The sequence below is a fragment of the Planctomycetota bacterium genome, assembly GCA_016235865.1.
Classification (GTDB): domain Bacteria; phylum Planctomycetota; class MHYJ01; order JACQXL01; family JACQXL01; genus JACRIK01.
Genome location: JACRIK010000030.1, coordinates 115,344 through 173,014 on the forward strand (window position 1 = coordinate 115,344; position 57,671 = coordinate 173,014).

The following is a 57,671-nucleotide window of genomic DNA, read 5'->3' on the forward strand; positions in this document are numbered from 1 at the left end:
CCGCAAAAGGGTGTCAAGCTGGTAGATATTTTCTTCCATGACGCCGTTGCCTTCCCACAACCCATTTTTGCGGGAGATAGCGCAGGTAAAACCGCCGCCTTTGATGCGCAAAGTTTTATTCGTCAAATCGATAGATGGTCTGGTATCTGGAATCGGGAGGTGATTACTTATAGTTTTTATGTAAAGATTAATGTCAGGTCTCCGGTTATTTGTCGGGTGCAAGAAGTTTCGATATCGTTTTTTGACGGCAATATGGAACCCGTTTCCGCTGACGAGATTAACCTTAGTGGTGATACCGCAGATAGCCAGGCAGATAGAAGCCATAATATGGTTACAGTGTTTCGCTATGAGGTTTTAAGTCTTCTGAGGCATCCGGGGGTTTGAGGTTTTGCCTTGCCGCAGGCCAGGGCATTTGCCTCAAATATCTTTTCGGTTCTGATGGCGGGCTTCGTATATTTCTTTTTCTGGTCCGGTTTCTTATTCATTATAAACCCCCTTATTATCAGGCGAGGTGGTGGGCGGTATGGCGCCTTAGGCGCCATGACCTTTTGCACCATTTTTATGGTGGGCGGTACAGGATTCGAACCTGTGACCTTCTGCGTGTCGAGCAGACGCTCTAGCCAACTGAGCTAACCGCCCATTAGAGTCCGTTACGAACGAGGTAAGTTACGGACTCTTATACCCCGATGAATATCGGGGCCGATTTACCGTTAAATTTACTCAATGGAGGTGAGGGGAGTTGAACCCCTGACCTGCTGATTGCGAACCAGCCGCTCTCCCAACTGAGCTACACCCCCGGTACTTTTATTTTTATACTTTGCTCAGCAATAATTTGCTCTATAACTTTAGCACTTTTAAGACGCTTTAGTTTGTATTCTACCTTTCGCGCCTTTGTTAATGTATCATATTTCTGAGCAAACATCAGAGCCAAAGGTCTAATGTTACGAGTATACTTTACCTCGCCAGAGTTATGTTCTACCAATCTGTGGTCTAAGTTTTTTGCGCTTCCAATACAATAAGTTCCGTTGCGCTCACTCTTCAGGATGTATACATAACCACTGAGAGTTTCCATTAACCCCTGACTTCCCCGATGTGACATCGGGACGCTCTCCCAACTGAGCTACACCCCCGTTCATTAATTTCGCTATCGAGGTGTTATCCTATTTTAGGATAACTGGTCCATTATAATCACTTGCAAATTAGATACAAGTTTTACGAAACTAAATCAAATCAAGCGCAGCATTTCCACGGTCTCGCCGCGCCACCAGCGGGTATTACCATCCGATTCCAATAATGCAAAGCCCTTACATGGGTCTAAGTCCACTATCTTGCCTTCCAGTAACTTATCTTTTATCTTAACCGAGACTTTTTTATTCATGACGCAGGAAAAACTGCGCCAGGCATCCTGAATGGGTTTCAATTCCCGGCTGGTTATTTTGAGGTACCATTTGTCCAGCAGGCAGATTAAGTCGGACGCGATATTTTCAATTTTCAGAGCAGTTGCCTGATTTGTCTCCTCGAACAATGAGGTGGTGATATCTTTCAGGTCAGCCGGTATTTCCGATTCCGGCATATCAATATTCATTCCAATGCCCAACACCGCGGCATTGGGTGATTTGTTGATGTATTTGCTTTCCACAATTATGCCGGCTATTTTCTTATTGTTGATGATAACATCATTGGGCCAGCGGATAGATGCGGGCAGATTAAATTTATTCCTGAGCAAATCAGCCACGGCCAGCGCGCCGATGGACATCAGCAGGAATGTTTCTTCCGGGAAATTTGATGGATAGAGCACCACTGATAACCAGATTCCTTTTTGTCCCGGTGAAAACCATTCCCGGCCGAATCTGCCCCGGCCTTTTAATTGTTCGTCAGCCAGAATAACCGTTCCTCCCTCAATTCCTTTGGACACTTCCAGCCAGGCCAGGTCATTGGTCGAGGTGACCTTCTTGTGGCACAAGACCTTTCGGCCGATGGTTTTGGTATTAAGGCTGGTGAAATAATTTTCTTCCATATTAAATTAGCGTCCCGATGTCGTTATACTCATCGGGACATAAGCCATTCTAATACCCTCGACTGCTGCGCGTTCTCGGATATAGGAATGGCTAATGGAGGCGGGGGGAATCGAACCCCCGTCCCTAGGCCTTGTCATAGCCGTATCTACATGCGTAGACCTTCATTTGATTTTACCTGGACCCCGCCGAAGGACTGGCTTAATCCAGGCGAGCCCGAAGTATAAATGTCCGGCTTAAACCTTCAGGCGCGTCCAAACCGTAGCCTGCTGACTGTAACCCCGACATCCCAACTCGCAGGCAAATCAGGCGCCGGGGTGGCGTCAATTAAGCAGCCAAAGCATATGAAGGTTCAGCACCTACATTATTGTGTCAGGTTTTAACGAGGCCTCCTGACAACCTCGGCACGCAACTGCTATCACAAGCAACCTGGTCGAAACCTTTTCGCCCCCTCCTATCCCGATGAACGCCGGGATATTCGCAAGTTTATTTAGTTTTACTATCTATTCTGTTTGAATACTCTTCTTATTTCCTTTTCCGTATCCTTTTTCCTGAGAGATTCCCGTTTGTCATATAGCTTTTTGCCCCGGGCCAGGCCCAGTTCTATTTTGGCAAACCCGTTCTTGAAGTATAATGAAAGCGGAATCAGCGTCAATCCTTTTTCCTTTATTTTACCGATCAGCCGGTTGATTTCGCCTCTTTTGAGCAATAGTTTCTTGGGCCGTTTCGGGTCGTAACCATCCATCCGGCTGTATTTATAATGGCTGATATCCATTTGGTAGATGAATAATTCCCCTCTGGACGGCCGGGCAAAGCTTTCATTGATGCTGGCCTTGCCGTCCCGGATGGATTTTACCTCGGTTCCTTTCAGAACCAGACCGGACTCGAATTTTTCCAGAATCTCGTAATTGAAATACGCTTTTTTATTCTTGAGCACAATTTTTATATTGCTATTACTGGACATGCTTATAAGGTAAAATATAATCAACGGCTTGTCAAGGTAAAAGCGGGAGTGGCGGAACTGGCAGACGCGCTAGGTTCAGGACCTAGTGCCCGCAAGGGCTTGGGGGTTCAACTCCCCCCTTCCGCATTAGAAACTGTTAAGCCGATGGATGGTACAGTTTCTTATCCCGCGCCTATCTTTCAGATTGGTGCGGGATTAGAATTATTACACTTCTAATGTGATAAATGGATGGTCTGAATTAGATTATCAGCGCCTGGCTGCCTTTGTGTTTCTCCAACCTGATCCTTTAATGACCTTCATGCTCCGGAGGGGTTTCCTCCTTGGGCGCTTCCTCTTTAGGCGGCTCGGTAGTCTTGGGTGCTTCTTCCTTTGGTGCGGTCGGAGCCGGAGACGCTTCGGATTTCGCGGCCTTTCCCAGTTCCGTATTCTTGAGAATGCAGATTTTGCAGGGCAGAACCATCAGCCCGAGGCAGATCGGGCACTTGCCTGAGGCATTGCAGAATGTGCAGGCGGCGTTATCTTTGTTATATCCCGTGCCGGTGCAGGCGACGCATTTGCCGTTTCCGCTGCAGGTCAGGCAGGTGAGCTTTTCCTTGCCGTCGCAGACAATGCATTTATCCGGGAATGCTTCCCTGCTCTCAATGAGCAGTCCGGCCATTACGTTTGAGGCCACGGCCTCGCGCCATAATTCCTGAATCTGGTCGGCCCAGGGACGGTTGGTGGCGACCGGATTTTCCAGTTTGAATATCTTATCGCGCCACTTCTCCTCGCCCGGATTGGCCCGCACGATGCTTTTCCATCTTTCTTCCACTGATTTGAAATTATTATAGGCCGAGTTAATCAGTTTGAAGGATGGATTCCGGTATGAGAGTTCGGTCAGCGGCATCTTGAATTCTTCATAGGGAACTTCCAGTTCTTTGACCATATCCCGGTAGGTCTTGTAATTCATCCCTTCTTTCAGGGCATTGGCCAGCTGGTTCAGTTGTTCCACCATCTTTAAGGCGACCGGTGAATATTTTTCGGTATATTCGGCCAGCCATTCCTGTTTCTTGGCGTCAGATGATTTTTGCTGCAAAGCCTGTCCGGCCGTCAGGTCGTCAATCTTCTTCTGGAGGTCTGATATTTTCCTGTTCAATTCGTCCTGGCCACTTTCCAGTTCATGGGTTTTGTCAACCGCGCCCTTGTATTCCTCCTCCATCTTTTTGTAATCCTTGTCCATCTTGGAGAGGTTTTCTTCAACCAGGGTTTTTTCGTCGGTCAATCTGGTCACGTCACCTTCCAGTTCGGTCCTCTTCCTGGTCAGGGTGTCGTTATCCTCTTTGAGTCCGGTAATTTCCTTGCCCCGAGCGCCCAGGTCGTCTTCTAATTTAGTTTTGGTCTTGAGGAGTTTATCCTTATCCGACGAGAGGGTGTTCTTTTCTTCGGTCATTAGAGAGAGTGTCTTGCTTGCTTCTTTTATTTTTGCATTGGCCTCGTCGATTTTGCCTTTCAGCGCCGGGATGTTGACGAATGATTGATAGCCGTTCAACCCGCCGAAGAGCAGGACGAAAATGAGCAGGACCAGTACTATGTAGGTGAGCCGTCTGGCGCCCTTGGAGGTATCGGCTTTGGAATAGCGCGCCTTCTGTTCCGGGGTTTGGGGCGCTGGTTTTATGGACTTTGGTGTCGGTCTGGTTAATTTGGGAGCCGATTCAGGCACCGGGGCTTCGGCCTCAGGCATAGCCGGTTGTTCTGCCTCTGGCGCGGGTACCGGTTCCTCCTGCGGAGCCGGCGGCGTCTCGGCGGGTTGCATCTCTTTTAATGCATCTAATGGAAGTCCGACATTATCATCTGGCATACTCTAAACCTCCGGTTTAACTGAAGAGCTAAAGAACGAACAACGCAAAACTATATCATTCTGGTTCTTCAGTTCTTTCGTTCTTACGTTTTTGCAACTATTATGATAAGAGCCAAATATCTCTAACGGGGTCAAGAAAATATTGGAAATAAATATGAAGATAATCTATAATGTTTTTATGATTCCGCTGTATTGGAGATTGGGCAAGGCCATCCTGTTTGGGTTATGCCGGACCTGCCGATTCCGGGAAATGAATGCCGAACTGGCGCGTGATTTGGTATCTGACAGGCGCAAAAACGCCATTTTCGTCTTCTGGCACAACCGAATGTTCTTCATGACCTATCTTATGAAGATACGATATGTGGCGCGCGGCCACAAACTGGTGGTCTTTTCCAGCTACAGCAAGGACGGCGAGATAATGACTCGGCTGGAATCATCGCTGGGCACGGCGGTTATCCGGGGCTCGACCTCCAAGGGCGCCATCAAGGGGTTGATTAATCTCCTGCGCCAGGCCCTGACCGGTTATTCGCCGGTGATTACGCCGGACGGCCCGCGCGGGCCCAAATACCAGGTCCAGGACGGATTATTATTCCTGGCCCAGAAGACCGGATTCCCGGTTATTCCGATTTCCTGGAATGCATCCAAGTTCCATAGGTTCAAGTCCTGGGATAGTTTTATGATTCCGCTGCCCGGCGCTAGGGTTACCGTCACCTACGGCGCACCGGTGATTGCCCAGGCCAACGAGGACAAAGAATCGCTCCGGGCACGTATCAAAGATGCACTGATGAAGATTACAGCGGATTAGCCCATCATTTACTTGCAATCCATTCTGATAATTGGTAGCATGATAAACTTTCCGTGTCAGGATTTATATATATGACGAAGACTGAGAGCAATAAGAAGATCCGCAACATCGCCATCATCGCCCACGTGGACCACGGCAAGACCACGCTGGTTGACCTGATGCTGCGCCAGAGCGGCGTGTTCCGCCAGAACCAGGAAATCTCCGAACGGGTCATGGACAACCTGGACCTGGAAAAAGAACGGGGCATCACCATCGCGGCCAAGAACTGCTCCATCACCTGGAAGGACGTGCGCATCAATATCCTGGATACGCCGGGCCACGCCGATTTCGGCGGCGAGGTGGAGCGGAGCTTGAGCATGGTGGACGGCGCGATACTGCTGGTCGACGCGGCCGAAGGCCCGCTGCCCCAGACCAGGTTCGTCCTGAGAAAGTCGCTGGAAGCCGGACTTAAGATGATTGTGGTCATCAACAAGATTGACCGCAAGGACGCCCGGCCCAAAGAGGTCTTAGACGAAATCTACAATCTCTTCATTGATCTGGAAGCCCATGAGAAAGACCTGGATTTCCCGGTTTTATACGCAGTCGGGCGCGACGGCATTGCCCAGAAGACCCTGGAAGAACAGGGCAAGGACTTGACTATCCTGTTTGATACCATTCTCAAGACCGTTCCGGCGCCGTCTTATCATCCGTCCGAGCCGTTCCAGATGCTGGTGGCTGACCTGGATTATTCCGATTATGTCGGCCAGCTGGCCATCGGCCGAGTATTCAACGGCTCAGCCCGCTGCAACGACAATCTGGTCTGCATCAAGGAGGACGGCAGAACCATACCCATCCGGGTCACCAAACTCCAGGTCTATAACGGCATCTCCATAGAATTGGTGGACGAGGTCCATCCGGGCGATATCATTATCCTGGCCGGTATTGAAAACGTGTCTATCGGCGATACTATCTGTAACGAAAGCGTGCCCAAGGCATTGCCTCGCATCAATGTGGACGAGCCGACCGTGTCTATGGCCTTTACCATGAACACCTCGCCGTTTGCCGGTGAAGAGGGCACCTTTGTCCAGTCCCGTAAAATAATGGAGCGCCTGCGCCGGGAAACACTGCAGAACGTGGGTATCCAAATGGAAGAAGCGCCTGATTCTGATACATATATCGTCAAGGGCCGGGGCGAATTCCAGATGGAGATCTTGCTCGAGACCATGCGGCGCGAGGGCTATGAGGTCAGCGTCGGACGGCCCCAGGTCATCTTCAAAAAGAAGGACGGCCAGACCGTAGAGCCGATAGAGCATCTCTACATAGATTGCGACGAGGCCCATATCGGCATCGTTACCGAAAAAATCTCCCAGCGCAAGGGCCAGATGATTAATATGATCAACCACGGCACCGGCCGGGTCCGGCTGGAATTCACCATCCCGACCCGGTGCCTGATCGGATACCGCAACGAATTCCTGACCGACACGCGCGGCACCGGCATAATGAGTTCATATCTTAAGGGCTACGAGGAGTTCCGGGGCGAATTCAAGTCGCGGCTGACCGGCTCGCTGGTGGCGGACCGCAAAGGCGCGGCCGCGCCGTATGCTTTGGAAAATCTCGAGGCGCGCGGCGCGCTCTTTGTCAAGCCGGGCGACCGGGTTTATGAAGGCATGATTGTCGGCGAATACAGCCGGGACGGCGACTTGAATGTCAATGCCGCCAAGGGCAAGAAACTGACCAATATGCGCTCGTCCACCTGCGATGATAATATCATTCTCAAGCCGGTTATGCCCATGACCCTGGGCAAGGCCATCACCTTCATCCGCGATGACGAGATGGTCGAGGTCACGCCCAAGTCCGTCCGCCTGCGCAAGAAGGTCCTCTCGGCTGATGCCCGCAAGAGTTCCCGTCCCCGGGGCCAAAGAAGAGAAGAGGAAGACGAGGAGAATTAATTACTAACACGAATAAGACGAATCTTTACGAATCACACGAATTATTCGTATTATTCGGCTTAATTCGTATCATTCGTGTTCTCTTTTGCGTTTACTGCGATGTTCGCTGTCGCGGCCTCAGTAGAGTTCAAAGATTACGCAGATAAAATAATTATAGAAGGGGTATTAAGACATGTCTAAATTATTAGTCCAACTCTTATCGGCTATTGCAGTGCTGGTCGCGATTGCAGCCGTAGTTGTTACCATTGCTAATGCGTCCCGTAAGAGCAGGTATGCCAGGGCTATTCTGATAGCGGTTGTTATAGAAGCGGTTTTATTAATCGGCGCCGGGGTCTGGATGTATCTCAAGACCGAATCACTGTCTATGCTGATTCTGGTGCCGGTGGTTTGTATCCTGCCGCTGATGTTCCTGAACCTGATGGCGCTGTTTGTTGCCCAGACCGCCACGACGATGTTTCCCAAGAAGATGCCCAAAAAACCTAATACTACTAATAACGAACCCAAAGGGACCGCGGATAGCGAATAAGCTAATTACTAATAAGAAGTGACCGCGATAGCGAATACGTAATTTGGAAATTCGTAATTCGTAGGGGTACTGTGGTTACTTTAGTATTTGTTTAATCACCCTTACAAAATTACCGCCCAGTATTTTCCTAATCTCGTTCCGGTTGAATCCCCGCCGGACCAGTTCCTGGGTGATATTAGGCAGGCAGGAGCAGTCCTCCAGTCCGTAGGTGACGCCGCCGTAGCCGTCCCAGTCCGAGCCTAAGCCCACATAATCCACCCCGAATTTGTCCGCGATATACTGGATATGATTGACCACGTCCTTGATTGTGGCAGAATCTTTCTTGCGCTTAAAGGCCTTCAAGTAATCCGGCAGATAGAATACGCCCATCACGCCCTGGCGCCGGCAAATCTCTTTTATCTGTTCGTCATCCAGGTTGCGCGGGATATCCCGCAGGGCGCGCACGCCGGTATGCGATGAGATGAACGGCCCTTTGGCAATCCGGGCCACGTCTCTGAATCCGGGCCGGGCTAAGTGCGCCACGTCTATGAGCATCCCTAACCGGTTAAGTTCCCGGACCACGGTCTTGCCGAATGAAGTTAAACCCCTGGGGCGTTTGATTCCAATTCCATCTCCCAAGTCGTTATGGGGATTATGGGTCAGGCCCAGGGACCGGACGCCCAGTTCGTAGAATACCTTGAGTATGCCGACGTCTTTGTTGAGCGGATTTCCGCCTTCTATATTAATCAGGAATCCCATGCCGTCGCGCCGGACCAGGTCGGTTAGGTCAGCGGCGGATTTTACTATTACTAACTCGTCATTCCTATTTCTTTTATTGTCATACCTGCGAAAGCAGGTATCCAGGATTTTAGATTCCCGCTGGAGTTTATCCCGCCATACTGGATTCCCGCCTTCGCGGGAATGACATTGGGGGCGGGGCAGGAATGACATGGAAGAGGACTGCCGGACACCGTGTAGAACCTCAAAAACCATCTTCAGGGCAAAGGTGGTGGCGGCCAGACCGGTATATTTAGGGGGCGAGTAAACCGCCATAAACTGTAAGTTAGTGCCGCCCATTTTAAGGCGCTGGAAATCCACGTGCGACTTGGCCATCTCACCCGGCTTGGTTGGGGGTATGCCGGTAAAGAAATCCGGGGTAGACCGGAAATATTTATACTTGGCCGTTCCCTTACGGGCTGGCGGATTGGCCCGCATGGCAATCCTCCAGAATGTATCCGCGTGTCCGTCCACGATAAAAGAGGAGTGGTGGAGTTTCAATGCAGATTTATCAAACATATGGATAATGATAAAATAATTCTTATAAGGAATCCAAGAAAATAGGTATCTAATCCGGCTCGATTTTTGTCTGGGGTAGCGGTAATCTATACAGGGGGTAGTAGTGTGGAGTGGATAGGGTGGAGGGTATGGCACCCACTACGGGTAGGTATGGTACCCTCTATGGGTAGGTATGGTATCCACTATGGGTAGGTATGGTATCCACTACGGGTAGGTAGGGTATCCACTATGGGTAGGTACGGTACCCTCTACGGGTAGGTATGGTACCCGGTACGGATAGGTACGGTACCCACTACGGGTAGGTATGGTACCCTCTACGGGTAGGTACGGTACCCAGTACGGGTGGGTATGGTATCCACTATGGGGAGGTATGGTACCCTCTACGGGTAGGTATGGTATCCACTATGGGGAGGTATGGTACCCTCTACGGGTAGGTATGGTATCCTCTATGGGGAGGTATGGTACCCTCTACGGATGGGTATGGTACCCTATACGGGAGGATATGGTACCCTATAGGGGTGGGTATGGTACCTACCATAGGGGGGTATGGTATCCTCCACTGGAGGACACCCCCTGGCCTGTTTTATAGCTGGAAGATGGCAAAATGGCTAAAATGCCCCGAAATAGGGGTTATTTGATGATAATCGCCGAGCCGCGCCAGCTATTCATGAACCTTTCTTTATCCCAGTCGTTAATCCTACCGCTCAAGGGGTCGCCAATGCTGATACTCTCTGCTGCTACCTTGAATACCACCAGTACGTGGTCAATCCCCGGACTCCATTTAACATCAACGATAAACGGCGTCCGGAGCTGTTTCAGGGCATCCCAATCAGTTGTGATGATATCAACCTTTAATCCTTTATCCTTGGCCTTTCTGGCAATCGCCCTGACCTGGGGAACTGTTTCTGTCCCGCCCGGTCCGGTATGCGATAGGTTAGCCATTTCCTTTTCGGTGCTGGCAATGCCGAAGTGTTTCAGCAGTGTCACAGCGCAGGCCGGGGCGCAGGTATAGCCCGTGCTCTGGATACATACTCCCTCTTCGCTAATCCGCAACTCTTTCGGGTCAACCCGGTTACCCATATAAATCCAACTTACCCGCAGTATGGCGTAGATAAAGAATAACAGCGCCAGGAGGGTCAGTTCCACGGGCAGGAATTCGCCTCGTCCCTTCCTGACCGCGATGCCGATGAACAGCATTATAAATGGCGACCAGCGGATAATCTCCACGAAATTACCCAGGAATGAGGGAATCAGGTGGTATTCCAGCGCTGGATAGAATCTGAATATTGCGAAGGTCATGATGATAACCAGACAGGCTAGGGCAATAACAATCCACCAGCGGTTGGTCATCCGGCCGACATAGCGCCAGCCCAGATAAAACCCGGCCAGGGAAAGCACTATCAATAACAATAAGTAAATCCAATTCATAAATTTATAACCACAGATTCGCTTGCGCGGTCTCTGCGGAGTTCACACAGATGAACACAGATTATCCGTGTAAATGATTACGTCTGTTTACTTTTATATCGTTTTATTAATAATATGCTTTTTACAAACATGTAGATATACGCCACTGGAGTTAGCACTATAGTAATATATACAATTATTGGATAATATGGAAGTGTGCTCATCAAAAGTGGTATGCCCAATGATATGCCTATGAGTATTAACCAATAAAGCCAAATTCGGCTTTTTATCAGATCAACCCTAAAGATTAACTTACAAAATATAGGGTAAACAATAGTCAGTCCGATAAATAAACCGATAATAAACTGCAATATCATTTCCGGGTAAGGTAGCTCACCAAACCCTCGTAAGGTTTTAAGATAAAGACGTTCAGTATTTAATAGAATAATTTTCCACCAAGGATAACCGCTGTATGGATATGGCGGAGATTCATTCTCCGTTTGCAGGAATGTGAGTGAAGATGCCATAATCATCCATACTATAAAAGCGGTTATGCTGATTATTAATAGTGTTCTTATTTTATTCCACATCTGACACCTCTAATCTTCAATCCCGGCTGCACTTTAAAATCTTTATAGCCATTTTCTCCCAATAGAATATACCGATTAATCTGTGCAATCTGCGGAATCTGTGGTTACAATTATTCTTTTCTGCTTAACGCCACCAGTTTTGCCTTTCTTAAACTGACCAGGAATCCGCAGGCGAATAACACCAGCGCTGAGATGATGCTCAGGATGCCCCAGTCCTTTCTGGTTTCAGGCATCCGCCGCCAAATCCATCTGGCGATATCGGCTACTCTTTCTGCAATCACGCCTACTTCATACCCAAAGGATGCCAGTAGGAGCAGCAGTCCGCTGTAAAAGATAAACGACCATCTTTGATAGAGCAGATAGAAATAGGCGAAGGACAGGGCTATCAGAATCAGCGATAATCTCAGAGGCGAAAGGGTAATGGGGAAATAACTGAATATCAAGTCGGTGGGGAAATCCAGGGTAATCAGGATGGCGGCGATGGGCAGGGCATACTGGAGCCAGTGGAACCGGCGTTCGGCCTTGCGCCTGGGCATCAGTTCCGGCAGAATGACCGCAAAGGAAATAAAGAAGGTGGCCAGATAGCACAGGTAGAACGGGGCGCTGAGTATCCAGTTGACCGTGGCGATATGGACTATCAGCAGGCCGATAAGCGCTAATGAGAAAATCGCCTGCGCCTTTTTGCGGAAATCCGTAAATGATTCTGATTCGCCGTCTGTTTTTCCGGCTAAACCGATTAATGCCACCGGAATCAAGCCGGCTACTGACCAGATGACGAAGAGCATGGCGGAACCGACAAATCCCTTTTGTATTCCCAGGATGCCGATGGCGGTGAAGAGATATAAGTAGGTCAAGCCCAGGGCGATAAATCTGTAGAATGCCTTTGATAAGGATAATTGCAGATAGCTGACGATGAGGGTTATTTTGACCATGGCTAAAATGAGGATAATGGCATTGATAATCAGGCCGAACCAGATATTATAGAAATAGTAGACCGAGTTTATCAGGGTAGCGTCAGCCAGAAAGAATCCTTCGATAACCAGCAGGATGGCGCCGTCGCGCACCACGTTCTTTTTGGCGATGATATAGAGTGCGGCCGCGATAAGGATGGCTTCGTATAGGTTGACCACGAAGAAATAGATGAGCAAGTCTGCGATGCTCCGGGTAATTTGCTGGAACGGCGCCAGAACCAGATAGCATCCGATGACCATCAATAGGGCGCTCAGGAGGTAAAAGATATTGTTCCTGATAAACAGGTTGACAACGACATTGCCTTTGAGTTCTGACGGCTGTTTTATTTCGTTTTCCATAAAATACCTCCAATCATAAACCACAGATTACACGGATTAATCTGTGTTTATTTCTGGCTTAATGCCAGATGGTTTTACGGTACGTTTTATCGTCTTTTGCTTGTTTTAGAACCAGGTCTTCTTTCATCTGTTCTGATGATAATTTCCCGCGGAGTTTGGTCAGATACTTACCCGGATATTTGGCCATATCAATTTCCTTGGATTCTAACTTTAGTTCATTTAGTGAGTAATTAGTTTCTTTTGCGAACTCCAGTTCAAAGCGATTGTCGGCATCTGTTTTATGATTCCCGAAGATGTAGAGTAATATTTCGGTATTTGAGCCGACAGTGGCGGTGAGAGAAAGAGGATAAACCGTATTTTTAGACAGGAACTCCATAACCAGCGGGTTGACCAGCCCATCCCTTGACCGGAAGTTATTAGTGATTGATTCTTTCGGATTAATTCGCGCGGTAATAAAACACCAACCCTTCTGGACGTAATTATTAAAGGTCGTCTCATCCTGTGGGGTGAATTTGTATTTATGTTCATTCAGCCAATTAATAAGGTCGCTGGCGTTAGAAGCTTTAATGACCTTGACATCATAGATGCCAACCTGTTCCTGGTGTAGTAAATCAACGCCTCGCGAAGACAAAAGATTGGGAGTAGCTATCGAGGCGATAAATAGTATAATAGGTATTATCCAAATCGGATGATTTACTGAGAATTGGAATAACTTTGGAACGGGTTTACGTCTGATAGCGCAACTTATCTTTTCAACTGCTAATATGATAAATATGATTATCATAATTAATAGGGTTATGGTGATAATCAACTGTGAAATATAAATTACTTTTGGTGACGTTGTATGGCTTAATTGCCAGAAGAATGATTCGGCATCGTCCTTTTTAACGCTACCGAATTTAGGTGGATTAGGTAATGGGACAACCCATCCGAAGTCCTCTGCCTGGCCGGCAAACTTGGATTGCAGTATCATAATTTCTGTACCGTCCTGATATGAGATAATCGCACGCTGGTAGGGCACATCAGGCGGGACTTTTTCCCGGGCATAAAACTTGCCATCGGCTGATGCTATTAACGGTAAACATATAACTAGCAATAAAATCAATAGAATCTTTTTCATAACTGGCTCCTTTTACCACAATGAATATCAGTGTTTATCTGTGTCCATCTGTGGTTTCGTTACTCCTTCTTTGTTTTAATCAGTTTATTGAGTTTCTCGGTATCGGCAAAGACCTGGACGAATCCGCACTTGGGGCAGGTCTTGGCTTCGATATTAACCGAACTCTCCAGCAGGGTGAAGAACCTGGTCTTATAGGGCTTGAAATAGACCTTGCCGGTGCCGGCCACCCGGCCGGGAATCAGGACCGAATGCCCGCAGGACACGCATTTCGTGCCGTATTTCTCGGCCTCCTTTTCGCCGGTGAACTTGGTGACCATCAGGTCCAGGTCTTCCTTGCGGAACCGGGTGGAATCGCCCACCTTGAAGTAGGTCAGTTTGCCGTCCTTCATCCAGCGGAATACGGTCTGTTCGCTGACATCCAGGTATTCACAGGCCTCGCGGATGGAATACCAGTCCTTGCCGGTCTGCGGCTCCAGGGTCGGGGTCTTCAGTTTCTTAGTCATAAGCACCTCACTTTCTTTAGTAAGCGGATTAAACGGATTTATCTGATTAATCGGCAATTCTCCATTTCTTTATTTCAACTGCATTCGGCCATCTCAGGACAATCTTATTAACATCGCTACCCATATTACGAGCATAGATTGTGCCTTCTTGATTAACAATATACGTGTTGGTGCAGTAATAGTTCCCGTATTCTACCGGATATGCCATAAAGGCAAACTCGTGTGAATTAGTTGCCAGTATCTTATTTGGTCCGACAGGATTCTGATTGTATGGCATGCCATTCTCATTCGTAATCATTGCCATATAGCAATAACCGGATTTTGAAGTAGGTGTTACCTCCATCCATGGTTCTATTTTCATGGTGCCAAAAGGTGTATTTCCTCCAACCGGTGAGGCAGGAATCATATCAGCGCGCGCTAAATCGACAGAAATAAACGAAACCTTAATTGCACGATTTGGACGATAGGTACGATTAAGGCATGAGATATCATAGGTCCAATAGTTCTTGATGCCATTACCATCGCAATCCTGCTGAATCCATATTGCTTCAGCATTTACAAATAACCGCAACGAGCTGACAGCGGAGCTTTGATTTAGACCAGCACAACTTGGTCCGTGTGTATTAAACCAAATAAAGCCTATGTATAGAAGTATAGCAAGAACGTTTGATATGAGCCCAAATTTAGTCAGTGTTGTTCCCCTTAAATTATTTCTTTTGATCCGTAACAGTGATGATATAGTAATGCAAAACAGAACGATACTAATAATAATTAGTGCTAATAGTATAATACCAAGGTAATGATCAAGAAAGCGGTTATAGTAGAAATTGATATCTATAGGTAAAATAATTAGACTGATTATGAAAAGCGATGGAGGAGTTAACGACAATATAAATATCGCCACAGCCAACTTCGATAGGGGTCTCTGTTCCATAAATCGCTCCTTTTTAATCTGCCACCCGCCATAACCTGCCGCCAGGTCCTGTGACGCTGGTGGGATTAACGCCGGGCCAGGTCAGGATAATCTTATTGGCATCGCTTCCGGTATCGTTAGCATAAATCGTGCCTTCTTCGTTAATTATAAATGTGTTAATACCGCTCATAGCGTAAGCATCGGGATAGGCCACGAAGGCATATTTACTGCCATTAGTCGCCAATAGCTTATTTGGTCCAACAGGATTCTGATTATAAGGCATACCTTTTTCGTCAGTTACCATCGCCTGAAAGCAATAACCTGATTTTGGTGTAGTCGCAATATTTATCCATGGTTCTATTTGAGGATACTCAAATGGCATTATTCCTCCAGGCTTTGATGCCGGCGCCATATCAGCCCGGGCTACGTCTATAGAGATAAAGGCAAGTTTGGTGGTATTATTCGGGCGATAGGCACGGTGGAAACAAGAAATGTCATAGGTCCAGTAATCATTTATGCCATTGCCATCGCAATCCTGTTGGCGCCATACGGCTTCGGCGCTTGTAATAAGTTTTAAAGTGGCGGCTGCCGAATTTTCATTTGCAGCTAATCCTCCATGGCCGTGTCCTCCAACATTGAGTATAAATAGAGTTGCCAATATGATTATAAAGCTCAAAATAATTCCCCAGTCAGCCATCCATTTTCCCCTTAGATTATTACGTTTAACCCGTATCAGGGCCATTATACCGATGCCAAAGGCGGGGATATTGGCAATAGCAAGCATCACCACGATTATAATTAATATTTCTTTGAGGTAATGACCGATATAACGTTCCGTGTTTATGTTTGATGCTCCTATGATAATGGCAATTATACCGGCAACGATTGAAGTCGTCGGTATTACAAAGCTCGCCACCGCCAATTTGGATAGGGGTTTCTTTTCCATGGCCAAATCCTCCTAATTAGTCTATTACTATCATTTACTGACTTCCACTATAAATATACACCTCAGACCGGAAATGTCAAGTAGTTTCTGAAAAATAGTGCAGAAATTTAGAGAGCCACAGATTACACAGATTAAAATCCTGGATTCCCGCCGGAGTTTATCCCGCTGGATTCCCGTTTTCACGGGAATGACAAGCGGGACGGGAATGACATCGGGCGGGGCGGGAAAAGACACACCCCTTACCCCTCTTGATAGAGGGGATTTGGGGCCAGAAAATGATGGGTGCGTGCAGTTTTTCGGGGTCCCCAAGCATTCATATATATGGAGGAGAAATGGCAGATTTAATGGCTTTTCGCCATTTCTTCGCCAGGCGGAAGTCCCGACAAAGACTGTCGGGATAACTCGCAGTAATTCGCTCCGCTCAAACTGCGAGTAGAGAGGCGTTATATGACTAACAAAGCACTAATTGTTATTGTCAGTGCGCTGATCCTGGGCATGGCCATATCAGACACGGCATTCAGCGCCAGCCCGGCCCAGGACCTGCAGAACGCCATCCAGAAGAGTGATATCAAAGCGGTCAGGAAGGCAGTGGAGGAGCTGGTCCGGCAGAACGACGAGACCGCCTTTAATGCGCTGTCCTCAGCCGCTCTGGGCCTGGAAGGCAAGCCGGAGAGCGCGGATGCCTACTGGGGTATCCTGAACGGCATCGGTCGACTGACCAATAAAGATGTCATTCCCAAGATAACCAATCTTATCCTCAAACACAAGGACAGCGACCTGGGCCGGTCGCTCCTGTTTGCCATGCGGAATAACCAGTCGCCGGATGTGATTCCACTGCTTAACGCGGTTATTGAAAAGGGCACCTATGAAATGAAACTGGCAGCCATCCGCCAACTCGGCAATATCCGGATAAAAGAGTCGGTCGAGGCGCTGATTAACCTGCTCAAGACCATTGACGAGAAGGATAAGAGCAAGAAAGAACTGCTGGATTATGTCTATGCCTCTCTGAACGACCTGACCCGGCAGCCGGATAAGTTCCATACCAATTACACGCTCTGGATGGAGTGGTGGGAGAAGAGCAAGGACAAACCCGCGGCCGAGATTATCGTGCAGAAGAAGATCTTTAGCGGCGAGGGCAATGTGGACAAATACCGGCCGATGACCGCGGCCCAGTCATTGGAAAAGGACAAGGTCATCGTGGTGCGCAATGACCGGTGCGATGAGAATATCAAGAAGGCCGGCGGCAAGGGGTTTGACTGCAACTTTGACCATATCCAGGATATCCTGGCGGCTCTCAATATCCCCTATACGCTCATTGGCAAATCAGAGCTGGAAAAGGAGTCGTATTCGCTGGATGACAAATGGGCGCTGGTATTTAACTGTAACTTGTTTGCCGAGCATTGTTGCAATCCGGAGCATCTCAAACTGCCGCCTCCCAAGAAGAAACTGGACCTGGTCCGGCTCTGGCAGTGTCCGGGCACGGAGAATCACATCAATCACAAGACCGAACTGAGCGACAAGACCATCAAGAAAATCAAGCGTTTCGTGGAGACCGGCGGGTATCTGTTTACCGAAGACCTTAACATAATGGAAATCGTCCAGCGGGCCTTTCCCAAGACCATATCCCAGAGCGCGTTTATCAGCGAGCGAACGGTCAGGATACTGCCCGAACCGGCCGCGGTGTTGCATCCCTACTTGAAATATGTCTTTGAGGCGCCGCCCATTGCCCAGCCACCGGCTATGGGGCAACCGGCTCCGTCCGGAGAGACCCGTTCGGTGCCGGCGCCTGGTGCATTAGCGCTGGAGTCCGAATGGCAGATAGACGACGAGAGCCCGAATATCAAAATCAATAGTCAATCGGATGTGGTTGTGCTGATAACCAGTCCCCAGATAGCCAAGCAGTATAAAGACGAAGGCGCGGTGGCCGTGACCTTCAGGGTGATTGACCCGTCTTTCCAGGCCACGGGCGGCAAAGACATAAATTACCTGCCGGGCGGCCGGGTATTGCACGTGATGAGCCATTTCGGGCACCAGCGGTCCAAGGTGAGCGAATTCGCCTTGCAGAATCTGCTGGTAAACTTCCTGGAAGAGCTGGGCCAGCATAAACCCAAGGCGCCCAAGACGGTGAAGAAATAGAGTAGAAATTAGAAATTATTTAGTCTGAAAGGGTGTTTAATACGTTTATATATATGTAGTCCTGATGTTGCTATGCTCATCGGGATCTAAAATGGTGTGCCGTTTTAATCCCGGCAAAAACTGCCGGGATAAGAGCCAGTACGGCGCTTTGCTTCTACTGGCTCTAAAAGGAGGTGTTATATGAGAATAAAAAGAGTTAATATGTCCGATGGGGCCGGGATGAATATGACCCCGATGATTGATATCGTGTTCCAGCTGATTGTTTTCCTGATGCTGGCTAGTGATTTTGCCAACCTGAAAATCGATGCCTTGAATCTTCCGGTGGCCGAGGTGGCCACCTCGGACGACCATCCTGACCCGAACCGGGTGACGGTCAACATTTTGCATGAACCGCCCGTCGGCCTGGTCTGCAGCCAGTTGGAATACGACCATGAGAAACTAATCAGGACGTGCAACAGCGATGCGCACTGGAAGATAAAGGTCAACGGTGAAGAATTAACCCAGGTGCGGTTAAAGGAGATTCTGACCGTGGAGGGTAATATAAATAAAGACAAACCCTTGATGATCAGGCCGGACAGCGGGGCGCCGTACCGGTTCCTGGCCTCGGTATTACAGGCCGCATCTGAGGCGAAACTGTGGAATATGGAAATCGGTGCCAGGCGGCCGGCGAAATAGTCAATAAGTTGAGAAGTTGATAGGTTCGGTGGCGCGGTCCTTTCGGGTTGACAAGTAAATTCCTTATCAACTTATTTACTTATGTTTTGATAGATTTCTTGTGTGAGCCTGACGGTCCGTTCCAGGGTAAATTGTTGTTCAACTTTCGCGCGGGCGGATTGGCCGAATCGTTCCCGGAGTTGCCGGTCTTTGGCCAGTTTCAGGATGGCCTGCGTCAGATTATTGGGCGTATCGTCAATGACCAATCCGTTCTTATCATCATCCACAATCTCCGGCAGGATGCCCCGATTGGCCACGATGAGCGGTTTGCCGGATGCCATTATTTCCAGCGCCGCTCGGCACGAGCCGTCCGAACCCGGTACCAGGAATAATCCGAAGTCAAAGGTGTTGAGTATGTCCAGATAATCATTAGTCCGGTATCCGGCTGAGATAACATTGTTCTCTAATCCGAGCCGTTTGACCGGTTCGGTGACTAATTGATTATAATAAGTGCCTCTGCCGACAACGACCAACTTGACATTGGGCATCTCTTTTATAATTGATTGCATTGCTTCTATTATAATATGGAATCTGCGGTGGCGCTGAACCCGGGCCACGATGCCGATGACGATGTCGTTTCCTTTGATATTAGTCAGGCAGACGGGTTTTGTGCTGTTGGTAAATACGGAGATATCAATGCCGGAAGGGATGGCGGCAGTTTTTTCCGGCGCCAGGCCGAAGTTCTTTCGGTCCGTCTCTGCCAGGTTTTTGGATAGAGTGATATAGCCGTTAATGGCTTTCTTCATCAGGGATTTGTTGGTCCAGGTCGATTCCAGCGGATAGCCCTTGTGGTTAGTGCGGATGATTTTAACAGTAGGGAATCTGGTCTTTAGTTTCGAGGCGTAGTAGTGGTCCAGTGCGCTGTGGCAGTGGATGATATCAAAGTTATGGCTCGCCTCGATATATTTCGCCAACGCATTTATATGTGGCTTGAGATAAAATATGGACAGGTATTTGGCAGGGGTAGCCAGGGTCAACAGGGGAATGCCGGCTTGGGCTGCCTTAGAAGGGAGCGTTCTGTCCTTGTTATCAGGAGCGGCCAGGCAGGCAATATGAATTTCCAGCCCCTGGGTTTTCAAGCCCTTGCAGAGATTGAGCACCGGCTCGCTCGGCCCGGTCCATTTCCAGTCGTTATATAGATGGAGTACCTTCATACAAGAACTATAATATCTTGTTTATTATAAGGCAAGTAAATCAGGAGGTGAATCAGCCACAAAGGCACCAAGACACGAAGTTTTAGTGTCTTAGTGTCTTCGTGGTAAAATAGGACTATTGGAATCAGAACTTGACGCAGGTGCCGTTGTGTTCCTTGGCAATCTGTTCCATCAACGCCGCATCAACCCCATACATCTGGCCCATGCCGGAGGCACCCATGGCTTCGGCCACGCCGAAGTCGAGCGCAATGGTATTGATGCGTATCTTTCTAGTTTGGTTGAGGATGCGCAGGGCGGCCAGGATATCGTCCGGGTTGGTGTATTTGCCCCGGTTGGCCGTGCCATCGGTCATCAGGCAGATGGTGTAAGGATTGGGCACGCCGCTGGTAATGACGATTTTCTGGCCCTGGCTGGCGGCAGTGGATTGCCCGAGGAGCGACATTTCCACCGCATCATAGATGTTGGTATAGGCGCCGAGTTTGCCGGGCGCCTGCATGGTGCCGGGCTTGACGCCGTCCAGCCATTTAAAGGCCGCCTCTTTGTTCTCCGCGACCGGGACAAGAGCGTCCTGGAATTTACCGACCCGCTCGGAATAAGCGATGATATTGAATTTTACGGCCGGCTTGGCTTTGGCCATCACTTCCAATGATTGCTTGAGTTGCTCCACCAGCTTGTCCCACCTGTCCTTGCCATCCTTATTCTTGCCTTCCATTGAGGTGCTGGTATCAATCACGAATACCACGTCGCCTTCCAGCGGGATATCAAAGAAGGAAAAAGTGCCGCCCATTTTATTTTTATTATCGCCTTCAGTGCCGGTCTGGACCATCAGCTGGTTGATGGCTTCGGAGATATCGTTTCTGAGGCGGCCGGTTTCCTTGTTGAGCCGGGGCCGGAGCACATTCAGGGCTTTCTGCTTGGCTTCGTCATCCTTGAGCTTGGCCAGGTAGCTGATGGCGCTGACCTTGACCTCCCAGGCCTTGGACTCCAGGCAGCCGGTAATTATATCCAATGCTTCAGGCGGCGATGATTCAGCCAGCGCATCAATCGCCGCAATCTTGACGAGGTTGTCGCTGTTTTTGAGGAGTTCCAGGAGCAGGGGCTTAGCTCCGTCGGCTGATATTTTTCCGAGCGACTGAATCAATATTATCTTCTCGGGCAGTTTGGTTTTCTTGGTGGCGGTAATCAATTCATCTACGGCGATGGGGTCGCTTAATCTGGAAAGAGAACTGGCCACGATATCGATATTGAGCAATTCATTTTCTTTCAGCTCCCGGGCCAGTACGGTGTCAATCAGGACCTTGACTATGCCGGGGTGGTCGGTTTCGGCTAACTTGCGGATGGCAATGGCCCGTTCCACCGATGTCTTGGCTTTGTTATATTCGTCTAAAAATTCCGCCTGGGCCTGTTTCCATTCTTTATCCGGAATGGCGCTGAAAATATAGCCCGCGACGAATAAACCGGCCATGAAAACTAAAACGGCTGATATGAGATGTTTCTTTGCCATAATAATCCTCCTACTATAAATATAACCTTACTTATGTTTATTTTCAAGGTTTTCTTCATTATCCTGATGATTAGGCGAATCGTCTTTCGGAGGCGGTTCCTGGTTGCCGTCGCCTTTCTTGTCTTCCTCTTTAATGCCTTCCTTAGGCAGTTCTTTTGCTTTTTCCAGTTCAATATCCACAAACCGGCTCTTGCCTTTGCGCTCGATGGTGAATCTGAGCTTGGTTTGTTTTTCCTCTTTGATTAGTTTTTCCATTAGCTTTTTGTATTCATCCACCGAAGAGCCGATAGGCTGCTCGTTGATTTTGGTAAGCAGTTCGAATGACCTGAGTTTGCCGATAGCCGCTTTGCTGCCTTCTTCCACCTTGCTGATAATCACGGCTTTATAGTCAGGCGCCAGGCGGAGGTGGTGCTTGACTTCGTAGGTGAGGTCTTTGACGGTGATGCCGATGGTTTCGTCCTTGTATTTATCGGAGCTGTCAAAGTCATAGGGCGTTTTTTCCAGCACGAAATCCTGTTTCAGTTCCTGGTTATCGCGCCAGTAAGTGAGCGTAATCTTCTTGCCGGCGCCGATGCGGGTGAGAATCTGGGTGAAATAGTTATTGCGGCTGGGCCAGGGCGAGATGCCATAACTGCCCATATCAATATCAGGGTTGTCATTGCCGCCGTAGCGCGACAGGTAATCATAAGGATTGGGGTTATTGCCGCCTTTTAATTCAATCGGGTCATCCTTGCCTTCCTCCTGGACTTTGAGCAGGATATCGCCGGTCTTGAGCCCGGATTTTTCAGCCGGCGATTCCGGATAAATGTGATTGATTAACAGACCCATTTCACCGTTACGGGTCGCCTTCTGGCAGCCCAGCTGCTCGGTTAATTCCTTGTTCAGGGCCTGGAATTCCACGCCCAGGCAGACAATCCTTTTCATCTCGCGGTCAGAAAGCGGGATTAACTGCAGGTCAAAATGCGCCGTGGGCGTGATAAGGGAATCCTTTAATTCATTGAAGAAGAACACCTTGCCGGAGCCGTTGTTATAATCATAGCGGTAATTGCGGTAATTATAGCGGTTTCCATCTGATGACAGGGTTTCGGATAAATCCCGTTTTTCTTCCATCAGGATGCCCATTAATTCATTGTTGCTGTTAACGAAAACGGTTCCGGTCTTCCGGTTGGAATAAGGGGTATACTGGAGACGGTTTTTATATCCTTTGGAAACCCAGAAAAACCTGTCGTAGCCGACCTTTTCATGGCGCTTGTCGAATTTCTCTTTGACATTGATGGCATAGACGGTTCGACCATAGGTGGGCAGGGGCGATTTATAAATGTTCGGGGCATTGGTAACGGCGTTATCCGGGACCTTTATAAGCATCGCGCCGAAGTCCTTGAATACGCCCATGAATTCTGCCGGAGAATATTTATCTCCTATCAGCACCTCAACATTTTCAATCCGGTGGATTAAATCCTGTTCCAGGGTATCAGGTATGAGAATCCTGTTTTTATCAATAACCAGGCCGTATAGTTTCTTGTCGGCGACGGTCAGGTCGTTGTCTTCATCATCCCGGCCGGGCCGGTAACTTCTTGAGGTCGCGGCAAACCGGGCATAAGGGGAGCCGCCCTTTTCCTGTTCCTGCTGGCGGAATTTGAACTTGATTTCCAGGATGTAGTTTAGATATTCCTTTTTCAGCTCTTCTGTTTTCCGGTCCAGGTCATTAAAGGTGATGAGCGTATTTTCCATCAAATCAGAGCCGCGCCAGCCGTAGAGATTGCCGTTAACTTCAATCCGTCCTTCCAGCGGGTAGCCGATGACATCGCCCTTTTCATCAAAAAGAAGCGAGTCATCGTAGACATTCTCGCTTCCTTCCTGGCGGCTTCTTTTCCGGGTGACCTGGAAGAATGGTTTGGTTTTATCAGATGCCAGGAACGGTTCGTTCAATGATAAGCTGGCCGGCATGACTCGCACGAACCAGTTCTCATTTTCCTTGAAAATCCCGGCGGCATATAATTTACGGGAAGTGTCCATTACTCCGGGAGACGCGAATTTGACCCCGCCAGCCGGTTTTTTGTCGCCTTTGATGTTTAAGAATAAAGCAGAATAGTCCTGGAGGAATCCTTTCATTTCCGCTTCATATTCGGCGCCGGCAGAATCAATGACGGTTATCTTCTTGATGTATTTCCGTTCCATCATGTAATCTGTCAACAGGACCATTCCTTCAGAGCCGATGAGCACTCCGGCGGTGTCCCAGGTCATTTTCTCTGATATGAATTGAGAAATCCAATTGTTTTCCATGTCCCTTTTCCCCTCCTCGGGGTCTTTCTGGAACTCGAAACGGATCTGAACCAATGCCGCGCGGGCCGTGGCCGATATCTTTGTTTTTATGCTGGCATCATTATCCGGTTTTTCTTCCGGCGCCGCATTGAGCCAGCAGGCCGCCGCGAGGATGAATAATCCGACGACTATTTTTTTGTACATAAGGTCACCTCCTTTTTTATCAGTTATTCTTTATCGTAATCCGTATGATATTTCAATGGGATAAACATGGTCTTACCGTTACGGAGTGTTTCAATAAGCACTTTCTTTTCTCTTTTGTCATCCGCCATGATTTTCTCGTATATCTTTTTCATGTCGTCAAGAAATGTTATTTCCTGTTTGTCCACCTTGACGATGATCTCGCGCGTGTAAAACCCGGCATTGGACGCATTGCCCGGATACTGAACTCCCTGGATGTAGATGCCTTTTTTGCGGAAGATGAATAAATCCGGGTCGGCGAATTCGTTAATCTCCTTGACGGTCATATCCCAGCGCTTGCAGTCAAAATCATCGCCTTCCACCTTGCCTTTTTCCCGGGGAGTGATTTTAACGGTGAGGGTTTCCGCCCCGCGTTTAATCTGGAATTCGTTTTCCACATTCAGCGGCAGGTCGCCCAGGAACCAGCGGATTTCAGGCAGGTCGGTGTCATAAAGCCCGTTTATTTCCTTATTATTAATCTTGAGTATCAGATCGCCCGGTTTTAATCCGGCCCGCTGGGCCGGAGAGTTGTCGTCGATACTGGCCACCAGAACGCCCTTATCGCTGGCAAAGAATGTTTCCTTGTCAATATCGCGCAACGGCTGGAGCCGGATGCCGGTCCAGGAACGTTTTATCTCGCCGTCTTTCTTCAGGCGTTCCACCACTCTTTTTACGGTGTTAGAAGGCACCGAAAATGCCATGTCGCCGCCGAAGAATGAGCCCAAGGTGTTAATACCAACTATTTTGCCCGAAGTGTTGACCAGCGGGCCTCCGGAGTTGCCGGGATTGATAGAGGCGTCGGTTTGAATCCATAAACTGTATTCACTGGACGTGTCTCCCAGGAAACGCCGGGCGTTGCCCACGATGCCGAGCGAGATAGAGCGCTCCAGGCCCCAGGGGGCGCCGAGCGCCATGACAAAATGGCCCTCTTTCAGTTCATCCGAATTGCCAAATTCCACATACGGGAATATCCCATTCTCTTTTTCCGCTTCTATTTTGATAAGGGCAATATCAGTAGATTTATCGCGGCCAATCAGTTTTGCCGAAAGCATCCGGTTGTCAAAGAGCACGCATTTTATCCGGGTGGCTTTCTCAATCACGTGATTGTTGGTAACGGCGTAACCGTCCGGGCTGATCAGCACGCCGCTGCCCGCCACCAGAATCTGTTTGCGCTCGCCGCGTTCATATTCCTCAAGAACCGGTTTGACGTAGATAAGCGCCGGAAAGACTTTTTCCTTGGTGTTCTCTATGATTGATTCAAAGTCAATACTGCGCGACGGTTTGTCTTCTGGCGTGGCCTGTAAAGCGAACAAACAACTGACAAGTGCTATTAGAAGAACAGCTTTTTTCATTATCTACTCTCCTTTCTTGAAGTGTCGTAAGAATTCTAACATTGCATGAAAGAATTAGCAACTATTTTCTATTATATTATTTTCCGCTGCCGGGAATCCGGGAGAGATTAAGGTAGATGTCATTCAGTATGGTATCAATAAGGCGGGCGTTAGCGGGCGAGGGATTAATTGAGAATTCCTTGGCACAGACAATGCTCATCAGGGCATTTAGCAGGTGTGATTCCGCCTTATCGGCTTTTCCGGTGATAATCATTTCTATGCTCAGATTCATTCGGTTACGCGCTTCAGCAAGATGAAATTCCGGGTCAAGGATAAAATAATTATTATTGGCTATTTCGCCCAGCAAATCAGCCATCGCCTGTTCCGGTGAGGAAACGGAAAATGAGGAGAGATTCGGGCCCGGAGAGATTTTTTCCATCTTTGTTATGACCTCATGGTAATGGCTGTTGATGCTCTGGAACTCCGGTATCTTTACCGAAGCGGTGGTATTACGCAGGGAGTAATATATGTGTTTCAGACGGCTCAGGGATAATGTATACAGAACTTCATTGGTTTTTTGAGCCGCTTCTTCGTCTTGGGAGGTTTTCTGATAACGGACTAAGGCCGACGCCCAGGCATCAAGATAAAATGTCTTGATAACCTCCTCGTATCCGTAAGAACTAATGGCCTTTATAAAATCCTGCATCGGGGTATAACTGGTTGGGGTAATGGTTTTATTCTGCAGGTCTAATGAGCTGGATAATTTATCTGCGACTATCAAGTCCCGGTGGATGAGCAAAAACGGGTCTATGGTTTTGGCGTCTATGTTCTTGAGTTCTTTTTCCATGGATACAACCTCGTTAAATGCCGAATTGAGGAATCCGGCATTGTCGGACGTTGAGAGTAGTTTCGAGAAGGAGGCGTATTTTTCCTTTGTCCGGTCGCCGGAGTTCAGATAGATGTTCTTGGCATCAATGGAATAGAGGCGGTGGTAGATTGCGGCCTTGAGCATCCGGCTGGACAGGTTTTTATCAGCGCCGGTTTCAAGCCGGCCGAGCGATTGGCAATACCTGATTAAAGCGTCTTCCGGTTCCTGCTTTAGATAGGATCTGTTTGCCTTATAAAACGATTTTCTGGCCGCCTCATACGGAGTGGCGCAGGATGTCAGTACTATCAGCAGTGAGATGATGCCAGCAATCAGAAACTTGTTTTCTATTCTTTCCATCCGTCTTTTCCTAATAATTTAACAAAAACGCAGGAGCCGAAATTGTTCTTTTCGATGCTATTGTGGCGCTTTATTATCTGAATCAAGTCCTGTGAGAATTCATTACCCACCGGGCAGAGGAGGATGCCGTTATCAGGGGTCAATTGGTCAATCAGTTTGTTTGGCAGCTGGGGAGAGCCGGCGCTGACAATGATGCGGTCATACGGCGCAAATTCATCCCAACCCAATGAGCCATCTCCGGTTTTGTAATGGATGGAATGATAACCTAACTGTTCCAACCGCTTCCTGGCTGATTCGGTCAGTTCCGGCAGCCGGTCTACGGTATAGATGTTCCTGGACAATTCAGCCAGCAGGGCAGTTTGATAACCGGAACCGGTCCCGATTTCCAGGACCCTATGGCCGTTATGCAAATCCAGATGCTCCAGCATAAATGCCACCATATAGGGCTGAGAAATGGTCTGATTGCATCCGATGGGCAGGGGGTTATCCTCGTATGCCTGTTTGGATAGTTTTTCATCCACGAAGAGATGCCGTGGAATCTTCAAAAATGCGTGGATAACCCGTTCATCCTTGATGTCGCGGCTGGCTAATTGCGATTCCACCATTTGTTGACGTTGGTGTAGATAGTATGATTGGCTGGGGTCTGTCGAATAAGATTTATTTGGCTGGTAATCCCTCATTGAACTTAAAGGTCTGGGAGCCGATTTTGATAGAGTCGCCGTTTTTCAGGCGGTAATCGTCGACGTCCTGGTTATTGACCGTGCCTCTGGCGCTATTACCGAAATTGATAAACCTGAAGCCGATTTCATCCCTGATAATGGCGGCCTGGCGGTGCTGGACGAAAAAGCCGGAGATGGGGAACTCGCACTTGGGGCTCTTGCCGAAGAAAGTGGTGGTCTTCATTATGGCAAAGGTCAGGTTGCCTTTCTTCTTGTCCGTATAGCTCAAATGGGCCAGCAGGGCGGAACTACGTTCCTTCTGCCTGAGGTCCAGTTGTTTGCGGTCTATGGCGATGGTGGCGTCAATATCTATCTTCTGGGGGGCGGTATCTTTTGCCGTTTTTACCTGCTCAGATTCGGGCAGTTTGAAGAAGATGGAGAAATTCCAGATATTGATTTCATCCCCGCTATTGAGGTTGTATTGAGTGATTTTCTGGCCCTTGACATAGGTTCCGTTGCTGCTGCCCAGGTCAAACAGGGTATAAATATTATCGTGTTTTTCTATTCTGGCGTGGTGCCTGGAGATGCCGACGTTGTCGATGCGCACGTCGCAGGTCGGGTCGCGGCCGATGAGGATAATATCTTTATCCACATTAAAGGTGTTAACCGGGCGGCGTTCAAAGGTCAATGTTAATTCTACCATAATTATTATTAATTCTGGGGCAGAATAGTAACCCGGTTGCCGCTGAGGTATTTCACAATACCGTTTTTCAGGGCGAAGAGGGTGTTATCGCGTCCGATGCCGACATTAAGCCCGGGTTTAAATGGTGTCCCGCACTGGCGCACCAGGATGGATCCTGAGGTGACCACCTCGCCGTCATAGCATTTAATGCCGCGTCGTTGGCTGTTGCTGTCCCGGCCGTTGCGGCTTGACCCGCCGCCTTTCTTATGAGCCATAAAAACACTCCTGATTCAAATCCGTTGCAGTTAATTAATGATGTTAAGATAGATATATGATATGTTTTGTCAAGTATTTTTGTTATTTTAGCTCTAATTAATTTTTTTCAATAAATATTTATAAAACCATTGACAAATCATGCCGATTAATATAATATAATACACGGACTAACGAGTCCGTCCAATTAGAGATTGGGATCGAGGCAGGGAAGGGGAGATGTATGAAACGGAAAGAGCTGATAAAGGAAATTAAACTGCGGCGTCGGAGAGATATTATCGCGGCCGCCACTGATGTCTTCGCCAAGAACGGCTATCATTTGGCCGATGTTGAAGTAATGGCCGACAAGTTAGGGGTGGGTAAGGGCACCATTTACCGCTATTTTCCTTCCAAGGAAAAACTCTTTACCGCCGTGATGGAACAGATGATGCACCAGTTGGCTGATGAGATAGCCGCCAATGCAGAAGGAATAACCAATCCGGTCGAGCGCCTCAAGACCGTTATCCGGAGCCATATGAGTTTTTTCAGCCGTAATTTTAACCTTATGGAAATATTCATCCACTACCGCAGCGCCTATAAGGAGCATTCCAAATCTATTTATATGAAATATTACGGCCGGGGGTTGAAAAGGGTGGAGGCGCTTATCCAGAAATGCATTGACCAGAAATTGATGAAGAATATCCCGGCCCGGGCGGTAACGAACCTTCTGATAGACGTTTTCTACGGAATTCTCTTTACTACTTTCCTGGGTGGAAACAAGCAAACCTTCGTGGAGAAGGGTAAATATTTAGAAGAGGTGTTTATTAACAACTTATTAATATGATAAAGAAGACGATTGTTTTGATGCTGTGGGTTTTGGTGTTAATACCGGTGATGATATCGGCCGAGGGGCAGGGAAATAACCTGTCGATGCCTCAATTTGATGCGGGTCTTTCTCTGGAACAGAGTATCGAAATAGCCCTGGCCAATAACCGCCAGATGCTGATTGCCCAGGAGGGCATGAATTATGCGGATGCACGTTTAAGCGAGGCCAGCGCCCGCAAGTATCCGACCCTTTCATCCACCGCTTCTTATACCCGGCTGGATGAGGTGGCCACTGTGTCAATAGGACCGGGCGTTTCCGGCACGATGGGCGATGTGAATAATGCCAAAGGCGAACTGTCCATCAAGCAGCCCATCTACAGCGGCGGACGCATCAGCGCCGGCGTTGAGTCCGCACTGCTGGGCAAGACCGTCCAGTCAAACCAGAAAGATGATATCACCACGCGGGTGATATTTTTGGTAAAAAAGGTATATTATGACGTTCTTCTTAACGAAGCCATCGTTGAGGTAAACCGGAAGAGTGAATCTGTCAGCAGGGCTCATCTCGAGAATATCAGGAAACTCTTTGAACAGGGGCAGAGCTCCAGATACGAATTATTGAGGGCGCAGGTCCAATTGACCAATATCCAGGCCATGCGGATTCAGAGCGAAACCAATATTCAGAACGTCAAGTTGGTTTTCATGAATACAATCGGGCTGCCTCTGGAAAAATCAGAGGCGTTAAAACTCACCGGCAAGCTTAATCTACCGGCAGGCGGCGATGGCGTCAGGGATGTCCTGGAACATTCTGCCAAGCTGGAAGAGGCATTTCATAACCGGGCTGACCTGAAGATTGCCCAGTTAAAGATTGATATGCAGAAGCAGTCGATTGTTCTGGCCGAATCCGAAGGCAAGCCGGCATTTAACCTGATAGGTAATTTCGGCTACGAGTACCCGTCACGAAAGAAGTTTCTTACGCAGGCCTGGGGCGATTACTGGAGTGTCGTGACTGCGGCATCCATCCCGGTATTTGAATGGGGCCGGATAAAGGCGCGCATCCGCCAGGAAGAATCGTTGCTCAAGCAGGCGGAAATCGCCGAGATGGATATCCGGGAAAGGATTAAACTGGAAGTCCGGCAATCCGTGTCTTCAGTCAAGGATTCCGTGGTTCTCATTGAAACGCAAACTGAGAATATTAAACAGGCCGAAGAAGGCCTGCGTCTGGCCGAGATTGGTTATAAGAACGGGGTAAACACACAGCTTGAGGTGTTGGATACCCAGATGGCGCTGGACACGGCTTCGAAGAATTACGTCCAGTCGCTTTACCAGTATAACCTGGCCAAGGCCAATCTGGATTTAGTAACCGGGAAATAAGAAACAAGGAGTTTATTATATGAAGAAAGCAATTATCTGGTTGTTGGTTATTATTATAGTAGGCGGCGGCGGGTGGTTGGTTTATACGCGGTATGGTGAAATGAAAATCCGAAAGGCAAAGGTTGATAAAGGCGATAAAATCGTCTCGGTATCGGTTAAGCAAATAGCCAAGACAGATCTGATGGAGACGATGTCATTCTTCGGGACCATTAAGGCCATCAATCAGGTGGATGTATACACCAAGATAAGCGGTCGGGTGGAGGAGTTAAATATCAAGAACGGTGATGAAGTGAAATCATGGGATATCCTGGCTGTGCTGGAGCATTCGGCCATAACGGCGCAGACCGAGCAGGCCACGGCTTCCCTGGAGGCGGCCGGCGCCCAGCTGAAGCAACTTCAGATAAATCTGGCCAACCTCAAGAAAGAACTGGACCGGATCACGGAACTGAGCAAAGAAGGCGCGGTTTCCGAATCCAGGAAAGACCAGATAGAAACCCAGTATAATGCCTTGCTGGCCCAGAAGGAAGCCGTTGAGGCGCAGGTAAAGCAGCTGGATGCGGTCCTGCAACAGGCGAAAATCAACCTGGCCGAGGCGAATATCCGCGCATCCATCAGCGGGATTGTGGCGCAGAAATACATCGATCTGGGCGATATGGTCACGCCCCAGAAGCCGATTTTTACTATCATTCAGGTGGATACGGTCAAGATAACCGCATCAATTCCGGAAACGATATTAGCGCGTGTCAAGGCCGGGCTGACCCATGCGACGGTTATTGCCGATGCCTATCCTGATATGACCTTTGACGGACTGGTTACTTATGTGGCCCCGTCCGTTGACCAGCGCAGCCGGACGCTGGAAATAGAGATAGAGTTAAATAATAGCGATAGGATACTGAAGTCCGGGATGTTCTGCCGGATAGAGTTGATACTGGACAACAAAAAAGGCGTCATAGCGATTCCCAAGGATTTACTGGTCTATGATATGGTAGGAAACAGCAAGGAATATGCGGTCTATACCATTCAGGACGGCCTGGCCAAAAAGGTCAAGGTTAATCCGGGTATTTATTCCCGCGGCCTAGTCGAGATAAAAGAAGGGCTGGCGGACGGCGATACCATAATTACCTCCGTCGGGCCTCATATATTCGATGGTTGTAAAGTCAGTGCAGTCAAAACGGAATAGGAGTAAATATGTTTTTACCGCATTTTGGAGTTAAACAGCCGGTAACCAACCTGATGATATTTCTGGCCATCATCATTATGGGCGTGATGGCGATTCTTTTCCTGCCCATCGATTTGATGCCAGAGATGGAGATACCGGCCATCACGGTCATCACCACATATCGCGGCGCATCAGCCGAGGATGTGGAAACCGCCATAACCAAGAATATAGAAAACGACCTTTCCATTGTCAGCAACGTCACGGAACTTGTTTCCTATTCCCGCGAGGGCGTATCCAATGTGATTTGCCGGTTCAACTGGGGCACAAACCTGGACGAGGCGGCGAATGAAATCCGGGAACGGCTCGGTTTCACCGAGATGCGCCTGCCGGACGATGCGGAAAAGCCCATCATCATCAAATTCAGCACCACCGCCATCCCCATCCTGGGTTATGGCATTACGGCCAAAGAGAATCTGGGCAAGCTTTATGAAACCCTAGATAAAGGTCTGGCTACGCCCTTGAAGCAGATAGAGGGGGTCGGCGCGGTCCAGTTAATCGGCGGGCTTCAGCGCCAGATTAATATAGAAATAGACAAGGGCAAGTTAGCCGCCTACGGTGTCTCCATCAATGAGGTGGAATCGGCCATCCGGACCCATAATATCTCGCAGCCGGCCGGCAGCATCAAGGTCGGGCCCAACGAATATATGCTCCAGACGCCCGGCGAATATGAAGATGTCCGTGAGATCGGCGAGACCATTATCAAGGTCTCCGGTAACGGTTCAGCCGTCCGGCTCAAGGATATCGCGGTTATCAACGATGATTTCAAGGACCCGCCCGGCATGGTCTATGTCAATGGCAACCCGGGGATGATGGCCATGATTCAGAAACAATCCGGCGCCAACAGCAACGAGGTCTGCCGCAAGATCCAGGATAAAATAGAAATTATCAAGAAAAATCTGCCGTCTGATATAAAAATTATTGAGATGTTCAACACCGGGGATATGATTAATCTGACCATCAAGAATCTCCGCGATACCATATTCTGGGGCGGGGTGTTTGTTATTATCGTGACCCTGCTGTTTCTGGGCGAATTGAGATCCAGTTTGATTATTACCCTGACCATCCCGTTTTCGCTCATCAGTTCGTTTATCTTTCTCTATATCTGGGGCCGGACCATCAATATGATATCGCTGGCCAGCATCTCCATTGCCATCGGTATGGTAGTGGACAATGCGATTGTGGTCATGGAGAATATCTTCACCCACCGGGCGCGCGGAGCTGACCCGTTCAAGGCCGCCATTACCGGCGCTTCAGAGGTCGGCCTGGCCATCAGCGCCTCGTCGCTCACCACTATCGTGGTTTTTGTCCCGCTCATCTTCCTCAAGGGCATCACCGGCATTATGTTCAAGGAACTGGGCGTAATGGTCATTGTTACCATTACGGCGTCATTACTGACCGCCCTGACCTTCACGCCGATGTTGGCTTCAAGATTCTTAAGTCCGAAGTCGTCCTTTGAAAAGCATGGCTGGTTTAAGTATATCGAAGACATGTACGGCTTGGTGCTTGACTGGGCGCTGGCTAATAAAATTAAAACCATTGTTATTTCCGTCTTGGTTCTGGCGGGTTCGATTGCTCTTATCCCGTTGCTGGGCACTGAATTTTTCCCGGAAGAAGATACCGGCGATATCCGGGTGACCGTGGAACTGCCGCCCGGCAAACGGATGGAGGAGTCGCTTAAAATGGGGACGGAACTGGAAAAAATCTGCCGCGCGGCCTGCGGAAAAGATATGAAGGACTTTTATATCAGGACTGGCTCGGTCGGCCTGGGCGGTTCCATGATGGGCATGAAGGAAGGCACCAATGTGGTCATGGTCGGGCTCAAATTAGTCAAGGTGGGGCAGCGGAGCCGCTCCGACAAGCAGGTCGCCGAGATTATCAGGAAAAAGGTCGAGGTCCTGCCCGGCATTGTCAAGATGGATGTCAAGACCGGCGACCCGATGGCCCAGATGATGAGCAGTTCAGGTAAACCGATTTCTGTGGAGATTTACGGCAATAATATGGATGAGACCGATAAGATTGCCTCCCAGGTCAAGGCCATTATGAAAGAGACGCCCGGCGCCAAGGACCCGGCTGTCAGCCGCGAGATTGCCAAACCGGAATGGAAGGTGATGGTTGCCCCCGACAAGGCGGCTAATCTGGGCCTGACCAAGAACGCCGTGGCCCAGACCGTCCGGACGTATTTCTACGGTAAGAATGTTTCCAAGTACCGCGAGAAGGGCGAGGAGTATGACATCTTCATCCGCCTGCGTCCTGAAGACCGGCGGTTTGCCGAAAATGTGCTTGATACTTCCATTGCCTCTCCATCTATGGGGCAGAATGTCCTGCTGTCCAATGTCGCCAAAATTTATGAGGATATGGGGCCGATAGAAATTGAACGCAAGAATCAGACCCGGGTGGTCCGGGTCGAGGCAAATCTCCACGAGCGGCCTTTGGGCGACGTAGCTGACGACATCGAAAAAGAGGTGGCCAAGATATCGATGCCCGAAGGCGTCAACCTCAAAATCGCCGGCCTGCGCACCGAGCAGAAAAAGTCGTTCCGGGACCTGGGACTATTGCTGATGCTCAGTATCTTCCTGGTCTATGCCGTCATGGCCAGCCAGTTTGAATCGTTGGTAGACCCGTTTATCATCATTTTCAGCGTGCCGTTCGGTTTTAGCGGCGTGTTTCTTTCCCTTTTCCTGAGAGGATATCCCATCAGCATGGTTTCGCTTCTGGGCTTGGTCCTCTTGGTCGGTGTGGTGGTCAATAACGCCATTGTGCTGGTTGATTATATCAACTTATTAAGGCGTCCGGTGGCGGACGGTGGTTACGGAGTCGGTCTGCTCGAAGCCATCAGGCAATCCGGAGTCAGGCGTCTGCGTCCCATTATGATGACCACGCTGACCACGGTCTTCGGCCTGCTGCCTATGGCCCTGCAGGCCGGAGAGGGCAGCGCTTCCTGGCGGCCGCTGGGCACCACCATCCTGGGCGGGTTGCTGTTCTCGACCGCAGTAACGCTGGTGATTGTTCCGGTGCTCTATTATTTCTTCAATCGGGAGCGCAAACCGGCAGTTTAGGCGGGCGTTGACCCCGTTAGAGGTAGTGGCGCTATAGCGCCACGTGAAACGGGAATGCCAACCTCTATGTTGCCTAAAGATAATGATAAAAAACTGACTTGGGATGGAATAAGTTTTACCTCTAAACGGGGTTGACATTATTAGAAATATTTATAATATTTCTTGACATTGGCGTACGGATATTATAGTATGCATTATTAAAGGTTCTTGGACCCTGAGACCAAGGATTCGAAAGGAGAAAAGGAAACATGGCGGACAAACAATTGAAATGCGCGGAATGTGGCGGCGACTTCGTGTTCACAGAACAGGAGCAGCAGTTCCACCAGGAAAAAGGGTACACAAACGAACCGAAGAGGTGCCCGACTTGCCGGCAGAACAGACGTAACCAGTTTGGTGGTCGTGATGGTGGCGGTTTTCGCGGCGAACGCGTTCGCACCGAGGTAACTTGTGCGGGTTGCGGCCAGCCGACAACGGTTCCATTTAAACCCAGATTAAACAAGCCAGTGTATTGTGATGGTTGTTTTGCGAAAAACAAATCATCGTCTGGCCAATAGGATAGACTAAAATTTTCTTCTCGGACGGGGTTACTCATCCGGCCATAATAATTTTACAACTTGGGCTCGGAAGTTCTCTCAGGGGTGTTGACCCCGTCCGGAAGAAATTGCGGTATAATCAGAATATGTCAGGCGTAAGAATAAGAGTGGAAGGTTCAATCGACAGGGCGCTCAAGCACTTCAAACAGAAATGCATTGATGCCAACATTTTCAACGAGCTTAAAAGAGTCGCCTATTTCGAGAAACCCAGCGCCATAAAGAGAAAAGACAATCAGCGCAAGCTCCGCACCTCCCAGAAATTCAGCAAGCACCGGCCCAAATAACGAAAATGCAACCACGAATAGACACTAATTAGCACGAATGAAATATTATTAGTGTTTATTTGTGTTAATTCGTGGTTGCAAACTTTCCCTTCAGAATTACCCGTCATTTGCCGATAGATCCTCATATGAAAATCCCCCAGGGCTTAGTGCATGGCATAAAACGCTGCGCCATTCCGGCATTGGTGCTTGGCACGACCGTCTTCCTGCTGCTGATCATCCACCGCAAGGTCTATGCTCATTACGCCATGGAGTCTCAATATCAAATCAATCTGGCGCCTTTGGAAGTCCTGGCCTCACCGGACTGGTGCAATGACCCGTCATTTGAGGACGCCATCCGTTCTTCCATGAAACTGGACGGCCGGGTATCCCTATTTGACCAAGACCTGATTCCGCGCCTGCTGGATAAATACGAAAACAATCCCTGGGTGGCCCGGGTGGACTCGATAGAAAAGCAGTTCCCCAACAAACTCAGCGTCAAACTGGAACTGCGCCGGCCGGTGGTGTTGGTGGAATTAAAGAAATGGAACAACCGCAGTTTCTATTATATGGTGGACAAGGACTCAATCCGGATACCGGGCGAATATTATACCGTGCCGAATCTGCCCATAACCCTGCCCATCGTGGTCGGGGTGCGCAATTCGCCGCCTCTGCCCGGCCAGAAGTGGCAGGACCAGGGCCTGACCGACGCCATTGACGTTGCCTGCGTCTTCAAGCAATACGACGTCTATCCCAAGCTGGACGTGGCGGCCATAGACATCACCAACAGTGGCGGCAAGAGAAACAAGCAGTCCAGCGAACTCGTTATCCTGACCAAAAACCACACCCAGATAGAATGGGGCCGGCCGGTCAATACCGACAAGCCCTTTGAATTATCCGCCGCCGAGAAAATCAAGAACCTCTGCCGGGTGCTGGAGGTCTCGCCCCAGCTACAGGGCATCAAGATGGTCAAGGTCCAGTTTGACCAGCCGTATATCGTCCTGCAGGAACCGGCCCTTAAGAAGACCAATTCGGCCCAGACCCCGGACAAACGCACAAGGTAATATCTTGGGCAAGCGGGATAGACCCCACATTTCCTAATGCTTGATTTCCCTGCATGGCAAGCCATCGTTTTCTAAAAACTGCCTTTTCAATCTTGCCTCCACGATAGTTACTATCTAGCTCCACGATAGGCACTACCTAATCCCTTGGTAGGCACTACCTAACCCCTTGGTAGGCACTATCTAACTCTTAGATAGGCACTACCCAGCTCATTGATAGGCACTATCTAGCTCCTTGGTAGGCACTACCCAGCTCATTGATAGGCACTATCTAGCTCCTTGGTAGGCACTACCCAGCTCCTAGGTAGGTACTACCTACGGCTAACCAGGGAGGGGGGATACCCTACCCCCCACCGGCTAAGGATTGACCATAGTGTAACCCTAATATTATCAATATGTTAAAAATTGGGCATCATGAAAATATCTATTGAAACCTAAACTTTTCACATTTTGGTTGTGCCAAAATATTAATTTTTAAACTGAAAAGTTTATCATTCACCTATGCCACGAAAACCGTCTTTTATAGTATTAACCATTAATCTAGGGACACAATACTCATTTATTAGAAATAGGTATTGTGTCCCCGGATTCGAAGGTGGCTGGCGCTCAGGCGCTGGTGCCGGTAACCGGGGGGAGTTTCCAGTATTCATTTATCGATGCGTATGGGACGGTAAGCATGACATTTAATCCGTATGTGATGGGGTACATCGTGTAGCGTAGAGCTTATAGCGTATACGGGACGCGGATAACCACAGATTGCACTGATTTCCCTGATTATATAAAATCTGCGTAATCTGTGTCATCTGTGGTTTACTTCTTCTTTGCGTCTTCTATCGCGTTGACCGGCACGCCGAGTTCGCGCAGGGCTATTTCAGCGTAGTTGCGCACAGATTCGCTTTTATCTTTGAGTAATTTCTTTATCTCAGGGATGGCTTCTTTAGCGTTAATGTCTGATAATGTACAAAGAGTCGACTGACGAATTAACGAATCATTATCATGTAATAATTTGGTAACTTCCGGGATTGACTCCTTAGCATCAAGTTTGCCCAACGCGTAAACAGCCCACGCACGTATCTCCATGGCATCATTCTGTAATAGTTTAGTAATCTCATGAATTGACGCTCTATCTCCGAGCTTGATAAGTGTCTGAATAGAATTGCAGCACACTGTTATATCTTTGTCGTGAAGTTGCCTGCGGGCAACGCTGACAGGATTATACCACATTATCCCGGTGGCGGTAAGGAGAGCGCAGGCGAGACCGATTGCAATGAGCAGGGTCTTGATCATTTATTTCTTATCACAATAATTTCATCACCTGTTCCATCCTTACCATCCGGGCCGAAAGACCACAAGTCAAAATCCGGACGATTATGCTGAGAAGGACAGCGATATTGATATGGATTTCCCCACGGGTCTATTATCTCTTTCTTTAAATATGGACCCGTCCAATCTTTAGGAATAGGCGGAATGGTGGGTTTTTCAAGTAATGCCTTCAGGCCTTGTTCCGTAGTAGGGTAGGCACCATTTTCCATTTGATAGCTATCTAACGCCATGCTAAGATTGCGTATCTGTATTTGAGGTGATATTTCATGCCTCTTTATGTTTGGGCTTCTACTCAGTGAAATAACTGCTATTACTACGGCGGCCACGAGGGCGCAGGCCAGGCCGATTACTATAAGAATATTTCTATTCATATTTTAATCTGTGTAAATCTGTGTAATCTGTGGTTACGCCTCGTCCCTCACGGGACTCACTGCTGTTCGTACTTTAACACCGTGGCTGTGCCCTCAATGACCGCGAGCTTGGCCTGGTTATAGACCGTGGTCTTCATCTTGAGGATTTTCTTCTTTTCTGACTTTTCCAGCACCTCGCAGACCGCGGTTAAGGTATCGCCAATCTTTACCGGCGCCTTGAATTGCAGTTCTTGGGACAGGTAAATCGTATTCGGTCCGGGCAGTTTGGTGCCCAGCACGGTTGAGATTAAGCTGCCGACCAGGAATCCGTGGGCAATCCGGGTCTTGAACAGTCCGGCCTTGGCGAATTCCTCGTCAATATGGACCGGATTGAAGTCGCCGGAGATTTTGGCAAAGTCGTTGATGTCGGTCTCGCTGACGGTCTTGGAAAACGAGGCCTGGTCGCCTACCTTGATGTCGGCGTATTTCAGTTCGCTCATATATTCTCCTTGCTGTCTACTGACTACTGTTTACTGCCTACTTTACTTTGACCGTTTAATTATCCACTCGCTCATCCGCGGGCAGATTTCCTTCTGGCTCTTGGACGAGACGAAGATGCCAATATGTCCGGTCGGGAACGAGGCAATCTCGGTGTCGTCACTGCCGGTGCATTTGGTGAATTCCCGGGAGCAGGCCGGAGGCACCAGATGGTCATACTCGGCAAAGATATTCAGGACCGGCATGGTGATGTTCTTTAGGTTCACGGTCTTGTCGCCGATTTTGAGCTGGTTCTTGACCAGCAGGTTCTTTTGGTAGCAGTCGCCGATGAATTGTTTCCAGGCCGCTCCAACCTGGTCCGGCGAGTCGAATATCCATTTTTCCATCCGGATGAAGTTGTTGACGAAGTCCTTGTCGTCGATATTTATCATGAACCCGATGTATTTGTCCATGACCAGCCGGAAGGGGTTCATGAGCAGGAATCCGATGTTCATAAAGTCGCCCGGGATATTGCCGAATGATTTGGCCATCTTCTCCACGTCCAGGCCCTTGGACCAGACGTTTAAGAGGCCGGTGTCGGTATCGAAATCAATCGGCGCCACGATGGTAATCAGGTTCTTAATCTTGTCCGGGTGCAGTGCCGCATAGATGGCCGAGAAGGTGCCGCCCTGGCAGATGCCGGCCAGGGTGAGTTTGGATTCGCCGGACAGTTCCAACACCTTGTCCACGGCGTTATTGAGATAGCCCTCGATGTAGTCCTCGAGGGTGATGAACTTGTCCATCGGAGCCGGATAGCCCCAGTCAATCAGATAGACGTCAATGCCCTGATTGAGCAGGTATTGGATGACGCTCCGGCCCGGGTTGAGGTCGAGCATATACTGGCGGTTGACCAGTGCGTAGGATATTAACATGGGCGGTGTATGGAGTTTCTTCTGGACGGGAATATAATGGAAGACCTTCATCCGGTCTTCCTGGTAGACCAGTTCGGACGGCGTGGTGGCGGTGGCCGTGTCCATCGGGTTGGTTAGGATTTCCATGCCCTTGAGGAATTTCTTCTGAAGGAAGTCCAGCTCCTGGGCGAAGTTGATTTTGGTGGCGGTCGGCGCGGCGCCTTTGTCGCCCTGGCTCTTGGGAGCCTCTTTCGTCTTTGGCATAATGTTTCTTTAATCCTTTCGTTTCTTGGTCAGCAGTTTTTCCAGCTCTTTGATTCTCTTCTTCAGGTTGTAGAGCTCCTGGTAGACGTCGTCAATCTCGGTCCGGGTGATGATGGGCGTTGATTTGAGCATCTCTTCGACCACGGCAAAGTGGTTATTGCGGAAATCGAGATACGAATCCAGCGTGGTCTTGATGGACTGGCCAAAGGCCGGGGTCTTGAACAGCTGGTAGAACCGGTCTTCAAAGGTCTTGACCAGGAGTTCGTAGAACTGCTTGTATTTTTCTTGGGTTACCTCGCCCTTGAGGATGGTCTGGGCCTTTTGGGCCAGTTCCTCGATGGTGGCCTTGCTGGGCGAATAGAGGACCATATTGAAATCAACCGTGGCGCCGCAGTATTTCATGAAGGAGTCGATGCTCTTGTGGATTTTTTCCAGCACCTGGCGCGAGGGGCCGACCATGGGCATCTTGAGGAACTTGCCGAAGGCCGATTCGTAGCCCTGCATCCAGGAATCGTAGAGTTCCTTGTATTTGGCCGGGTCCTGCTTGCCCTTGAATACGTCGCCCATTTGCCCCGAGAGTTTGGTCCAATTTTCCACGAAGGGTTTGTAATTCTGGTCGTAGAACTGCGAGAAGTTCTCCAGTGATTTCTTGATGGAGTCGGAGAAGTCGCCCATATTGTCGGCCGATGGAATGGGCAGTCCGAACAGCTTGCCGAAGACCTCCTTCTGGCTGTCCATCCACATATTCAGGAGATTCTTCATGGCATCGGGCGATGAGGAGATATTGCCGGCATTGTCGGTCCAGGCCTTGAAGAGTTTCATATAGACGTCGGCCGCCTCGACGAATTTGGGGAAGATGTTTCCGGACACGCCGGACATGGGCATGTGGTAAAACTGTTTGGCCATCTCGTCGTAACCCTTGAGCCAGTCCGGATATGCCCCGGACATATTCGAGTGCATAAACGGGTTGGTCTTCATGGAATCGGAGAATTTGCTCCACATATCGAAGAAGGGATTGGATGGGGTTTCTGATTTTGGCGTTTCGGCCTGCTTTTCTTTTGGCATATACTCTCCTATCTTTTAATGATTAAACAGGGGTTTAATTTATATTTATAATGTAGAAAAGTCAAGAGATATTTGGTAAATTAGCCACTGAGCGCCATAAGGGCGCCATGGCGCTTCGGCGCCAGAAGACACCAAGGCACTAAAGGACACAACCCCCCGACCCCCTTTGCTAAGGGGGAGTAGGGTGAATTATTCCCCCTTAATAAAGGGGGATAAAGGGGGTTGTCTTTGTGGTAAGGTGTTTTTCTTAATAGCATGAAAGAATTAGATTTATTCCTGTCTTATCTTGATGTGGAGTGCTCACTTTCCAAGAACACCCTGGATTCCTACCGTTCGGATATAGAGCTGTTTGTCAGATACATCACGGGCGGCAAGAAGGACGCGGATATTTCACCCGGCAGTATCACCGCCGCCGATATCTACAAATTCAACCAGTTCCAGCGTGGCAAGAACTTTTCCGCCAATACCATCACCCGGCGGATTGTGGCGCTAAAGATGTTCTTCAAATTCCTGGTGGCCGAAGGGCATCTCAAGTCCGATCCGACTACGTTGGTTGATAAACCAAAACCCTGGCAGAAACTGCCGGATACGCTTTCGTATATCGACATAGAGAAGATATTCAATGCCTGCGGCGGCAAGAAGCCGCTGGAAATCCGGAATCGGGCAGTGCTGGAGATGCTATACGCCACCGGCGCCCGGGTCTCGGAGGTGTCCAACCTGAAACTGACCGATGCCAATCTGGAGGCCGGATACATCCGGTGTTTTGGCAAGGGCTCAAAGGAGCGGATAGTGCCGATAGGGGAGATGGCGCAGGAATGCCTGAAGAAATATCTTAATGAGGTCAGGCCGGCGCTGGTAAACCCCCACACCAAAAATTTTGGTGAGGGGGTAAAGCCAGTCAGTCCGCCCAATGTATTTCTGAGCCGGCGCGGAAAGCGCCTGACCCGCGACACAATATGGCGGATACTGGCCTTTTATGCCCGTCAGGCCGGGCTCAGGGGACGGATACATCCGCATCTGCTGCGGCATTCATTTGCCACGCATCTGCTGGAGCACGGAGCCAATATCCGGTATGTTCAAGAGATGCTCGGGCACACGGATATTTCCACCACCCAGATATACACCCATGTGGATAAGGAACGCCTGAAGGCAATTCATAAGCAATTTCATCCCAGGGCGTGAGCGTGGTTTTTATCCTAAGACGTACGCTGTTTCCTGGCGAATATCTCGTCCCAATCAACCTTACCGGTGAATTGCATTACTAAGAACAGGGTGATAACACAGAATATGGTTATAGCCAGCCCGGTATAACCTTCAAAGAAGAATGTGTATGAGAATAATACCAGATAAATGAGCTGGGCTGTGCCGATTCCGGCAAAGGCCAGGCGTTTACTTACCACCAGGCGCATGTAAGAGACGACCAGGATTATTGCGACGGTTGATGAGATCAGGAAGGACAGATGCACCGGCAGGTGGTCGACCAGATAAGCCAGTAAAAGATGGAAGCTGAAAAACGCCGCTCCGATGAAGAAATAGTGCATCGGATGGAGTTTTATCTGCCGGACTGTGGCATAGATGAATAGCAGGAAGAAGAAGAGGAAAAGTGAAACCGGCGCGGCATAGGTGACCTTGCTGGCCCACGGGCCGGGATTGAGTTTATGGGGCATGGCCATGCCTATCTGGACGCCGGAAAGCAGGTTGGAATAACGCCAGGAGAGTTCCCACCCGTTGTTTTTCCGCTCTTTTTTGGTCGGGGAAATGCTGTTTTCAGGGAAATCAATCTGGTTAAAGTCGGTTTGCATGGTTAGGGCGAAATTCTTGATTTGGTTTATATTCTCGCCAAAATTATACCACCAGTCATCCAATCCCTGTGATTCGTAGAACACCTCTATTTCCTCTTGTTTTTCCTGGGACAGGGTCAACGGGATAATGATATTTCCTTCGGATATATTGGCGTTTTTCAGTTCTTTTCCTCCGACTATGATATGAAAATTGTCATAGACGGCTTGTTGGGATGGGAATGAGAAATAAAAGAATATTTCCCGATTCTCACCGGTTGGATTGACAATACGGTATTTCCCCTGGAATTTTACCCTGTAGGTCGAATACCAGAGAAGCCCTTTCTTGCGGTGGTCTAACTTGAGATCGACATTTATGGTGCTTGCCTCGAGCTGGACATAATGAGTGGTTTTTTCAGTCTCGGTCTTGTAGGTGGTTTGGCCCTCTTCGACCACCTTGACTTTTTTCTCTTTTTCGGTCTGGTAATATACCGACGGGGCATATTGATGCTGAGGCGTGCCCCATAATCCGCCGACTGCCTCACGCAGTTTTGTGTCCTGCGTATTGGTTCGCAACGTCACGGTAGCGCCGAGAATGACCCAAGCGGTCGCAACGCACAAGTATATGAAGACAATGCTTAGGATTTTTATAATCATTTTCATATCCTCCTTTTCGGTTGCGTGCAAAGCAAATCCGGATTACCGTTTGACCATTGATTCCATCTTTTTATTGATGACCGGCAGGGATATCTTTACGGTAGTGCCCTTGATTTTATCGCTCTGGATGTCAATCTTGCCGTTGTGGTTCTGGACGATGTTATAGGCGACCGTTAGTCCCAGTCCGGTGCCCTTGCCCGGTTCTTTGGTGGTGAAGAACATATCAAAGGCGCGGGCCAGTTCTTCCTGGCTCATGCCCACGCCGGTGTCGCGCAGGCAGACCGTGATATTCTTATCGTCCGTTTCGTGGAATATTTCTATCTTTTTCTCGTGCTTGGTGGTGTGAGTATTGACCGCATCAACCGCATTCATCAGGAGATTCAGGAATACCTGCTGGAGCTCGGTGGCGTCGCCGAATACCTGGGGCACATGAAGGGGCAGGGTATTACTTAAGGTTATTTTGCTTTCTTCCAGCCGGTGGTGGACCAGCGAGATGGCCCGTTCAATGATAATCTTCAGGTCTAGCGGCTGGGGCGAGGTCCGGTGCGAGAATGACTGGAGGATTTTCTTGAGGGTGTCCTGGATTCTGAGCAGTCCGTCGATTATCAGTTCTAGGTACTGCTGGGTTTGGGCCTTGTCCAGGTTGCCTTTCTTGAGCGAGTCGGCGGCGTTGAGGATGCCGCCCAGGGGGTTATTGATTTCGTGGGCAATGCCGGCGGCCAGAGTGCCGGTGGCGGACAGGCGCTGGGCCACGATTAACTGGGCCTCGGTGGCCTGAATCTTTTCCCGGGCTTCCTGGATTTTGCCTTCCATGTTATGGTGGTATTCGTTAAGTTCCTTGGCCATTGTGCCAAAGGTGGTCAGGAGGTTGCCGATTTCATCGGTGCTGCGGGCGGGCGGGATATTTATATTGTAATTGCCCTTGGAGATTTCAGCGCTGGCTTTTGCCAGAACCTCGATAGGGTTTAATACCAGTTTGGTCAGCAGGATATACATGCTCAAGATTAATATGAATGTGCCCAGCGGCATGACCAGCAGGATGGTTTTGACCGATTCGATGGGATTGAAATCCTGGTCGGGCGAGGTCTGCTGGGGTTTCATCTTCATGACGAAGAGTTTGTTATTGAACATAATCAACGGGGTAATGACAAATCCGTCGCGGAAGATGGACTGGCGGGTGTTAAGAACCTCGGCGATGTACTTGTCACTTTTAAAGATACCGGCGTCGGGAATAGGGGACGCGGAGATAACCGGCTGAAGCTTGTCGTCCACGATGACCCAATTGGTGAAGAGGGTGGAGTAATTTAATTTTGTCTTGAGGGTTTCCCAGTCCTCGGCGGTTCGGACATCAGCCAGCCAGTCTTGGGTAACGCTTTTGAGGAGTTCGGTCATTCCGCGCTGGTTGGTTTGGACCCGGCCCCAGGCGGTCATCCATAGATGGAAGGTCAGGATGCCCAGGATGAGTATCATCACGGCGGTCAGGGCCAATAATATTTTATTTCGTAGAGACATATGGCGTAAAACAACACCCTTTTCACTGGCCAGCCGCTAGAGAAATTATTTTGCCAGCTGCTGCATCAGGACCACTAACGGCGAGAACAGGGCAATAACGATGAATCCGACGGCCACGCCCAGGAAGACGATGATGGCCGGCTCGATGATAGTGGTCAGCGACGAGACCAGGGCGTCTACCTCGGTTTCGTAACTGTCGGCAATCTTGTGGAGCATTTTATCCAGTTCGCCGCTTTCCTCGCCGACTTCTATCATATTAATCACCATCATATCAAAGACCTTGCTTTCCGAGAGAGGCCCGACAATGCTTTCACCCTCGCGGATGCTGTCGTGGACGTGCTGGATGGCGGTGGCGATCACTTCGTTGCCCACGGTGTTTTTCACGATATTCAGCGCCTCCAGGATGGGTACGCCGCTGTTGAGCAGTGTTCCGAAGGTTCTGGAAAAACGGGCGATGGCCGCCTTGCGGAAGATGATACCGATCAAGGGCGTGCGCAGTTTCATCCGGTCAATGAATATTTTTCCGTTGGGTGAACGCGCCATGCCGATTACGGCAAAATAAATAGCCAGTGGTATGACTGGGATCAGATACCAGTAGTCGATCAGGACATTGCTGATGCTCATCAGCAATTGTGTCTGGGGCGGCAGGCCGCTACCGATTTCCATTTCCTCGAATATCTTCCCGAACTTGGGCACGACTTTGGTCATAATGACGGTGAGAATCAGGACGGCGATGAGGATGACTACGGCCGGGTAGGTCATCGCGCCGATGACCTTGCGTTTTAGCGCCTGGGCTTTTTCCATGAAGGTGGCTAATCTGATAAGAACGGTGTCCAGCACGCCGCCGGCTTCGCCGGCTTTGACCATATTCACATAAAGGCGGTCAAAGACGCTCGGGTGTTTCCCCAATGACTCTGAAAAAGAGTTTCCGGCTTCCACATCAACATAGACATCAGTGATGACGTCCTTTAATTTGGACGGCTTTAGTTGCGCGGCCAGAATCTTCAAGCTTCTCAAGAGCGGCAGGCCGGCATCCTGAAGGGTGGCTAGCTGGACCGTGAACTGGGTGAGCATTTTCTGGCTGACGCCGCCGACATAGAATCCTTTTTTCGGTTTAACCGTGGCGCCGGCCGTCGATGCGCCGGCGGCTTTTTCCTTGACGCCGGATGGGAAATAGCCCATTTTACGGATTTGATTGGTTGCGTCCTGCGGAGATGGGGCTTCTACCTCACCGGCCACCTTTTTACCTGATTGGTCAACTCCGACATAGGCATATCTTGGCATATTGAATTCCTTCTTTTATAGTGTTATAGTCACTATTGGGAATATGTTACCTCGGGCATGATTCCCTTGCCCAGTCATTGTGATTTAATAAACTATCCTCCTAAACAATCGTTTGGTAGTTATACAAATATTATAGAAAGGGTCAATAAAAAAGCGACTATAGAAATTTTTCATTATTTTCCCCGTTATTTCGTTTAATACGGGATGCGGCAGTCGCTTGATTTATTTGACGCTATATTTTTTCCGTTAAATATGTTGACACTTTATTGATATTTGATTTATCTCGCTTTTTTGGAAGACAGCCAAACAATAGAAAACCCGCCTACACTAAAGTTTCGGCGGGTCTAACTCGCTGTAACATCCTGACGGATTAACAACGAGTAAGATAGTCCTATGTTATTTGATTTTGCGGCAGTTTTGGTCTTCATTGCCCTGGCCGTCCTGTGCGTATTCTTCACGCTGGTGTTTTCCTGGGTGGTCCGGCCCAGCAAACCCTCGTCTGAAAAGGCGTCCACCTACGAATGCGGCGAGATTCCAGCCGGCAATTCCTGGATTAAGTTCAATATTCATTTCTATGTCATTGCCCTGATTTTTATCATATTTGAGGTGGAAATCCTGGTGCTTTTCCCATGGGCCGTGGTTTTTCAGAAACTGGGCATGACCGGTTTCATAGAGATGCTGGTTTTTGTCGGCATTCTGACGCTGGGTTTGGCCTATCTATGGAAAAAGGGCGACCTGGATTGGGTCAAGGATACTAATTACCTGAAGGATGAGGACAAGAAAGACTAAAGAACAATAATATGAGTCTGATAGAGAATCGGTTTAATAAGAATCTGATCGTAACCTCGGCTGATTATTTCATCAACTGGGGCCGGGCTAATTCGCTTTGGCCGGTATCGTTCGGTTTGGCTTGTTGTGCTATCGAGATGATGGCCACCGGCATGGCCCGTTATGATATCGCCCGTTTTGGAGCCGAGGCTTTTAGGCCTTCGCCCCGGCAGGCGGATTTGATGATTGTGGCAGGCACCATCACCCACAAGATGGCCTCACGGGTGAAGCTGATATATGAACAGATGTCTGAGCCCAAGTATGTCATGGCCATGGGCTCGTGCGCCTGTAGCGGCGGGCCGTTTGTCAAGCATTCGTATGCAGTGCTCAAGGGCGCTGATTTGGTGATACCTGTTGACGTTTATATCCCGGGCTGCCCGCCCAGGCCTGAGGCGTTGCTGGAAGGGCTGATGAAACTGCAGAAATTGATAAGGCAGAAGAGTATTGCCAAGAAATGACGAAGGACTAATGACGAAAGATACGGTTTATGACAGCGAATGTGATATTTGAGAAGTTAAGGGCCAGATTTGGGGAGGGTATAGAATTTCAGGATAATTCACTTTTGCCCTTTATTAAGGTCAGGCCGGATTCCATCCGGAAGGTGGCGGATATCCTGCGTAATAACCCGGATTTAGGGTTTGATTCGCTGATGTGCCTGACGGCGGTTGATAATCCGGCTAATTTTACAATTGTGTATTTCCTTTTCTCGATGAAACATCAGCATAAGGTGACATTAAAGGTTGAAACGCCTAAGGATAATCCGAATGTGCCGACGGTGGAGAAGATCTGGAGCGCGGCAAACTGGTTTGAGCGCGAGGTTTATGACCTGTTCGGCGTGAAGTTTGACGGGCATAGCAATCTGGTGCGGATTATGTTGCCTGATGATTGGGAAGGTTACCCGTTAAGGAAGGATTACCAGTATCCGGCTACTTATCGCGGACTGCCGTTATAAATGGTTTTTATGAGTGAAAAGTTAAAGTTGGATAATCGGTCAACGAGCATTGTTAAAGACGCCGCCTCACACATGGCAGAGGTAGTGGTGGGCGAAGAAATGCTGATTAATATGGGCCCGCAGCATCCCTCCACCCACGGTGTGCTGAACAAGGTGCTCAAGACCGACGGCGAAATAATCAGTGAGGTGTTTCCGCAAATCGGCTACCTGCATCGGGGCCTGGAGAAGATAGCCGAGAAACTGAATTACCACCAGTTCATGCCCTATACGGATCGGATAGATTACCTGGCGGCCATGAACTGTAATTTGGCCTATGCCATGGCAATTGAGAAACTGGCTGCTATCGAGGTGCCCAAGCGGGCCGAGTATATCCGGGTGATAATGGCTGAATTGAACCGGATTGCCACGCACCTGGTTTTTATGGGCACGATGGGGCTGGAGACCGGCGCCTGGACGCCGATTGTCTATGGATTCCGGGAAAGGGAAGAGATACTGGATTTATTTGAGATGACTTGCGGTCAGCGGCTGACCTATAATTACATGCGCATCGGCGGCGTGTCGGACGATCTGCCCAACGGATTTGTCGACAAGGCGCGCAAGTTCTGCGATGTTCTGGAAAAGAAACTGGTGGAGTATAACAACCTTCTTTCGTATAACCAGATATTTATTGATCGAATGGCCAAGGTCGGCGTGTTGCCGGCGGATTTGGCCGTAGATTACGGCGTGACCGGCCCGGCCTTAAGGGGCTCGGGGGTAAAATGGGATTTACGCAAAAACGAGCCGTATTCGGTTTATCCGGAATTGGAATTTGATATCCCGGTTGGCAAGGGCGAACTGGGTAAAGTGGGTGATGCCTGGGACAGATACATGGTCCGGATGCGGGAGATAGAGCAGAGCATCCGGATTGTCCGTCAGGCGCTGGATAAGTTGCCGGCCGGTGATGTTCGGGCCAAGGTGGGTCGGATATTCAAACCGGCCCAAGGCGAGGTGTATGTCCGGGCTGAGAATCCGCGCGGTGAATTGGGATTCTACGTGGTCAGCGACGGCTCGGCCAATCCTTACCGGCTGAAGATCCGGACCGGCTCTTTTAATAACCTGAGTGCGGTGCCGCCCATCAGTAAGGGAATGATGATATCTGATTTTGTCATTACATTGGGCAGTTTTGACGTAGTGTTGCCAGAAATAGACAGATAATCCAATATGTTGAAAGAATATATTGACGCGATAAAGAGCTTTGCCGAGCAGAACCTGCCGGTGATAAATGTGCCGGTGGAATTATGGTATATTGTCTGGCTGTTCATATTCGGCGGCATAGTATTGGGCGGCATGATGTTATTCGCCGGCCTGGCCGCTTATGCGGAACGCCGGGTAGCCGGATTCCTTCAGAGCCGTTTGGGTCCGAACCGGGTCGGGCCGCAAGGGCTGTTGCAATTCATGGCGGACGGCATTAAGCTGGTGATGAAGGAAGACCTGATACCTACCGCCGCGGACAAGATACTCTTCCGGCTGGCTCCGTATGTGCTGTTTATCGGGACACTGGGTATCTTTGCGGCATTGCCGTTCAGCAAGTATGTCGGCATAACTAATCTGAATCTTGGGCTGCTTTATATCCTGGCTATTTCCAGTCTGGTAGTCATCGGGATTATCATGGCCGGCTGGAGCAGCGGCAACAAGTGGTCTCTGCTGGGCGGGATGCGCTCGGCCGCCCAGATTATCAGTTATGAGATTCCCATCGGTATCTGTTTCCTTACTATAATAATGATGGCTGGCACAATGAATATGAATACGATAACCGAACTGCAAGCGGGTAGTATCATCAACTGGCTGGTATTCAGATATCCGCCGCTGACCATGGTTCTTTTCCTGATATATTTCATCGCTTCGATGGCCGAAGTCAACCGGACGCCCTTTGATATCCCCGAAGCGGAGTCGGAAATCGTAGGCGGCTATCACACCGAATACAGCGGGATGCGTTTTGCCTTCTTTTATATGGGCGAATACGGAAACATGTTCGCGGTCAGCGCTATTGCCTCCATATTATTTCTGGGCGGCTGGCAGAGTCCGCTGCCTTTCTTCATATTAAATGCGCTGTTCGGTGATTATGCAGTGCTGACAGCGATTGAGGGATTTGGCTGGTTCCTGGCCAAGTCGCTGGCCCTGGTATTTCTGATGATGTGGTTGCGCTGGACCCTGCCGCGCTATCGGGTGGACCAGCTGATGACGCTGTGCTGGAAGGTGCTCCTGCCGATTTCGCTGGCCTGTATGCTGATAATCGGCGTCTGGATGATGATATAGATTATGGTGAATTATTTTAAGTCTATTTGGGTTGGGTTAACGTCGATTCTGGTCGGGATGGCTATTACCATCAAGTATTTTTTCTCTAAGAAGGCGACCATGCAGTATCCTGAAGAGCGCTGGCAGATGCCGGAACGGTTCCGGGGGATGGTTAAATGCGACAGCAGCAAATGTATTTCCTGCTTATACTGCGTCAATATCTGCCCGGTCAGCTTGATTACCCTGGAGAGCGTCAAGGTTGATGTGCCAGCCAAGGTTATTAACCTGGAAGGCAAGGAAATGAAACGGTTGAAGGACGTGACCAAGTTCGAGGTTGATATTTCAAAGTGCATATTCTGCGGCTTGTGCATTGAGGGCTGTCCGACCGGCGCGATATATATGAGCCACGAATACGAACTGTCCTGTTACAGCCGTAAGGATATGGTTTATCAATATGCGACACCGCCACAGGTACCCCCGGCGGAAAAGAGTTAATATATGGCAATGAGTGAGTTGATGTATCAGGTAATTTTCTACGCAGTAGCCGCGCTGGTGCTCGGCTCGGCCCTGATTGTTGCGATGTCGCGCAATATCGTGCATTCCGCCTTTGCTTTATTACTGACCTTCTTCAGCGTGGCCGGGATATACGTATTCCTGTCGGCTGAGTTCCTGGCCGTGGCTCAGGTGGTCATATATGTCGGCGGCATCCTGGTCCTGATTCTCTTTGCGGTGATGCTGACCAACAAGGTCCGGGATGTGAACCTCTCCAATCCCTCGGCGCCGCCTTATATTGCGGCTCCGCTGGTGATGATTATATTCGCCGGTCTGCTTTGGCTTATAATGAAGACGCCCTGGAAGACCGTCGGACCGCAGGAGATCGGCGCGATTAACGACATCGGAAATGCCCTGATGGGTAGATATTTGCTGGCCTTTGAGGTTGCCGCAGTCCTGTTATTGGGAGCTTTGCTCGGCGCGGCGTACCTGGCCAGAAAGAGGAAAAGTTAATGATATCCTTGCAGACATTCTTGATAATCAGCGCGGCGCTGTTCTGCCTGGGGCTTTTTATTGTCCTAACCAGAAAGAATGCCGTGGCCATATTGATGGGTATTGAACTGATTCTCAATGCCGCGAGTATTGCCTTGGTGTCGTTCTCGCGATTTATCACGCCTTACGGAACCGGAGGTATTGGCGGCGTAGTCGCTCCCGGCGCTCCGGCAACAGGCGGACAGACCTTTGTTATTTTTGTAATCATTATTGCGGTCTGCGAGGCGGCCGTGGCTTTGGCTATCATACTTAATATCTATCAGAATTTTCGGACTGTGGATACCGAACAGACAAAGGAATTAAAGGGCTAATATATGGAAAATTACTTATGGCTGATACCGTTCCTGCCGGCTTGCGGGGCAGTCATCCTGCTGATTATCGGCCGATTCCTGCCCAAGATGCTGGTGAGTATCATTGCCTGCGGAACTATATTTACATCTTTCATACTGGCGGTTATTACCTTTATCCAGCTGTTGGGCCTGCCGGCCGATGAGCGGATTATCCATCAGACCGCCTACACCTGGCTCCAGGCCGGCGCATTCAAGGCGTCGGTCGCATTCCTGGTTGACCCGCTTTCTATTATTATGCTTCTGGTGGTGACCGGGGTGGGATTCCTGATACACGTCTATTCCATCGGTTATATGGCTGATGACAAGAGGTATTCAAGATATTTCGGATTCCTTAACCTGTTTGTCTTCGCCATGCTGTTGCTGGTTTCGGGCGACAACCTGCTGATGATGTTCATCGGCTGGGAAGGCGTGGGGCTATGTTCATATCTGCTAATCGGATTCTGGTTTGAGAAGACGGCCAATGCCATTGCCGGGATGAAGGCATTCATCGTTAACCGGATCGGCGACTTCGGTTTTGTGCTCGGCGTGATGCTGCTGTTCTGGAGTTTGGGGCAGGTCAGTGGTCAGTGGACCGTAACATTCACCGAGTTAAGGGAACATGCCCATTATCTGACGCCGGCTATTGCCACGGCCGTCGGGATATTGCTGTTTATCGGCGCCTGCGGTAAATCAGCCCAGATACCGCTGTATATCTGGCTGCCTGATGCCATGGCCGGTCCGACCCCGGTCTCGGCCTTGATTCACGCGGCCACCATGGTCACGGCCGGCGTTTATATGATTGCTCGGATGAATTTTGTCTATGTCCTTTCTCCGACGGCCATGATGGTCGTGGCAATTGTCGGCGTGGGCACGGCGCTGTTCGCCGGCACTATCGGATTATTCCAAAAAGATATCAAGAAGGTCCTGGCCTATTCAACTATCAGCCAGCTGGGTTATATGTTCTTGGGAGTCGGGGTGGGGGCCTTTGCGGCCGGTATTTTCCACCTGATGACCCACGCGTTCTTTAAGGCGTTGTTGTTTATGGGTTCGGGCAGCGTCATCCACGGCACCGGCGGCGAGCAGGATATTGAAAAGATGGGCGGCCTGAGGAAATATATGCCGGTCACATTCTGGACCTTCCTAGTCGGAACGCTGGCCATTGCCGGTATTCCGGGGCTGTCCGGTTTCTTCAGCAAGGATGAGATTCTCTGGAAGGCGTTTTCATCTTCGCACGGGCATTGGGCATTGTGGCTGGTCGGGCTGATTGCCGCCGGATGCACCTCGTTTTATATGTTCCGGCTGTTATTCAAGACCTTCTTCGGCAAGAATTATTCCGAACTGGTGCACCATACTCCGGAGCAGGAGTCATCCGGCACGCCGGTCTGCTGCGATGACAAGGATAGTGCGCATAACAGTCATGGACATAACTCCCACGGAGCCCATAAGGGTCCGGCGCATGAATCCCCCTGGATTATGACCGTACCGCTGATAATACTGGCTGTGTTGTCAATCATCGGCGGTTATGTGGGCATCCCGGCCATCATCGGCGGCGCCAATCATATCGAGCACTTTATGGAACCGGTATTCAGCGCATCGGCCGAATCGGCGCCTCATGAGTCAAGCACCCCGGAACACCATTCGCCGGTTGAATTCATCCTGATGGTGGTTTCTGTTTTGGTGGCGCTGGCCGGTATCAGCGCCGCATATTATCTCTATATGGTCAAACCGCACATACCCAAGCAACTGGCGGCTAAATTCGCCTTTATCTATAAACTGGTCTTCAATAAATACTATGTGGATGAGATTTACCAGAAGGTGTTTGTGAACAACCTGCTGCGCCTGAATAACCTGCTGGCCTATCCGATTGACCTGGGGATAATTGACCGGATAGTCAACGCGGCCGGATTAGGAACCGTCGGGGTTTCCAATGGCAGCGGCTGGACCGATGCCAAATTCGTGGATGGGGCGGTCAACGGTACGGCCACAACCGTATTAACCGGCGGTAAAGCGGCCCGGGTGCCGCAGACCGGCAAGCTGAAGCACTATCTGACCTGGGCCGTGGCTGGGGTGGTGGTGGTGATTGCCGGATTCTGGTGGCTATTAAGATAAAAGAGACAACGGGGTTTATCCTCGTTGATAGTATATTAAATAAGGAGAATGATAATTATGATTCAACAATATCTGTTAACTCTGCTGATTTTCCTGCCCATGCTGGCCGTGCCGGTTATCCTGTTCCTGCCGGCCAAGGCGCACAAGACCATCCGCTGGACCACCGTATTCTTTACCGCTATCCAGCTGGCCTTGACGATTTACCTGCTGACCATCTATAATACCAAGACGGCTGATTTCCAGTTCGTGGAAAAATACAGCTGGATCCCGGCTTTTAATGTGGAATACTATTTAGGGGTGGATGGGCTGGGCATCCTGATGGTCCTGTTAACCCCGCTGATCTGCTTTGTCGGCATCTTTGCCTCATGGGGCATCAGCAAGGGCGTCAAGGGATATTTCATTCTCTATATGATTCTTAATACCGGGATGATGGGGGTGTTCTGCGCCCTGGATTTCTTCCTGTTCTACGTGTTCTGGGAAGTGACGCTCCTGCCCATGTACTTCTTGATCGGCATCTGGGGCGGACCGCGCAAGGAATACGCGGCCATCAAGTTCTTCCTGTACACCTTATTCGGCAGTGTCCTGATGCTGTTAGTGATGCTGGCGTTGTATTTCTCCGTCACGCCGCATACATTCTCAATACCCGAACTAATCAAGGTCAGCAGCACCTTCAAAGGCACCTCCTGGTTCCTGGCGTTTATCGGATTATACATTGCCTTTGCCATCAAGGTGCCGGCCTTCCCGTTCCATACCTGGTTGCCGGACGCGCATACCGAGGCGCCGACTGCTATCAGCGTTATTCTGGCCGGCATCCTTCTGAAGATGGGCGTCTATGGCATCATCAGGATTTCACTGCCGATTCTGCCTGATGCGGCGCATAGTTTTGCTCTGATTATGGCGCTGATCGGCGTGATAAATATCGTCTATGGCGCGCTCTGTACCATGGCCCAAAAAGACCTGAAGCGGATGATCGCCTATTCCAGCATCAGCCATATGGGCTTTTGCCTGCTGGGTATTTCGGTTGTTTGCTGGCTCGGCGTCTCGGCGGACAGCGCCATACCGGCCCTGACCGGCGCGGTTCTCCAGATGTTTAACCACGGATGTATCGCCGGGATGCTCTTCTTGATTGCCGGCGTGATTTACGACCGGGCGCATCACCGCGATATCAACGGATTCGGCGGGCTGGCCAGCCGGATGCCGCTTTACGCCGGGATGACCACCTTCGCTTTCTTTGCCTCAATGGGCCTGCCGGGCCTGAGCGGATTCATCAGCGAAATCCTGGTATTCATGGGCGGGTTTAATGTCTTCACCACAATTACCATTATTTCGGTTTCCGGCGTGGTCCTGACCGCCGGGTATTTCCTCTGGGCCATGCAGCGGATGTTCCTGGGACCGCTTAACGAGAAATACAAGGACCTGCCGGATATTAATGGCCGGGAGATGTTTACCTTGGTGCCGCTGGGATTGATTGTATTATTCCTGGGTGTCTACCCGATGCCGGCTATCAACCTGATTTCCGAATCAATCAAGAATCTGGTTACGTTAGTAAAATAAGATATGAATAATTTAGAGAGCTTGAAATACTTCCTGCCGGAAATCGTCCTGGTCGGCGGGGCGGTATTTGTGGTCCTGTTTGACCTGATTGCCGGCCGCAGGAAATTAATACCCTATATTACGCTTTGGGTATTGGTCGTGTCATTTTACGTCTCGGCCAATATGCTGGCTCAGGGCGTTGACAGCTCATTATTTGAAGGGACTGTTCGGCTCAATGGATTCACTTTATTCTTCAAGCTGCTATTCTGCGTCGCCGCCGGCCTGACCGTATTGTTTTCCATCTCGAAGCAGAAGGAACATCAAGGGATTGAATATTATGCGTTGTTGCTTATTTCCACGCTCGGCTTATTTATTCTGTCTTCGGCCAATGACCTGCTGATGATTTACCTGGGACTGGAAACCGTGAGCATCTGTTCGTATCTGCTGGTGGCCTCGCTCAAGGGGACGTTGAAATCATCCGAGGCCGGATTGAAATACGTCATCTACGGCGCCATGGCTTCGGGTATAATGATTTTCGGCATGGCGCTTTTCTATGGACTCTACGGAACGCTCTCGCTGCCGGACCTGGCCAACGCGGTGACCAATACGCCCAAGTTCGGTCCCGGGATTCTCACCTTAAGCGCGGCGTTATTCATGGTTTTTGTCGGTTTCGGCTACAAGATTGCGGCGGTGCCGGTCCATATGTGGTGCCCGGATGTCTATGAAGGCGCGCCGACCGAAATCACCGCCTTCCTGTCCGTAGCGCCCAAGGCGGCCGGATTCGCAATTCTCATCCGTTTCTTCTTCAACCTGATTCCGGCGGTCCCGGAATTAAACATCCCGAATTCAGCGCAGTTTCAGAATTACTGGCAGACCATCATGGCGGTTATTTCGGTCCTGACCATGACGGTCGGCAACCTGGCCGCGTTGCATCAGACCAATCTCAAGCGGCTGCTGGCCTATTCCAGCATTGCCCACGCCGGCTATATCCTGATGGGTCTGGTGGTCCTGACGCAGGGTGGTATGCAGGCCATGGTACTCTATCTGCCGATTTATCTGTTCATGAATATGGGCGCCTTCTTCGTGGTTTATATTATTGAGCGGCTGACCGGCCAGGTTGATATCAGCGAATACGAGGGCTTGGGCTGGCGCATGCCGTTCCTCGGGGTGCTGATGGCGATATTCCTGTTCTCGCTGGTCGGCCTGCCGCCCCTGGCCGGATTCATCGGCAAGCTCTATCTCTTTGCCGCGGTCATCGATGCTCACTGGTATAAGCTGGCTATTTTAGGCGTCCTAAACGGCGTGGTCTCGCTATATTACTATGCCCGGATTGTCAAGGCTATGTGGCTGAACGTGCCGGAAACCGCGGCGCCCGGCGCTCCACGCTCTGCTCTCAATGCCTTTGACGTGATTCTGCTATTGATATTTGTCATTCCCGTCTTCGTGCTCGGCGTCTGGTTTACTCCGCTGATTCAGATCATCAATAAAGCATTGGGCTTGCACTGAGCAAAGCGAATGTGGATTTAAGCATAATCAGATTGATTCTTTGCTTCGCTCAGGGTAAGAATCGGTAATTCGTTTCACTCATAACTGGCTCTGAATAAAAAAAGGGCAGCAGATTCGTTATGATACGAACCTTACTGCCCTTTATGGTTTATAGATTACAGAAATTAATATCTGTCTCTATTGCCTCCGCGGTATCCGCCGCCGCCACCGCCGCCGTAGCCGCCGCTGCGCCTCGGGCCGCCTTCTTGCTTCGGCCTGGCTTCATCCACCTTGATGGTCCGGCCGTCTACCTCGGTGTTGTTTAGCGCCTCTTTGGCCTTCAGGGCTTCTGCGTCTGAACCCATTTCTACGAAGCCGAATCCCTTACCCTGGATGATGGTAACGGATACGACATTTCCGTGGGCGGAAAAGGCACCCTTAAGGATGTCTTCCGTGGTCTGATAATTCAGATTGCCCACATACAGTTTGTTCCCCATGTCATTGCTCCTCATGGCGCCTTTAGCGACTCGCGCCATTAGATGGCGCCGGAAGGCGCCACTTTCTTGTTTCAAGATATTAATCTATTGGCACTAAACCAATAGCGCTAATTTTACTGTAGTTATTATCGGGATATATTGCAACAAAAATGACTAAAATTATAAAAATATTATTATCAAAGTCAGGTGCGAATAAATCAGCTTGGCCGGGACAATTAAGCGGGTAATCTTATAGCAGTTTGGTATTGTTGATGACCAGCTTGAATTCACAGCCCAGCAGTTTGGCCGCCTTCTGGCAGGCCATCATCCGGGTCAG

The 57,671-nt window shown here is 49.6% G+C and carries 55 protein-coding genes, 3 tRNA genes and 1 other RNA gene (2 of these 59 cut by a window edge); 25 read left to right on the top strand and 34 right to left on the bottom strand.

All coding sequences use genetic code 11. The features are described from left to right. The 8 genes from HZA49_09980 to smpB form a co-directional block, all read right to left on the bottom strand. On the bottom strand, positions 1–324 hold the beginning of the coding sequence (locus HZA49_09980; GenBank protein ID MBI5779765.1) for a hypothetical protein. 507 nt of this gene lie to the left of the window's left edge; only the first 324 of its 831 coding nucleotides appear in the window; it begins with the start codon at positions 322–324; its stop codon lies beyond the left edge, outside the window. A gap of 20 nt (positions 325–344) precedes the next feature. Then, a complete protein-coding gene (locus tag HZA49_09985; GenBank protein MBI5779766.1) occupies positions 345–485 on the bottom strand; it encodes a hypothetical protein in 141 nt (46 codons plus the stop codon). A gap of 77 nt (positions 486–562) precedes the next feature. Beyond that, positions 563–639 (bottom strand) — tRNA-Val (locus HZA49_09990). Positions 640–724: 85 nt separating this feature from the next. Continuing rightward, a tRNA-Ala gene (locus HZA49_09995) sits at positions 725–797 on the bottom strand. Continuing rightward, the gene (locus HZA49_10000) at positions 788–1,072 is read right to left on the bottom strand and encodes a GIY-YIG nuclease family protein (protein ID MBI5779767.1); all 285 of its coding nucleotides are present in this window, start codon (positions 1,070–1,072) and stop codon (positions 788–790) included. The genes HZA49_09995 and HZA49_10000 overlap by 10 nt, the downstream gene beginning before the upstream one ends. Before the next feature lie 153 nt (positions 1,073–1,225). Beyond that, on the bottom strand, positions 1,226–2,017 hold the full coding sequence (locus tag HZA49_10005) for a biotin--[acetyl-CoA-carboxylase] ligase (GenBank protein ID MBI5779768.1): 792 nt from the start codon (positions 2,015–2,017) through the stop codon (positions 1,226–1,228). Between the two features lie 92 nt (positions 2,018–2,109). After that, positions 2,110–2,467: a transfer-messenger RNA gene (gene ssrA / locus HZA49_10010) on the bottom strand. A gap of 47 nt (positions 2,468–2,514) precedes the next feature. Further along, positions 2,515–2,979: an SsrA-binding protein SmpB gene (gene smpB / locus HZA49_10015; GenBank protein MBI5779769.1), complete on the bottom strand. Its 465-nt coding sequence runs from the start codon at positions 2,977–2,979 to the stop codon at positions 2,515–2,517. 42 nt (positions 2,980–3,021) lie between these two features. Here smpB and HZA49_10020 point away from each other — a divergent pair. Then, positions 3,022–3,105: transfer RNA gene (locus HZA49_10020), tRNA-Leu, on the top strand. A gap of 160 nt (positions 3,106–3,265) precedes the next feature. Here the strand turns inward: HZA49_10020 and HZA49_10025 are convergent. Continuing rightward, a complete protein-coding gene (locus tag HZA49_10025; GenBank protein MBI5779770.1) occupies positions 3,266–4,816 on the bottom strand; it encodes a hypothetical protein in 1,551 nt (516 codons plus the stop codon). 154 nt (positions 4,817–4,970) lie between these two features. Between HZA49_10025 and HZA49_10030 the strand changes: the two genes are divergently transcribed. The 3 genes from HZA49_10030 (at position 4,971) to HZA49_10040 (ending at position 8,075) form a co-directional block, all read left to right on the top strand. After that, positions 4,971–5,621: a lysophospholipid acyltransferase family protein gene (locus HZA49_10030; GenBank protein ID MBI5779771.1), complete on the top strand. Its 651-nt coding sequence runs from the start codon at positions 4,971–4,973 to the stop codon at positions 5,619–5,621. 71 nt (positions 5,622–5,692) lie between these two features. Continuing rightward, positions 5,693–7,549 carry a translational GTPase TypA gene (gene typA / locus HZA49_10035; protein ID MBI5779772.1) on the top strand — a complete coding sequence of 619 codons (1,857 nt, stop codon included), beginning with the start codon at positions 5,693–5,695 and terminating at the stop codon, positions 7,547–7,549. Positions 7,550–7,721: 172 nt separating this feature from the next. Next, positions 7,722–8,075, top strand: a complete 354-nt coding sequence (locus HZA49_10040) for a hypothetical protein (protein MBI5779773.1) — start codon at positions 7,722–7,724, stop codon at positions 8,073–8,075. Between the two features lie 75 nt (positions 8,076–8,150). Here HZA49_10040 and HZA49_10045 read toward each other — a convergent pair whose 3' ends face one another. The 7 genes from HZA49_10045 to HZA49_10075 all read right to left on the bottom strand — a co-directional run bounded on the left by HZA49_10045 (position 8,151) and on the right by HZA49_10075 (position 16,139). Then, positions 8,151–9,350 (bottom strand): dipeptidase, encoded by a 1,200-nt coding sequence (locus HZA49_10045; protein ID MBI5779774.1) that lies wholly within the window; start codon positions 9,348–9,350, stop codon positions 8,151–8,153. Between the two features lie 630 nt (positions 9,351–9,980). Next, positions 9,981–10,778, bottom strand: a complete 798-nt coding sequence (locus HZA49_10050) for a hypothetical protein (GenBank protein ID MBI5779775.1) — start codon at positions 10,776–10,778, stop codon at positions 9,981–9,983. Between the two features lie 679 nt (positions 10,779–11,457). After that, on the bottom strand, positions 11,458–12,657 hold the full coding sequence (locus tag HZA49_10055) for a hypothetical protein (protein MBI5779776.1): 1,200 nt from the start codon (positions 12,655–12,657) through the stop codon (positions 11,458–11,460). 58 nt (positions 12,658–12,715) lie between these two features. After that, a complete protein-coding gene (locus HZA49_10060) occupies positions 12,716–13,777 on the bottom strand; it encodes a DUF2330 domain-containing protein (protein ID MBI5779777.1) in 1,062 nt (353 codons plus the stop codon). A gap of 59 nt (positions 13,778–13,836) precedes the next feature. Next, positions 13,837–14,280: a helix-turn-helix domain-containing protein gene (locus HZA49_10065; GenBank protein MBI5779778.1), complete on the bottom strand. Its 444-nt coding sequence runs from the start codon at positions 14,278–14,280 to the stop codon at positions 13,837–13,839. Positions 14,281–14,326: 46 nt separating this feature from the next. Beyond that, on the bottom strand, positions 14,327–15,214 hold the full coding sequence (locus tag HZA49_10070) for a DUF2950 family protein (protein MBI5779779.1): 888 nt from the start codon (positions 15,212–15,214) through the stop codon (positions 14,327–14,329). A 13-nt stretch (positions 15,215–15,227) separates the two neighbouring features. Then, on the bottom strand, positions 15,228–16,139 hold the full coding sequence (locus tag HZA49_10075; GenBank protein ID MBI5779780.1) for a DUF2950 family protein: 912 nt from the start codon (positions 16,137–16,139) through the stop codon (positions 15,228–15,230). Between the two features lie 447 nt (positions 16,140–16,586). Between HZA49_10075 and HZA49_10080 the strand changes: the two genes are divergently transcribed. Together HZA49_10080 and HZA49_10085 are read left to right on the top strand one after the other, a co-directional pair. Then, entirely contained in the window at positions 16,587–18,275 is a 1,689-nt protein-coding gene (locus HZA49_10080) for a HEAT repeat domain-containing protein (protein ID MBI5779781.1), read from the top strand. Positions 18,276–18,455: 180 nt separating this feature from the next. Further along, positions 18,456–18,950: a biopolymer transporter ExbD gene (locus HZA49_10085; protein MBI5779782.1), complete on the top strand. Its 495-nt coding sequence runs from the start codon at positions 18,456–18,458 to the stop codon at positions 18,948–18,950. Positions 18,951–19,021: 71 nt separating this feature from the next. Here HZA49_10085 and HZA49_10090 read toward each other — a convergent pair whose 3' ends face one another. From HZA49_10090 to rpmA, 8 genes are all read right to left on the bottom strand, one after another. Beyond that, positions 19,022–20,143, bottom strand: a complete 1,122-nt coding sequence (locus HZA49_10090) for a glycosyltransferase family 4 protein (protein ID MBI5779783.1) — start codon at positions 20,141–20,143, stop codon at positions 19,022–19,024. Positions 20,144–20,267: 124 nt separating this feature from the next. Beyond that, positions 20,268–21,647, bottom strand: a complete 1,380-nt coding sequence (locus HZA49_10095) for a HEAT repeat domain-containing protein (GenBank protein ID MBI5779784.1) — start codon at positions 21,645–21,647, stop codon at positions 20,268–20,270. Positions 21,648–21,674: 27 nt separating this feature from the next. After that, a complete protein-coding gene (locus HZA49_10100) occupies positions 21,675–24,113 on the bottom strand; it encodes a hypothetical protein (GenBank protein MBI5779785.1) in 2,439 nt (812 codons plus the stop codon). Between the two features lie 23 nt (positions 24,114–24,136). Beyond that, on the bottom strand, positions 24,137–25,501 hold the full coding sequence (locus HZA49_10105) for a trypsin-like peptidase domain-containing protein (GenBank protein ID MBI5779786.1): 1,365 nt from the start codon (positions 25,499–25,501) through the stop codon (positions 24,137–24,139). 76 nt (positions 25,502–25,577) lie between these two features. Then, entirely contained in the window at positions 25,578–26,705 is a 1,128-nt protein-coding gene (locus HZA49_10110; protein MBI5779787.1) for a hypothetical protein, read from the bottom strand. Next, complete coding sequence (locus HZA49_10115) at positions 26,693–27,385, bottom strand: protein-L-isoaspartate(D-aspartate) O-methyltransferase (GenBank protein ID MBI5779788.1); 693 nt, start codon at positions 27,383–27,385, stop codon at positions 26,693–26,695. The genes HZA49_10110 and HZA49_10115 overlap by 13 nt, the downstream gene beginning before the upstream one ends. Continuing rightward, on the bottom strand, positions 27,363–28,067 hold the full coding sequence (locus HZA49_10120; GenBank protein ID MBI5779789.1) for an FHA domain-containing protein: 705 nt from the start codon (positions 28,065–28,067) through the stop codon (positions 27,363–27,365). Before HZA49_10120 ends, HZA49_10115 begins: the two co-directional genes overlap by 23 nt. A gap of 8 nt (positions 28,068–28,075) precedes the next feature. After that, on the bottom strand, positions 28,076–28,321 hold the full coding sequence (gene rpmA, locus HZA49_10125; GenBank protein ID MBI5779790.1) for a 50S ribosomal protein L27: 246 nt from the start codon (positions 28,319–28,321) through the stop codon (positions 28,076–28,078). Between the two features lie 221 nt (positions 28,322–28,542). Between rpmA and HZA49_10130 the strand changes: the two genes are divergently transcribed. The 7 genes from HZA49_10130 to HZA49_10160 all read left to right on the top strand — a co-directional run bounded on the left by HZA49_10130 (position 28,543) and on the right by HZA49_10160 (position 36,686). Then, positions 28,543–29,142, top strand: a complete 600-nt coding sequence (locus HZA49_10130; protein ID MBI5779791.1) for a TetR/AcrR family transcriptional regulator — start codon at positions 28,543–28,545, stop codon at positions 29,140–29,142. Further along, positions 29,139–30,494 (top strand): TolC family protein, encoded by a 1,356-nt coding sequence (locus tag HZA49_10135; GenBank protein ID MBI5779792.1) that lies wholly within the window; start codon positions 29,139–29,141, stop codon positions 30,492–30,494. Before HZA49_10130 ends, HZA49_10135 begins: the two co-directional genes overlap by 4 nt. Before the next feature lie 19 nt (positions 30,495–30,513). After that, the gene (locus HZA49_10140) at positions 30,514–31,674 is read left to right on the top strand and encodes an efflux RND transporter periplasmic adaptor subunit (GenBank protein ID MBI5779793.1); all 1,161 of its coding nucleotides are present in this window, start codon (positions 30,514–30,516) and stop codon (positions 31,672–31,674) included. 8 nt (positions 31,675–31,682) lie between these two features. Then, positions 31,683–34,769 (top strand): efflux RND transporter permease subunit, encoded by a 3,087-nt coding sequence (locus HZA49_10145; GenBank protein ID MBI5779794.1) that lies wholly within the window; start codon positions 31,683–31,685, stop codon positions 34,767–34,769. Positions 34,770–35,017: 248 nt separating this feature from the next. Then, a complete protein-coding gene (locus HZA49_10150; protein MBI5779795.1) occupies positions 35,018–35,323 on the top strand; it encodes a zinc-ribbon domain containing protein in 306 nt (101 codons plus the stop codon). Between the two features lie 125 nt (positions 35,324–35,448). After that, positions 35,449–35,646, top strand: a complete 198-nt coding sequence (gene rpsU / locus HZA49_10155; GenBank protein MBI5779796.1) for a 30S ribosomal protein S21 — start codon at positions 35,449–35,451, stop codon at positions 35,644–35,646. A gap of 125 nt (positions 35,647–35,771) precedes the next feature. Next, on the top strand, positions 35,772–36,686 hold the full coding sequence (locus tag HZA49_10160; GenBank protein MBI5779797.1) for a hypothetical protein: 915 nt from the start codon (positions 35,772–35,774) through the stop codon (positions 36,684–36,686). Positions 36,687–37,493: 807 nt separating this feature from the next. Here HZA49_10160 and HZA49_10165 read toward each other — a convergent pair. Genes HZA49_10165 through HZA49_10185 form a run of 5 tightly spaced genes read right to left on the bottom strand, consistent with a single transcriptional unit; the run spans position 37,494 to position 41,073 of the window. Further along, a complete protein-coding gene (locus tag HZA49_10165) occupies positions 37,494–37,970 on the bottom strand; it encodes a HEAT repeat domain-containing protein (protein ID MBI5779798.1) in 477 nt (158 codons plus the stop codon). Continuing rightward, positions 37,967–38,377 (bottom strand): type II secretion system major pseudopilin GspG, encoded by a 411-nt coding sequence (gspG, locus tag HZA49_10170; GenBank protein ID MBI5779799.1) that lies wholly within the window; start codon positions 38,375–38,377, stop codon positions 37,967–37,969. Before gspG ends, HZA49_10165 begins: the two co-directional genes overlap by 4 nt. 56 nt (positions 38,378–38,433) lie before the next feature. Next, entirely contained in the window at positions 38,434–38,856 is a 423-nt protein-coding gene (locus tag HZA49_10175) for a MaoC family dehydratase (GenBank protein ID MBI5779800.1), read from the bottom strand. A 42-nt stretch (positions 38,857–38,898) separates the two neighbouring features. Further along, positions 38,899–40,008, bottom strand: a complete 1,110-nt coding sequence (gene phaC, locus HZA49_10180; protein MBI5779801.1) for a class III poly(R)-hydroxyalkanoic acid synthase subunit PhaC — start codon at positions 40,006–40,008, stop codon at positions 38,899–38,901. A gap of 9 nt (positions 40,009–40,017) precedes the next feature. After that, complete coding sequence (locus HZA49_10185; GenBank protein MBI5779802.1) at positions 40,018–41,073, bottom strand: hypothetical protein; 1,056 nt, start codon at positions 41,071–41,073, stop codon at positions 40,018–40,020. A 255-nt stretch (positions 41,074–41,328) separates the two neighbouring features. On the opposite strand from HZA49_10185, the gene xerD reads away from it, so the two are divergent. Continuing rightward, a complete protein-coding gene (gene xerD, locus HZA49_10190) occupies positions 41,329–42,255 on the top strand; it encodes a site-specific tyrosine recombinase XerD (GenBank protein MBI5779803.1) in 927 nt (308 codons plus the stop codon). Between the two features lie 14 nt (positions 42,256–42,269). Here the strand turns inward: xerD and HZA49_10195 are convergent, their stop codons facing one another. From HZA49_10195 to HZA49_10205, 3 genes are read right to left on the bottom strand one after another with little or no spacing between them, the layout of a single operon-like run. Next, on the bottom strand, positions 42,270–43,508 hold the full coding sequence (locus HZA49_10195; protein ID MBI5779804.1) for an inner membrane CreD family protein: 1,239 nt from the start codon (positions 43,506–43,508) through the stop codon (positions 42,270–42,272). 42 nt (positions 43,509–43,550) lie between these two features. Beyond that, positions 43,551–45,020: a HAMP domain-containing histidine kinase gene (locus HZA49_10200; protein ID MBI5779805.1), complete on the bottom strand. Its 1,470-nt coding sequence runs from the start codon at positions 45,018–45,020 to the stop codon at positions 43,551–43,553. Between the two features lie 45 nt (positions 45,021–45,065). Continuing rightward, positions 45,066–46,304 carry a type II secretion system F family protein gene (locus HZA49_10205; protein ID MBI5779806.1) on the bottom strand — a complete coding sequence of 413 codons (1,239 nt, stop codon included), beginning with the start codon at positions 46,302–46,304 and terminating at the stop codon, positions 45,066–45,068. 393 nt (positions 46,305–46,697) lie between these two features. Here HZA49_10205 and HZA49_10210 point away from each other — a divergent pair, with 393 nt between their 5' ends. The 11 genes from HZA49_10210 to HZA49_10260 all read left to right on the top strand — a co-directional run bounded on the left by HZA49_10210 (position 46,698) and on the right by HZA49_10260 (position 56,879). Next, positions 46,698–47,093, top strand: a complete 396-nt coding sequence (locus HZA49_10210) for an NADH-quinone oxidoreductase subunit A (GenBank protein ID MBI5779807.1) — start codon at positions 46,698–46,700, stop codon at positions 47,091–47,093. Positions 47,094–47,104: 11 nt separating this feature from the next. After that, complete coding sequence (nuoB, locus tag HZA49_10215; protein ID MBI5779808.1) at positions 47,105–47,590, top strand: NADH-quinone oxidoreductase subunit NuoB; 486 nt, start codon at positions 47,105–47,107, stop codon at positions 47,588–47,590. Between the two features lie 29 nt (positions 47,591–47,619). Next, positions 47,620–48,084, top strand: a complete 465-nt coding sequence (locus tag HZA49_10220; GenBank protein ID MBI5779809.1) for an NADH-quinone oxidoreductase subunit C — start codon at positions 47,620–47,622, stop codon at positions 48,082–48,084. 9 nt (positions 48,085–48,093) lie between these two features. Further along, complete coding sequence (locus HZA49_10225; GenBank protein MBI5779810.1) at positions 48,094–49,278, top strand: NADH-quinone oxidoreductase subunit D; 1,185 nt, start codon at positions 48,094–48,096, stop codon at positions 49,276–49,278. 6 nt (positions 49,279–49,284) lie between these two features. Continuing rightward, positions 49,285–50,379, top strand: coding sequence for an NADH-quinone oxidoreductase subunit NuoH (gene nuoH / locus HZA49_10230; GenBank protein MBI5779811.1), 1,095 nt, complete (start codon positions 49,285–49,287; stop codon positions 50,377–50,379). Positions 50,380–50,382: 3 nt separating this feature from the next. Then, the gene (locus HZA49_10235; GenBank protein MBI5779812.1) at positions 50,383–50,853 is read left to right on the top strand and encodes an NADH-quinone oxidoreductase subunit I; all 471 of its coding nucleotides are present in this window, start codon (positions 50,383–50,385) and stop codon (positions 50,851–50,853) included. Between the two features lie 9 nt (positions 50,854–50,862). Further along, entirely contained in the window at positions 50,863–51,363 is a 501-nt protein-coding gene (locus HZA49_10240) for an NADH-quinone oxidoreductase subunit J (GenBank protein ID MBI5779813.1), read from the top strand. Continuing rightward, positions 51,363–51,713 carry an NADH-quinone oxidoreductase subunit NuoK gene (gene nuoK, locus HZA49_10245; protein MBI5779814.1) on the top strand — a complete coding sequence of 117 codons (351 nt, stop codon included), beginning with the start codon at positions 51,363–51,365 and terminating at the stop codon, positions 51,711–51,713. Before HZA49_10240 ends, nuoK begins: the two co-directional genes overlap by 1 nt. A gap of 3 nt (positions 51,714–51,716) precedes the next feature. After that, positions 51,717–53,840 carry an NADH-quinone oxidoreductase subunit L gene (nuoL, locus tag HZA49_10250; protein ID MBI5779815.1) on the top strand — a complete coding sequence of 708 codons (2,124 nt, stop codon included), beginning with the start codon at positions 51,717–51,719 and terminating at the stop codon, positions 53,838–53,840. A gap of 72 nt (positions 53,841–53,912) precedes the next feature. Beyond that, positions 53,913–55,394, top strand: coding sequence for an NADH-quinone oxidoreductase subunit M (locus HZA49_10255; protein MBI5779816.1), 1,482 nt, complete (start codon positions 53,913–53,915; stop codon positions 55,392–55,394). Positions 55,395–55,397: 3 nt separating this feature from the next. After that, entirely contained in the window at positions 55,398–56,879 is a 1,482-nt protein-coding gene (locus HZA49_10260; protein ID MBI5779817.1) for an NADH-quinone oxidoreductase subunit N, read from the top strand. 164 nt (positions 56,880–57,043) lie between these two features. Here the strand turns inward: HZA49_10260 and HZA49_10265 are convergent, their stop codons facing one another. Both HZA49_10265 and HZA49_10270 read right to left on the bottom strand, forming a co-directional pair. Continuing rightward, positions 57,044–57,355, bottom strand: coding sequence for an RNA-binding protein (locus HZA49_10265; protein MBI5779818.1), 312 nt, complete (start codon positions 57,353–57,355; stop codon positions 57,044–57,046). A 229-nt stretch (positions 57,356–57,584) separates the two neighbouring features. Next, positions 57,585–57,671, bottom strand: the end of a protein-coding gene (locus tag HZA49_10270; protein ID MBI5779819.1) for an HD domain-containing protein. The gene runs 573 nt beyond the window's last position; 87 of the gene's 660 nt are visible here — the last part of the coding sequence; its start codon lies beyond the right edge, outside the window — the gene reads right to left on this strand; the stop codon is at positions 57,585–57,587.

What these genes read in the sequence shown, in the direction of transcription:
- HZA49_10080 (MBI5779781.1), top strand. Translation starts at nt 16,587, where the DNA reads ATGACTAACAAAGCACTAATTGTTATTGTCAGTGCGCTGATCCTGGGC.
- rpsU (MBI5779796.1), top strand. Translation starts at nt 35,449, where the DNA reads ATGTCAGGCGTAAGAATAAGAGTGGAAGGTTCAATCGACAGGGCGCTC.
- HZA49_10100 (MBI5779785.1), bottom strand. Translation starts at nt 24,113, where the DNA reads ATGTACAAAAAAATAGTCGTCGGATTATTCATCCTCGCGGCGGCCTGC.
- HZA49_10060 (MBI5779777.1), bottom strand. Translation starts at nt 13,777, where the DNA reads ATGAAAAAGATTCTATTGATTTTATTGCTAGTTATATGTTTACCGTTA.
- HZA49_10175 (MBI5779800.1), bottom strand. Translation starts at nt 38,856, where the DNA reads ATGAGCGAACTGAAATACGCCGACATCAAGGTAGGCGACCAGGCCTCG.
- HZA49_10240 (MBI5779813.1), top strand. Translation starts at nt 50,863, where the DNA reads ATGAGTGAGTTGATGTATCAGGTAATTTTCTACGCAGTAGCCGCGCTG.
- HZA49_10115 (MBI5779788.1), bottom strand. Translation starts at nt 27,385, where the DNA reads ATGAGGGATTACCAGCCAAATAAATCTTATTCGACAGACCCCAGCCAA.
- HZA49_10085 (MBI5779782.1), top strand. Translation starts at nt 18,456, where the DNA reads ATGAGAATAAAAAGAGTTAATATGTCCGATGGGGCCGGGATGAATATG.
- HZA49_10025 (MBI5779770.1), bottom strand. Translation starts at nt 4,816, where the DNA reads ATGCCAGATGATAATGTCGGACTTCCATTAGATGCATTAAAAGAGATG.
- HZA49_10105 (MBI5779786.1), bottom strand. Translation starts at nt 25,501, where the DNA reads ATGAAAAAAGCTGTTCTTCTAATAGCACTTGTCAGTTGTTTGTTCGCT.
- nuoH (MBI5779811.1), top strand. Translation starts at nt 49,285, where the DNA reads ATGTTGAAAGAATATATTGACGCGATAAAGAGCTTTGCCGAGCAGAAC.
- HZA49_10070 (MBI5779779.1), bottom strand. Translation starts at nt 15,214, where the DNA reads ATGGAACAGAGACCCCTATCGAAGTTGGCTGTGGCGATATTTATATTG.
- HZA49_10055 (MBI5779776.1), bottom strand. Translation starts at nt 12,657, where the DNA reads ATGGAAAACGAAATAAAACAGCCGTCAGAACTCAAAGGCAATGTCGTT.
- HZA49_10165 (MBI5779798.1), bottom strand. Translation starts at nt 37,970, where the DNA reads ATGATCAAGACCCTGCTCATTGCAATCGGTCTCGCCTGCGCTCTCCTT.
- HZA49_10120 (MBI5779789.1), bottom strand. Translation starts at nt 28,067, where the DNA reads ATGGTAGAATTAACATTGACCTTTGAACGCCGCCCGGTTAACACCTTT.
- typA (MBI5779772.1), top strand. Translation starts at nt 5,693, where the DNA reads ATGACGAAGACTGAGAGCAATAAGAAGATCCGCAACATCGCCATCATC.
- HZA49_10135 (MBI5779792.1), top strand. Translation starts at nt 29,139, where the DNA reads ATGATAAAGAAGACGATTGTTTTGATGCTGTGGGTTTTGGTGTTAATA.
- HZA49_10235 (MBI5779812.1), top strand. Translation starts at nt 50,383, where the DNA reads ATGGTGAATTATTTTAAGTCTATTTGGGTTGGGTTAACGTCGATTCTG.
- HZA49_10005 (MBI5779768.1), bottom strand. Translation starts at nt 2,017, where the DNA reads ATGGAAGAAAATTATTTCACCAGCCTTAATACCAAAACCATCGGCCGA.
- HZA49_10095 (MBI5779784.1), bottom strand. Translation starts at nt 21,647, where the DNA reads ATGGCAAAGAAACATCTCATATCAGCCGTTTTAGTTTTCATGGCCGGT.
- HZA49_10195 (MBI5779804.1), bottom strand. Translation starts at nt 43,508, where the DNA reads ATGATTATAAAAATCCTAAGCATTGTCTTCATATACTTGTGCGTTGCG.
- HZA49_10160 (MBI5779797.1), top strand. Translation starts at nt 35,772, where the DNA reads ATGAAAATCCCCCAGGGCTTAGTGCATGGCATAAAACGCTGCGCCATT.
- HZA49_10050 (MBI5779775.1), bottom strand. Translation starts at nt 10,778, where the DNA reads ATGAATTGGATTTACTTATTGTTATTGATAGTGCTTTCCCTGGCCGGG.
- HZA49_10150 (MBI5779795.1), top strand. Translation starts at nt 35,018, where the DNA reads ATGGCGGACAAACAATTGAAATGCGCGGAATGTGGCGGCGACTTCGTG.
- HZA49_10210 (MBI5779807.1), top strand. Translation starts at nt 46,698, where the DNA reads ATGTTATTTGATTTTGCGGCAGTTTTGGTCTTCATTGCCCTGGCCGTC.
- HZA49_10000 (MBI5779767.1), bottom strand. Translation starts at nt 1,072, where the DNA reads ATGGAAACTCTCAGTGGTTATGTATACATCCTGAAGAGTGAGCGCAAC.
- rpmA (MBI5779790.1), bottom strand. Translation starts at nt 28,321, where the DNA reads ATGGCTCATAAGAAAGGCGGCGGGTCAAGCCGCAACGGCCGGGACAGC.
- HZA49_10090 (MBI5779783.1), bottom strand. Translation starts at nt 20,143, where the DNA reads ATGAAGGTACTCCATCTATATAACGACTGGAAATGGACCGGGCCGAGC.
- HZA49_10265 (MBI5779818.1), bottom strand. Translation starts at nt 57,355, where the DNA reads ATGGGGAACAAACTGTATGTGGGCAATCTGAATTATCAGACCACGGAA.
- HZA49_09985 (MBI5779766.1), bottom strand. Translation starts at nt 485, where the DNA reads ATGAATAAGAAACCGGACCAGAAAAAGAAATATACGAAGCCCGCCATC.
- HZA49_10200 (MBI5779805.1), bottom strand. Translation starts at nt 45,020, where the DNA reads ATGTCTCTACGAAATAAAATATTATTGGCCCTGACCGCCGTGATGATA.
- HZA49_10040 (MBI5779773.1), top strand. Translation starts at nt 7,722, where the DNA reads ATGTCTAAATTATTAGTCCAACTCTTATCGGCTATTGCAGTGCTGGTC.
- HZA49_10145 (MBI5779794.1), top strand. Translation starts at nt 31,683, where the DNA reads ATGTTTTTACCGCATTTTGGAGTTAAACAGCCGGTAACCAACCTGATG.
- nuoK (MBI5779814.1), top strand. Translation starts at nt 51,363, where the DNA reads ATGATATCCTTGCAGACATTCTTGATAATCAGCGCGGCGCTGTTCTGC.
- HZA49_10140 (MBI5779793.1), top strand. Translation starts at nt 30,514, where the DNA reads ATGAAGAAAGCAATTATCTGGTTGTTGGTTATTATTATAGTAGGCGGC.
- HZA49_10065 (MBI5779778.1), bottom strand. Translation starts at nt 14,280, where the DNA reads ATGACTAAGAAACTGAAGACCCCGACCCTGGAGCCGCAGACCGGCAAG.
- HZA49_10130 (MBI5779791.1), top strand. Translation starts at nt 28,543, where the DNA reads ATGAAACGGAAAGAGCTGATAAAGGAAATTAAACTGCGGCGTCGGAGA.
- phaC (MBI5779801.1), bottom strand. Translation starts at nt 40,008, where the DNA reads ATGCCAAAGACGAAAGAGGCTCCCAAGAGCCAGGGCGACAAAGGCGCC.
- HZA49_10045 (MBI5779774.1), bottom strand. Translation starts at nt 9,350, where the DNA reads ATGTTTGATAAATCTGCATTGAAACTCCACCACTCCTCTTTTATCGTG.
- HZA49_10205 (MBI5779806.1), bottom strand. Translation starts at nt 46,304, where the DNA reads ATGCCAAGATATGCCTATGTCGGAGTTGACCAATCAGGTAAAAAGGTG.
- HZA49_10225 (MBI5779810.1), top strand. Translation starts at nt 48,094, where the DNA reads ATGAGTGAAAAGTTAAAGTTGGATAATCGGTCAACGAGCATTGTTAAA.
- HZA49_10075 (MBI5779780.1), bottom strand. Translation starts at nt 16,139, where the DNA reads ATGGAAAAGAAACCCCTATCCAAATTGGCGGTGGCGAGCTTTGTAATA.
- HZA49_10220 (MBI5779809.1), top strand. Translation starts at nt 47,620, where the DNA reads ATGACAGCGAATGTGATATTTGAGAAGTTAAGGGCCAGATTTGGGGAG.
- HZA49_10030 (MBI5779771.1), top strand. Translation starts at nt 4,971, where the DNA reads ATGAAGATAATCTATAATGTTTTTATGATTCCGCTGTATTGGAGATTG.
- nuoB (MBI5779808.1), top strand. Translation starts at nt 47,105, where the DNA reads ATGAGTCTGATAGAGAATCGGTTTAATAAGAATCTGATCGTAACCTCG.
- HZA49_10185 (MBI5779802.1), bottom strand. Translation starts at nt 41,073, where the DNA reads ATGCCAAAAGAAAAGCAGGCCGAAACGCCAAAATCAGAAACCCCATCC.
- HZA49_10110 (MBI5779787.1), bottom strand. Translation starts at nt 26,705, where the DNA reads ATGGAAAGAATAGAAAACAAGTTTCTGATTGCTGGCATCATCTCACTG.
- xerD (MBI5779803.1), top strand. Translation starts at nt 41,329, where the DNA reads ATGAAAGAATTAGATTTATTCCTGTCTTATCTTGATGTGGAGTGCTCA.
- gspG (MBI5779799.1), bottom strand. Translation starts at nt 38,377, where the DNA reads ATGAATAGAAATATTCTTATAGTAATCGGCCTGGCCTGCGCCCTCGTG.
- smpB (MBI5779769.1), bottom strand. Translation starts at nt 2,979, where the DNA reads ATGTCCAGTAATAGCAATATAAAAATTGTGCTCAAGAATAAAAAAGCG.
- HZA49_10260 (MBI5779817.1), top strand. Translation starts at nt 55,398, where the DNA reads ATGAATAATTTAGAGAGCTTGAAATACTTCCTGCCGGAAATCGTCCTG.
- nuoL (MBI5779815.1), top strand. Translation starts at nt 51,717, where the DNA reads ATGGAAAATTACTTATGGCTGATACCGTTCCTGCCGGCTTGCGGGGCA.